The organism is Novosphingobium sp. (assembly GCF_030696665.1).
GTDB lineage: Bacteria > Pseudomonadota > Alphaproteobacteria > Sphingomonadales > Sphingomonadaceae > Novosphingobium.
This window is the reverse complement of the sequence record NZ_JAUYRV010000033.1, coordinates 1-57,671: the sequence shown is the minus strand read 5'-3', so window position 1 is coordinate 57,671 and position 57,671 is coordinate 1. Positions and strand designations below refer to the sequence as shown.

At 60.7% G+C, this 57,671-nt stretch carries 50 protein-coding genes and 1 pseudogene (1 of these 51 running past the window's edge); 15 read left to right on the top strand and 36 right to left on the bottom strand.

The genetic code is table 11. From position 1 onward, the window contains the following. Nucleotides 1–1,714, bottom strand: partial view of a DUF1592 domain-containing protein gene (locus Q8R81_RS08965; protein WP_305617086.1) — the 5' portion only. Its footprint begins 740 nt before the window's first position; only the first 1,714 of its 2,454 coding nucleotides appear in the window; it begins with the start codon at nt 1,712–1,714; the stop codon falls past the left edge of the window. A gap of 229 nt (nt 1,715–1,943) precedes the next feature. Then, nucleotides 1,944–2,576, bottom strand: a complete 633-nt coding sequence (gene maiA / locus Q8R81_RS08960) for a maleylacetoacetate isomerase (RefSeq protein WP_371135343.1) — start codon at nt 2,574–2,576, stop codon at nt 1,944–1,946. Nucleotides 2,577–2,750: 174 nt separating this feature from the next. On the opposite strand from maiA, the gene Q8R81_RS08955 reads away from it, so the two are divergent. Beyond that, entirely contained in the window at nt 2,751–3,935 is a 1,185-nt protein-coding gene (locus tag Q8R81_RS08955) for an acyl-CoA dehydrogenase (RefSeq protein WP_305617085.1), read from the top strand. Between the two features lie 60 nt (nt 3,936–3,995). On the opposite strand, the gene Q8R81_RS08950 is transcribed toward Q8R81_RS08955, so the two are convergent. The 12 genes from Q8R81_RS08950 to Q8R81_RS08895 form a co-directional block, all read right to left on the bottom strand. Then, a complete protein-coding gene (locus Q8R81_RS08950) occupies nt 3,996–4,889 on the bottom strand; it encodes a LysR family transcriptional regulator (protein ID WP_305617126.1) in 894 nt (297 codons plus the stop codon). 175 nt (nt 4,890–5,064) lie between these two features. Then, nucleotides 5,065–5,946 carry a phytanoyl-CoA dioxygenase family protein gene (locus Q8R81_RS08945; protein WP_305617084.1) on the bottom strand — a complete coding sequence of 294 codons (882 nt, stop codon included), beginning with the start codon at nt 5,944–5,946 and terminating at the stop codon, nt 5,065–5,067. Between the two features lie 76 nt (nt 5,947–6,022). Continuing rightward, the gene (locus Q8R81_RS08940; protein ID WP_305617083.1) at nt 6,023–7,135 is read right to left on the bottom strand and encodes an MFS transporter; all 1,113 of its coding nucleotides are present in this window, start codon (nt 7,133–7,135) and stop codon (nt 6,023–6,025) included. Between the two features lie 182 nt (nt 7,136–7,317). Further along, nucleotides 7,318–8,085, bottom strand: a complete 768-nt coding sequence (locus Q8R81_RS08935) for an SDR family NAD(P)-dependent oxidoreductase (protein WP_305617082.1) — start codon at nt 8,083–8,085, stop codon at nt 7,318–7,320. A gap of 1 nt (nt 8,086) precedes the next feature. Next, a complete protein-coding gene (locus Q8R81_RS08930) occupies nt 8,087–8,641 on the bottom strand; it encodes a cupin domain-containing protein (protein WP_305617081.1) in 555 nt (184 codons plus the stop codon). A gap of 17 nt (nt 8,642–8,658) precedes the next feature. Next, nucleotides 8,659–9,558 carry an NmrA family NAD(P)-binding protein gene (locus Q8R81_RS08925; protein ID WP_305617080.1) on the bottom strand — a complete coding sequence of 300 codons (900 nt, stop codon included), beginning with the start codon at nt 9,556–9,558 and terminating at the stop codon, nt 8,659–8,661. 14 nt (nt 9,559–9,572) lie between these two features. Then, nucleotides 9,573–10,484, bottom strand: coding sequence for an NAD(P)-dependent oxidoreductase (locus Q8R81_RS08920; RefSeq protein ID WP_305617079.1), 912 nt, complete (start codon nt 10,482–10,484; stop codon nt 9,573–9,575). 22 nt (nt 10,485–10,506) lie between these two features. Then, on the bottom strand, nt 10,507–11,721 hold the full coding sequence (locus tag Q8R81_RS08915) for a thiolase family protein (RefSeq protein WP_305617078.1): 1,215 nt from the start codon (nt 11,719–11,721) through the stop codon (nt 10,507–10,509). 8 nt (nt 11,722–11,729) lie between these two features. Next, on the bottom strand, nt 11,730–12,410 hold the full coding sequence (locus tag Q8R81_RS08910; RefSeq protein ID WP_305617077.1) for an SDR family NAD(P)-dependent oxidoreductase: 681 nt from the start codon (nt 12,408–12,410) through the stop codon (nt 11,730–11,732). 16 nt (nt 12,411–12,426) lie between these two features. Continuing rightward, the gene (locus tag Q8R81_RS08905) at nt 12,427–13,830 is read right to left on the bottom strand and encodes an aspartate aminotransferase family protein (RefSeq protein WP_305617076.1); all 1,404 of its coding nucleotides are present in this window, start codon (nt 13,828–13,830) and stop codon (nt 12,427–12,429) included. A gap of 1 nt (nt 13,831) precedes the next feature. Then, nucleotides 13,832–14,602 (bottom strand): SDR family NAD(P)-dependent oxidoreductase, encoded by a 771-nt coding sequence (locus tag Q8R81_RS08900; RefSeq protein ID WP_305617075.1) that lies wholly within the window; start codon nt 14,600–14,602, stop codon nt 13,832–13,834. A gap of 34 nt (nt 14,603–14,636) precedes the next feature. Beyond that, nucleotides 14,637–15,656, bottom strand: a complete 1,020-nt coding sequence (locus Q8R81_RS08895; protein WP_305617074.1) for a phosphotransferase — start codon at nt 15,654–15,656, stop codon at nt 14,637–14,639. A gap of 288 nt (nt 15,657–15,944) precedes the next feature. On the opposite strand from Q8R81_RS08895, the gene Q8R81_RS08890 reads away from it, so the two are divergent. The 3 genes from Q8R81_RS08890 to Q8R81_RS08880 are packed head-to-tail and all read left to right on the top strand — an operon-like array spanning nt 15,945 to nt 19,964. Beyond that, nucleotides 15,945–18,050, top strand: a complete 2,106-nt coding sequence (locus Q8R81_RS08890; protein ID WP_305617073.1) for a PQQ-binding-like beta-propeller repeat protein — start codon at nt 15,945–15,947, stop codon at nt 18,048–18,050. 55 nt (nt 18,051–18,105) lie between these two features. After that, a complete protein-coding gene (locus tag Q8R81_RS08885) occupies nt 18,106–18,771 on the top strand; it encodes a hypothetical protein (protein WP_305617072.1) in 666 nt (221 codons plus the stop codon). 14 nt (nt 18,772–18,785) lie between these two features. Next, nucleotides 18,786–19,964 (top strand): MFS transporter, encoded by a 1,179-nt coding sequence (locus tag Q8R81_RS08880; RefSeq protein WP_305617071.1) that lies wholly within the window; start codon nt 18,786–18,788, stop codon nt 19,962–19,964. A 91-nt stretch (nt 19,965–20,055) separates the two neighbouring features. Here Q8R81_RS08880 and Q8R81_RS08875 read toward each other — a convergent pair whose 3' ends face one another. Further along, complete coding sequence (locus tag Q8R81_RS08875) at nt 20,056–22,350, bottom strand: TonB-dependent receptor (RefSeq protein WP_305617070.1); 2,295 nt, start codon at nt 22,348–22,350, stop codon at nt 20,056–20,058. A 363-nt stretch (nt 22,351–22,713) separates the two neighbouring features. Between Q8R81_RS08875 and Q8R81_RS08870 the strand changes: the two genes are divergently transcribed. Continuing rightward, a complete protein-coding gene (locus Q8R81_RS08870; protein WP_305617069.1) occupies nt 22,714–23,403 on the top strand; it encodes a GntR family transcriptional regulator in 690 nt (229 codons plus the stop codon). Nucleotides 23,404–23,496: 93 nt separating this feature from the next. On the opposite strand, the gene Q8R81_RS08865 is transcribed toward Q8R81_RS08870, so the two are convergent. Continuing rightward, complete coding sequence (locus tag Q8R81_RS08865; protein ID WP_305617068.1) at nt 23,497–25,020, bottom strand: class I adenylate-forming enzyme family protein; 1,524 nt, start codon at nt 25,018–25,020, stop codon at nt 23,497–23,499. Between the two features lie 94 nt (nt 25,021–25,114). Between Q8R81_RS08865 and Q8R81_RS08860 the strand changes: the two genes are divergently transcribed. Then, on the top strand, nt 25,115–25,918 hold the full coding sequence (locus Q8R81_RS08860; protein WP_305617067.1) for a tyrosine-protein phosphatase: 804 nt from the start codon (nt 25,115–25,117) through the stop codon (nt 25,916–25,918). A gap of 64 nt (nt 25,919–25,982) precedes the next feature. Here the strand turns inward: Q8R81_RS08860 and Q8R81_RS08855 are convergent, their stop codons facing one another. The 10 genes and pseudogenes from Q8R81_RS08855 to Q8R81_RS08805 form a co-directional block, all read right to left on the bottom strand. Continuing rightward, nucleotides 25,983–27,437 carry a pyruvate carboxylase gene (locus Q8R81_RS08855; RefSeq protein ID WP_305617066.1) on the bottom strand — a complete coding sequence of 485 codons (1,455 nt, stop codon included), beginning with the start codon at nt 27,435–27,437 and terminating at the stop codon, nt 25,983–25,985. 2 nt (nt 27,438–27,439) lie between these two features. After that, nucleotides 27,440–28,825: an acetyl/propionyl/methylcrotonyl-CoA carboxylase subunit alpha gene (locus Q8R81_RS08850; protein ID WP_305617065.1), complete on the bottom strand. Its 1,386-nt coding sequence runs from the start codon at nt 28,823–28,825 to the stop codon at nt 27,440–27,442. After that, nucleotides 28,818–29,333: a biotin/lipoyl-containing protein gene (locus Q8R81_RS08845; RefSeq protein WP_305617064.1), complete on the bottom strand. Its 516-nt coding sequence runs from the start codon at nt 29,331–29,333 to the stop codon at nt 28,818–28,820. Before Q8R81_RS08845 ends, Q8R81_RS08850 begins: the two co-directional genes overlap by 8 nt. Before the next feature lie 566 nt (nt 29,334–29,899). Continuing rightward, nucleotides 29,900–30,238: pseudogene (locus tag Q8R81_RS08840) on the bottom strand (transposase); the annotation flags it as partial. A gap of 172 nt (nt 30,239–30,410) precedes the next feature. Beyond that, nucleotides 30,411–31,049 (bottom strand): isochorismatase family protein, encoded by a 639-nt coding sequence (locus tag Q8R81_RS08830; RefSeq protein ID WP_305617063.1) that lies wholly within the window; start codon nt 31,047–31,049, stop codon nt 30,411–30,413. Next, complete coding sequence (locus Q8R81_RS08825; protein WP_305617062.1) at nt 31,039–31,932, bottom strand: oxaloacetate decarboxylase; 894 nt, start codon at nt 31,930–31,932, stop codon at nt 31,039–31,041. Before Q8R81_RS08825 ends, Q8R81_RS08830 begins: the two co-directional genes overlap by 11 nt. Then, entirely contained in the window at nt 31,929–32,843 is a 915-nt protein-coding gene (locus tag Q8R81_RS08820; RefSeq protein ID WP_305617061.1) for a polysaccharide deacetylase, read from the bottom strand. The genes Q8R81_RS08825 and Q8R81_RS08820 overlap by 4 nt, the downstream gene beginning before the upstream one ends. A 107-nt stretch (nt 32,844–32,950) precedes the next feature. Then, nucleotides 32,951–33,823 (bottom strand): helix-turn-helix domain-containing protein, encoded by an 873-nt coding sequence (locus Q8R81_RS08815; protein ID WP_305617060.1) that lies wholly within the window; start codon nt 33,821–33,823, stop codon nt 32,951–32,953. Nucleotides 33,824–34,035: 212 nt separating this feature from the next. Beyond that, complete coding sequence (locus Q8R81_RS08810; RefSeq protein WP_305617059.1) at nt 34,036–34,314, bottom strand: hypothetical protein; 279 nt, start codon at nt 34,312–34,314, stop codon at nt 34,036–34,038. After that, complete coding sequence (locus tag Q8R81_RS08805; RefSeq protein WP_305617058.1) at nt 34,311–35,354, bottom strand: class I SAM-dependent methyltransferase; 1,044 nt, start codon at nt 35,352–35,354, stop codon at nt 34,311–34,313. The genes Q8R81_RS08810 and Q8R81_RS08805 overlap by 4 nt, the downstream gene beginning before the upstream one ends. Nucleotides 35,355–35,548: 194 nt before the next feature. On the opposite strand from Q8R81_RS08805, the gene Q8R81_RS08800 reads away from it, so the two are divergent. From Q8R81_RS08800 to Q8R81_RS08780, 5 genes are all read left to right on the top strand, one after another. Then, nucleotides 35,549–37,786: a TonB-dependent receptor gene (locus tag Q8R81_RS08800; RefSeq protein WP_305617057.1), complete on the top strand. Its 2,238-nt coding sequence runs from the start codon at nt 35,549–35,551 to the stop codon at nt 37,784–37,786. 106 nt (nt 37,787–37,892) lie between these two features. Continuing rightward, the gene (locus Q8R81_RS08795) at nt 37,893–38,831 is read left to right on the top strand and encodes a DUF3089 domain-containing protein (RefSeq protein ID WP_305617056.1); all 939 of its coding nucleotides are present in this window, start codon (nt 37,893–37,895) and stop codon (nt 38,829–38,831) included. Beyond that, nucleotides 38,828–39,760, top strand: coding sequence for an alpha/beta fold hydrolase (locus Q8R81_RS08790; RefSeq protein ID WP_305617055.1), 933 nt, complete (start codon nt 38,828–38,830; stop codon nt 39,758–39,760). Before Q8R81_RS08795 ends, Q8R81_RS08790 begins: the two co-directional genes overlap by 4 nt. Nucleotides 39,761–39,996: 236 nt before the next feature. Further along, nucleotides 39,997–40,650: an arylmalonate decarboxylase gene (locus Q8R81_RS08785; protein WP_305617054.1), complete on the top strand. Its 654-nt coding sequence runs from the start codon at nt 39,997–39,999 to the stop codon at nt 40,648–40,650. A 28-nt stretch (nt 40,651–40,678) separates the two neighbouring features. Continuing rightward, entirely contained in the window at nt 40,679–41,878 is a 1,200-nt protein-coding gene (locus Q8R81_RS08780) for an NAD(P)/FAD-dependent oxidoreductase (RefSeq protein WP_305617053.1), read from the top strand. 175 nt (nt 41,879–42,053) lie between these two features. Here Q8R81_RS08780 and Q8R81_RS08775 read toward each other — a convergent pair whose 3' ends face one another. From Q8R81_RS08775 to Q8R81_RS08730, 10 genes are all read right to left on the bottom strand, one after another. Then, nucleotides 42,054–42,212: a hypothetical protein gene (locus tag Q8R81_RS08775; protein ID WP_305617052.1), complete on the bottom strand. Its 159-nt coding sequence runs from the start codon at nt 42,210–42,212 to the stop codon at nt 42,054–42,056. Nucleotides 42,213–42,306: 94 nt separating this feature from the next. After that, the gene (locus Q8R81_RS08770; RefSeq protein WP_305617051.1) at nt 42,307–43,698 is read right to left on the bottom strand and encodes an MFS transporter; all 1,392 of its coding nucleotides are present in this window, start codon (nt 43,696–43,698) and stop codon (nt 42,307–42,309) included. After that, nucleotides 43,695–44,012: a hypothetical protein gene (locus Q8R81_RS08765; protein WP_305617050.1), complete on the bottom strand. Its 318-nt coding sequence runs from the start codon at nt 44,010–44,012 to the stop codon at nt 43,695–43,697. Before Q8R81_RS08765 ends, Q8R81_RS08770 begins: the two co-directional genes overlap by 4 nt. Further along, nucleotides 44,012–45,178, bottom strand: coding sequence for a class I SAM-dependent methyltransferase (locus Q8R81_RS08760; RefSeq protein WP_305617049.1), 1,167 nt, complete (start codon nt 45,176–45,178; stop codon nt 44,012–44,014). The genes Q8R81_RS08765 and Q8R81_RS08760 overlap by 1 nt, the downstream gene beginning before the upstream one ends. Before the next feature lie 23 nt (nt 45,179–45,201). After that, nucleotides 45,202–47,493, bottom strand: coding sequence for a TonB-dependent receptor (locus tag Q8R81_RS08755; protein ID WP_305617048.1), 2,292 nt, complete (start codon nt 47,491–47,493; stop codon nt 45,202–45,204). 664 nt (nt 47,494–48,157) lie between these two features. Beyond that, the gene (locus Q8R81_RS08750; RefSeq protein WP_305617047.1) at nt 48,158–49,078 is read right to left on the bottom strand and encodes a polysaccharide deacetylase family protein; all 921 of its coding nucleotides are present in this window, start codon (nt 49,076–49,078) and stop codon (nt 48,158–48,160) included. Further along, nucleotides 49,075–50,007: a polysaccharide deacetylase family protein gene (locus tag Q8R81_RS08745; protein ID WP_305617046.1), complete on the bottom strand. Its 933-nt coding sequence runs from the start codon at nt 50,005–50,007 to the stop codon at nt 49,075–49,077. Before Q8R81_RS08745 ends, Q8R81_RS08750 begins: the two co-directional genes overlap by 4 nt. Then, nucleotides 50,007–50,690: an isochorismatase family protein gene (locus tag Q8R81_RS08740; protein ID WP_305617045.1), complete on the bottom strand. Its 684-nt coding sequence runs from the start codon at nt 50,688–50,690 to the stop codon at nt 50,007–50,009. Before Q8R81_RS08740 ends, Q8R81_RS08745 begins: the two co-directional genes overlap by 1 nt. Continuing rightward, complete coding sequence (locus Q8R81_RS08735) at nt 50,690–51,664, bottom strand: hydroxymethylglutaryl-CoA lyase (protein ID WP_305617044.1); 975 nt, start codon at nt 51,662–51,664, stop codon at nt 50,690–50,692. Before Q8R81_RS08735 ends, Q8R81_RS08740 begins: the two co-directional genes overlap by 1 nt. Nucleotides 51,665–51,748: 84 nt before the next feature. Beyond that, nucleotides 51,749–52,549: a GntR family transcriptional regulator gene (locus Q8R81_RS08730; protein WP_305617043.1), complete on the bottom strand. Its 801-nt coding sequence runs from the start codon at nt 52,547–52,549 to the stop codon at nt 51,749–51,751. 223 nt (nt 52,550–52,772) lie between these two features. Here Q8R81_RS08730 and Q8R81_RS08725 point away from each other — a divergent pair, with 223 nt between their 5' ends. From Q8R81_RS08725 to Q8R81_RS08710, 4 genes are read left to right on the top strand one after another with little or no spacing between them, the layout of a single operon-like run. Next, nucleotides 52,773–53,945, top strand: coding sequence for a CaiB/BaiF CoA-transferase family protein (locus Q8R81_RS08725; RefSeq protein WP_305617042.1), 1,173 nt, complete (start codon nt 52,773–52,775; stop codon nt 53,943–53,945). Between the two features lie 4 nt (nt 53,946–53,949). Then, complete coding sequence (locus tag Q8R81_RS08720) at nt 53,950–55,347, top strand: 3-isopropylmalate dehydratase large subunit (protein ID WP_305617041.1); 1,398 nt, start codon at nt 53,950–53,952, stop codon at nt 55,345–55,347. A 1-nt stretch (nt 55,348) separates the two neighbouring features. Further along, nucleotides 55,349–55,969 (top strand): 3-isopropylmalate dehydratase small subunit, encoded by a 621-nt coding sequence (leuD, locus tag Q8R81_RS08715; RefSeq protein WP_305617040.1) that lies wholly within the window; start codon nt 55,349–55,351, stop codon nt 55,967–55,969. After that, nucleotides 55,962–57,341 carry an FAD-dependent oxidoreductase gene (locus tag Q8R81_RS08710; protein WP_305617039.1) on the top strand — a complete coding sequence of 460 codons (1,380 nt, stop codon included), beginning with the start codon at nt 55,962–55,964 and terminating at the stop codon, nt 57,339–57,341. Before leuD ends, Q8R81_RS08710 begins: the two co-directional genes overlap by 8 nt. The last annotated feature ends 330 nt before the right edge of the window (nt 57,342–57,671 follow it).

Genomic DNA, 57,671 nt, shown 5'->3' with positions numbered 1-57,671 from the left:
TGACATACGCAAAGAACATCTTCGTCTCGGTCGCCATCGCCGTGCGCAGGCGGGTGTCGAAATCGGGGAATTCGGTGATATCCGGGCGCTGCTGATCAAGATTGCGCAGATAGAGCCACTGCCCTGCAAAATTCTCGGTCAACGCTTGCGCGCGCGGGTCGGCCAGCATCCGTGCGATCTCTGCGTCGAGAACACCGGACGCGCGAAGCTGCCCCTGTTCGGCCAGTGCGAGCAGCCGCTCGTCAGGGATCGAACTCCACAGAAACAGCGCCAGCCGCGTGGCCAGATCAAGGTCAGACACTGGATAGGCCGTGCCCATGATCCCGGCAGGAGGCGGACTTTCCACCACAAACAGGAACTGCGGCGAAACAAGGATCGCCTCAATGGCCACCTCGATACTCTGCTCGAACGTCGCATTCGTCCGCTCTGCCCCATAGAGGCGCATCAGCGGTGCGACCTCTGCGGTGCTGACCGGCCTGCGCCACGCGCGCCGCGCCAGCGATGCGATGATCTCCTGCGCGCAAGGTGCTTCTTCGGCGGCTCTACGCGGGCGGCATGTAAAGATCGCGCGCTGGCTCGGCGTCTCGGTGATGCCCTTTGCATCGTAAGGCCCAGCCACATCCACCTGCAGCACGTCACGCGGGAAATTGCGCTGCGAATAGCGCGGGTGCATCCGCCACGATGGCACCTGCACCGTACCCGCACGCTTGCCATCCACCCACACGTCCATCGGCAACAGCTTCGGCTTGTCGAGCGGCAACGGCACATAGTCGGTATCGTTGCGCAGCCACTGCACGCTTTCATCGGGCCAGGTCTGGCGGCGGAACGAAACGCTGATCCGGTGCGTCCCCGCCGTCAGCGGAAGACGCAGCGTATAGCGGTCCTCGGTCAGCCGGTCGGTCTCGTTGTTCGTGTTCGAATTGAGCCACGCAACGACATCGTACGTGCCATCATACCGCGCAAAATAGCGCACGACAGTGCCCCCGCGCGAGGCCAGCGGCAAATCTCCGCCAGCCCGCTCGTTAAAGGCAGGAACGCCCGAATTCATCACCGATCCGTCCTTGGGCACCTGCCACGTCGTGACGAAGGCCCGCGATGGGACCAGCCCCGTCGCCTGCCGGGCCACTTTCCCCGCTACCGCGACATAGCGCTCCATCAGCGTGGGCGAGACGCTCAGCACATCGGCGATATTGTCGAACCCGAAGCCGGAATTGTCCGGCGGCAGATCGCGCGCCACATCAGCCTCAACCCCCAGCAGATCCCTGACAGCATTGGCATATTCAATGCGGTTCAGGCGGCGCACGGCGGACTTGCCGGGATCGGGATGGGCTGAAACATACTGCGCACGGCCAGCATCAAGCCACTCCACCATCGCGGCCCGTTGCACCATATCGGGTTGCGGCTTCGAATGCGGCGGCATCTCACCCGACGCGACACGGCGCAGGATTTTCTCCCATGCCTCGGTATTGCGGCCGTTCGCGATGTCAGACGCGCGCAGGTCAGCGATGGAAAGCCCGGCAACATTGTCGAAATCGTTGTGGCAACGCGAACAATACTTGTCGAGGATCGGCTCGATCATGGCTGCCCGGCTTTCGGCCAAAGCAACATCGGTGGGGCTATCGGCTTGCACGGAGGCGACAAGGCAAGTGCCGGTCAGCGCCGCGCTGACGATCAGTGCGAAACGTCCGGCGGGAACCCGCCAACCCGCCTTCATCCGAATTGCGCCCCTTGTTGCCTGATAGAGATACGGTCCGGGTGACCATATCGAGCGCGGACCTATCTGGCGGGGGAGCAAGCGTCCATTGCCATTAACCGGACGATGCGTGTCCTAAATTAGCGCACTCCGTGATACGCCTGAAGCGAAAGGACAGGATCACAAGGCGCGGCGTTTTCCACCGCTCACCCTCACCGGTCCGTTTTGTCCAACCCTTGCGCAGCATTGGTCATTCGGCGTCGGGCTGCGCCTCGGGCCGCGCCCGCTGAAACGCTTCGGTGGCAAGGCAGTTTGCCTCGATCTCGCCGATGCGGGCGGAACGGAGCGTTGCACCAAATCGCCGCGCATTGACCAGTTGCGGGACCAACAGGATGTCGGCGAGACCGGGGGTTTCACCAAAGCAGAACGGCGTGTCAGTGCGCGGAAGCAGCGCCTCGAACGCAGCAAGGCCTTCTTCGATCACATCGCGCGCCCATTGCTTTACGGCATCTTCGCCCAATCCGTTGGCCCGCAGCCGGTCAAGAATTTTCAGGTTCTGGATCGGATGAATGTCACAGGCGATCACTTGCGCCGCGGCACGGACCTTCGCGCGGGCAAGCGGTGCGCGCGGGAGCAGTTCAGGCTCGGGGTGCACCTCGTCAAGGTATTCGCAGATCGCCAGCGACTGCGTGAGCACATCATCGCCCACTACCAGCGCGGGCACCATGCCTTGCGGATTGAGCGCCAGGTATGCCGGCGCGCGCTGTTCGTTCTTGCGCAAATGGTGCGACACGTTGTCGTATTCCAGCCCCTTCAGGGCAAGCGCGAGGCGCACCCGGTAAGCGGCAGTAGATCGAAAATAGCCATGCAGTGTCATAGACATATGCGCCATAAACTCGCTTTCAATCATGCGCTGCCTGGTCAGCAGCGGCTTCGGCGTGACTGAGGCCATCTGCCCAGATTACACGCTAGTCCAATCCACCATCATGCTGCACTAATCTCTGCTCTTGCTGATAATACGCAAGTGAAGGATCAGTGAGATCAAAGGAGAATGCCGATGGCCGCCGCAACCCGTTTCGCCTGGGAAGACCCGTTTGACCTCGAAACCCAATTGACCGAGGACGAGCGCATGATCCGGGACGCGGCCCGTGGTTTTGCGCAAGACGTGTTGCAGCCCCGCGTCATCCAAGCATACCGCGAGGAAATCGCAGCGCCCGAACTTTTTCCGGCTATGGGCGAAGCGGGCCTGTTGGGCATGACGCTGCCCGAACAATACGGTGGTTCTGGTGCAAGCTACGTCGCCTACGGACTTGTCGCGCGCGAGATTGAGCGTGTCGATTCTGGCTACCGTTCAATGGCATCGGTGCAATCCAGTCTGGTAATGCATCCCATCTATGCGTTTGGGTCGGAAGAGCAGAAGCGCAAATATCTGCCCGGCCTCGCTGCAGGAAAGCTCATCGGCTGCTTTGGCCTGACCGAGCCGGATGCCGGGTCTGACCCAAGCGGAATGCGCACCACTGCGCGCCGGAACGGCGATGGCTATGTCCTTACCGGTTCAAAGACCTGGATCAGCAATGCCCCGTTCGCCGATGTGTTCGTCGTCTGGGCAAAATCGGAAAGCCACGGCGGAAAGATCCGGGGCTTCGTGCTGGAAAAGGGCATGCAAGGGCTTCACGCCCCCAAGATCGAAGGGAAACTGTCACTGCGCGCATCAACCACCGGGATGATCCTGATGGACGATGTGAAGGTCGGTGCCGATGCGCTGCTGCCGGACGCAGCAGGGCTGAAAGGTCCGTTCGAATGCCTGAACCGCGCGCGTTACGGTATCTCATGGGGCGCGCTCGGTGCCGCCGAATTCTGCCTCCATGCTGCGCGGCAGTACGGTCTGGACCGCAAGCAGTTCGGCCGACCGCTTGCCGCCACGCAGCTTTATCAAAAGAAGCTCGTCGAGATGATGTGCGATGTGGCGTTCGGGCTACAGGCATCGTTGCGCGTTGGCAGGCTTATGGATGAGGGCCGCTATGCGCCCGAGATGGTCTCGATGGTAAAGCGCAACAACGTGGGCAAGGCGCTTGATGCGGCGCGGATGGCGCGTGACATGCATGGCGGCAACGGGATTTCCGAAGAATATCAGGTCATGCGGCACATGACGAACCTTGAAACCGTGAACACCTACGAAGGTGCGCACGATGTCCATGCGCTGATCCTGGGGCGTGGCATAACCGGCATCGCGGCATTTTGATGATCGTGTGCCGATTTGCCGCGAAATCATCGAACCCAAGGAATTCATGATGCGGTCCGATCAGGGACGGTACTTCAGGCTTTCCAGCAGCAGTTGGAACGCGACAGTAGGCTGGCGGCGGCTGGGGTAATACAGGAAATAGCCGTCGAACGGCTCGCACCAGTCGTCCAGCAGCCGCACAAGTGAGCCATCGACCAATTGCCGCTGCACATGGTCTTCAAGCGAAAAGGCAATGCCGTGGCCCGCAACTGCTGCTTCGACCACCATGTCCATGTCGTTGAGAACAAGGTGCCCATCGACTTTCACCCGGATAGAGCGGGAGCCTTGGTCAAATTCCCACGCATAAAGGCCGCCCGAAGTGGCAAAGCGCAGATTGATGCAGGAATGCTGCGTCAAGTCCTCTGGCGTTCGAGGAATACCCTTGCCTTCAAGGTACGATGGCGCGGCAAAGGCTGCCATGCGCAGTTGCGGGCCGATGCGCACTGCGATCATGTCCTTGTCGACACTTTCCCCCAAACGGACCCCGGCATCGAACCGCCCGGCGACAATATCGGTGAAAGCGGCATCAATGTTGATTTCGACCGTGATGTCGGGATTGGCGCTCGTCAGCCGATGAACCGCCGGCCAGATGATAGTCCGCGCAGCGTGGGCCGGACAGGAAAGCCGCACAGTTCCGGCGGGGCGTTCGCGCAATGATGTGAGCGAGGCAAGCTTGCTGTCGATCTCGCTGAACGCCGGGCGCAGTGTTTCTAGCAATTGTTCGCCCGCCTCGGTTGCTGCAACGCTGCGCGTGGTGCGCGTCAACAGGCGAAGGCCAAGCTTCTCCTCAAGCCTGCGCACCGCATGGCTCAGTGCGGATTGTGACACGCCCAGCTTCGCAGCGGCGCGCGTGAAGCTCTGTTCCTCGGCCACAACCACGAACTTGGCCAGACCGCCCAGATCCTCGCCATGCATCGCTATGCCATCGGTCAGTTTCATGAATTTGGCTCATAAACTCAGGCGCTTTGCCTTGTCTAGTTGCAAAATTCACGATTAGCGCAATCCGACTTGACGGAAACTTCTTTGACACAATGCCAGCCAATGAGTTTTGGACCAACGCCTTTTCCAAATGGCCTGCACCGCTTGATTGTCATTCCAGCTCTTGCGCCAATGAAAAGGATTTTCCGTCGTTGACGAGTTCAGCCGGATCAACCAGTTGCCCATCAACTTCAATCCAGCCCATGAAATTGCGCCCGGCTGACCAGCCGAGCAAGCGGCGGATATGTTCGGGATAAGATGCCACGACTTCGGGCGAGAGCGTGAGATACATGTTTTCTTCCTGCCGCAGGTGCGCGGCATCAAGGGCAACTGTAAGCCCCGTCCGTGGGCGGTCGGTCGTGTTTTCACCACCTGCGTGGTAGGTCGATCCCAGAAAGACCAGCGCTGAACCGGCCTTCATCTCGGTCGGCACGGCTTCGTGGCGCTCAGGCATCCGTTCGTCGTCCCACAGATGGCTTCCGGGGACCACAAGTGTGCCGCCGTTGGCTGCCTCGAAGTCGGTAATCGCAATCATGATCTGCAAACGCGCTTCGCGCCCTCCCGTCGGATGGCGCCACAGGAAGACCGTATCATCGCGGTGGAGCGGTTGCGATCCTTGCCCTGGCCAGATCTGAATGGCCTGCGCCATCCCGATGCGGATGTCAGGCACGATCTCAGTTCGCCCCTCGCCAAACCAAACCTTCACCGGCTTGGCAAGTATGGCCTGCGCAACATCGTGAAACAGCGGATTGGTCACGACATCTGCCATCGCGGTAGTACGCATGAAAAGCCGGCTGAGACGGCGTGTCTTCGTCCCGAGGAAAGCATCCTCTTGCGCACCAGGCGTTGCTTCCAGAAGTGCCCCAAGATCAGCGCGAAGCCGTTCAAGCACAGCGTCCGTGAGGAAATTCTCAATGATCGCCCCGCCGTCACGGTTCAAGACCTGGACGATTTCGTCGGTCGACGCGGTGTTGGGCAGGGTCTGCACGGTCATGTCCATGTTCCTCAGTTTGGCGTCGGCCAATTGGAGCCCTACGCCGTTGCGGCCACTTCACAGCATGATCAGCGCATCACACCGACCACTTGCCGGATCGTATCCAAGCTAAAAGTGTAGGTCGATCATGTCCTACACTTTTATGGCGAGCAGCAACGCGATCGGCAAGGCCAAGCCCGATCATCAGCAGCAGGCTCAGCCCTATTCCCAGCGGTGCAAGGCTGGGCGCAAACGATAGCGCCGCGCCGATCGACGGACCAATCGCTCCGCCGAAATTGATGCCGGACCCCGAAAGCGCCACCGCACGACCGCTCTCATCGATCTCGGCAAGCAGGCCTTGCAGATACGGCAATGCAAAACTGGATGAGGCACTCAACAAAACGACGCCCGCCGAAAACAGCACAGTGTTCGACTGGCAATACATCGCCACCGCGATGTAGACTTGCAGCAGGAAGCCGATTGCAAGGGGCTGGCGCAGCCCCAGCTTCATGCCCAGCAACGCCGCCGCGGCTGCCCCCACCAGCATGGCAATGGCGCTGATGGTGAACAACGCGGTCAGGTGAGGTTCCGACAGCCCCAGCGCAATCCCGGCCTGATCGGCATAAGCCCACGTTCCGGCTTGTGCCACGAACATCAGTGTCACTGCGGCCAGCACCGCGCGTGATCCGCGTGGAAGCGGCGAGCGACCGACTTTCACTTTTCCGGTGCTGATATGCCCGCGCGGCACCCATATCAGCAGCAATGTCATGGCAAGGATCATCGCCAGCTCCGTACCGAACAGGCCGGCAGAGCCAAATCGTGCGATCACCGGTGTCACCGCAAAGATCAGGCCTGAAAAGACAATGGCCAGGGCAACCATCATGAAGGCATAGATACGTTCGGGCCGCTTGTGATCTGCGGGCAGTGCGTTGGCCGCCGCCGCAATGATACCCAAGCCGCCACCGAAAACGATGCGCGACAGGACTAACAAAGCGACCGATGATGTTGCCACGCTGGCGGCTGCGCCTGCGAGGGCAATGGCCATACCCACCGCCGTCGCCTTGCGCTTGTCTCGGCGGGCAACGGTTCGCGCAGCAGCGCTGGCCGATAGCGCAAGCGCCAGCATTTCGGCCGTCGCCACCCAGCTTGCTGCGCTATGGCTTATGCCAAAAGCTGTGCCAACGACCGATATTTCATAGGGCAAGACCATGAAACTCAGCCAAGGCAGCGTGCTTACAAGCGAAAGCGCGGCTGTGCCGGGCCGGGAGAATTCGGACGTTGCCTGATTTGGCGCACTGCGATCTGCGTCACGTCCGTTCCCCGAATTCGGCATGTTGGCATTGTCCCGTCCGTTGTGCGCGAAGGCCCGCCCTCACTGGTCAGATCCCGGTCTCAGCCCGCCATGAAAAATCCGGCGGTGGATCCGCCGTCAAGCCTGTAGAAGACCCCGTTCGCGAACGCCGCCTCTTCAGATGTGAGATGCGCTACGGCGTCGGCCACTTCGGCAGGCTTGGCAAAACGCCCGAGCGGTATCGTCTTCCTGAAATAGGCGACTTCTTCGGCCGAAGCAGAGGCCAGCAGTTCGTCGGCCATAGGCGTCTCGACGAACGACGGGCACACCGCGTGGCTGCGCACACCGTCCGGGCCATGATCAAGCGCCATGCATTTGATCAGCCCGTGCAGGGCGTGTTTGGAAGTCGCATAGGCAGCATAGCCTTGGGCACCCTGCACTCCTGCATCAGAACTGATCGCCACAAACGATCCTTTGGTCTTGATCAGTTCCGGCATGACCGCACGCGCCAGATAGAAGGTGCCGTTGAGGTTGGTGTTGATGATACGGTGCCATTCGTTCGGGTCGGTCGATGTCACGGTTCCGGTTGATGCAATCCCTGCCGATGAGACCGCCGTATCGATTCCGCCGTAAGCCGTGGCAAAGCGAGCGACTACATCATCGACAGCAGCCATGTCGGCAATATCAAGCGTGGCGATCCACGGAGTGCCGCCCGCCATGCGGACTTCCTCGGCCACGTGTTGCGCCTTGGTCTCGCTCCGGCCAAGGATAGCGACGACCGCGCCTCGACGACCGAGGCGGACAGCAACCGCCCGACCGATGCCGGACGTCGCACCGGTTACAATCGCACGCTCAATTTGCGTTGCCATGTTATTCGAACCAAGCTTTCATCGCATCGTCGAGCGATTTTGTTTCAAAGCAGATCAGTTCACGATAACCGTTCGCCAGCTGCCAGGTGCCGTTCCAACCTTTGGGTGCGATGAACACATCGCCCTTGTTGAACACCTCAACGCGGCCATCCAGCGAAGTCAGCGTCGCTGTGCCATTCAGAACCACCACATGTTCATCATAGGGAAGATTGGTGAACTTGAGCAGCCCGTCGTCGGCATCGTAGACCATGCAACTCAGCTTTTCGCCCGTGTACCACTGGATCGTCCTGTGCGTTTTGACCGGGCGCAGCTGCATGGCTGCGGGCCAAGGCGCAAGCTCTGGAATATCTTTTCCGTCCATGTACTTGCGATCAAGACGCACAGGATGGAGGGGCGCATTGCCAGCCTTGGCTGCCTCAGGTTCAGGCCCGGCCGCGCATGCCGCGCCGGAAAACGCGGCAGTCGCTGCCATTGCGGCCATCGCCTTGGCAATGAATGCGCGGCGATCTTCGCTGTCGATCACTTCGATGCTCGGCTGTCTGGCGTCTTCGGACATAGGAATATCCTCTCGGTTCAAACGAATAGTTGGCGGTTGCTCTTGATATAATCGCGCACGGTTTCCTGCGGACGGCCGAGCAGTGCGGCCACCGTCTCGTTATGCGTAACCCCGCCATAGGCCTGGGTTTCGTGCTCAAAATACGTCATCAGGGCGTCGAACGCTTCGCCCATCGTCGCACGCAGCGGACCGTCATCGTCGGCATAGGCGACGTCCTCGCCCAGCTCTTCGCCAAGCAGGACTGCGATGGCCGGATAGTCGTAGCGAGCAGGAGCAGTGAGAACATGCTCCTTGCCGATGTGATCGGCAATCGGCGCTACTAGGATCGTTGCGGCAACATCGGCAATATCGCCTTCCGAAATCCACATCCGGTTTGCATCGGTGATGGCGGGCATCGCCAGCCGGCGGTTCGCCTTGACCTCGGGCGCAAGGAACCACGGCAGGTTGAACATGATCCACCCCGGCACGTTGATGTATGTTACCGGCAGCCCGCTGGCATCTAGCAGCGGCTTGGCGATCACGTGCAGGTTCGCTCCGCAGCGCGTATCAAGGAATGCCTGCGACAGGTCACTTTCGGTCAGCCCCGGCGGAATGGCAATCAGCCGGACGATCTGTGCGATGCTTCCGGCGGCTTTCGCTGCCTTGATGATGTTGGGGGTGACCACGCGTTCGTCGGTCATGAAATCGGGAGTCACAACAAACACCCGCGTGACACCTTGCATGGCCGCTTCAAGGCTGGCCGCATCATACCAATCGGCGATCACGGTTTCCGCGTCAGGAAACCGCTCCTGCAGCGCCGCACGCCCGGCCTCCCGGCTACTGGCGAGGCGCAGCTGCACACCGCCCTTTCCGGCAAGACGTTCGCTGGTCAGCCCGCCAAGATTGCCCGTGGCTCCAAGGATAAGGATCCGGTCCATCATTCACTCCGATGTCATCGTTTCGCAGGTGTGCGAAGTTGTTCGAAAATGGCGGCCAGTTCGCCCTGACCGTGCCCATCGGCAACCGCCTGTTCGAGATGCCCGACGACGAACTCGCTCCAGCGAGGATTGATGCCGGCATCCCGCGCTGCCTGCACCACCATCTGCAGGCCTGGCATCCACGCATCAAGCGGTGCGCCATCGCCAGTGTAGGCATAATTGCCGTTCTCGATCATCGGAATGCTGGCACGGAAGGTCGACAGCATCAGGCCCGGAACGACGCTGCGTTCGACCATTTCAAGGTAGTCGCGCAGCGATGCCCCTTCTGCTTTGCAAAGCGCGGCGCCTTGCAGAAACGCAAGCGTTGCCCCCGGAACCACTGTGCCCGCCAGCGCAAGATCAAGCGCCGCTGCGCTGCCGATCTGCTCGCCAACATGGACGACCTGACCGGTCAGGACCGCAAGGACAGGCTTTACAGCCTCGAAGGTTTCAGCCGGTCCTGCATAAAGTATGCTGCCTTCCGGCGTGCCGATGTGCATCGGGTATGCCTGAATAGCGCCTTCAAGGCAGGCGACGCCCGACTGACTCGTCCATTCCTGTCCGGCCCTCGCCTCGGCTGGCGTGCGTGTCGTCAACTGGATCAGTGTTTTGCCCGCAATCGCTGCGGTCACTTCAGGCGTTCGCAGCAACGTGCAAAGCGTCGGATAATCGGCAACGCAAGCAATGATCAACGGACTGGCGTTGACGGCTTCCAGCACCGAACCGGCAACCAGCGCGCCTGCTCCGGCCAGCTTTTCGGCTTTTTCGCGTGAACGGTTCCAGCCGGTAACGCGGTATCCTTCAGACAGAAGGGCGCGCGCCAACGCGGCACCCATTTCGCCAAGGCCAATCACGCTTACGTCTTTGCTCAAGCCTTGCTCTGTCATGAATTAACTCTCTGAAAGGGATCTATTTTCCAAGAAGCGTCACGACTATCGCTGCTGAATCTTCGCCCAGAAAACCGCCGCCGTTTTCGGCCAGCGCCACCATTGCGCCTTCGGCCTGTCGCGGCCCGGCATCGCCCCTGAGTTGGAGCACGAGTTCGTGGATCTGCGACAGACCGGTGGCCCCGATGGGGTGGCCCTTGCGCACAAGGCCTCCGGACGTGTTGACCGGCACGCGCCCACCGATCCGGGTGTGGCCATCGGCAAGGAACTGCACCCCCTCGCCTGCACCACACAGGCCGAGAGCTTCGTAGTAGATCATCTCGGCAGGGGACGAGGCATCATGCAGTTCGGCACAATTGACGTCAGCGGGACCAACGCCTGCGGCTTCGTAAGCTTGCCGCGCTGTCCAAGCCGTCAGCTTGTCCAGCCCTTCGGCATAGTCATACCCGCTGGCCAGAACCGAACTCAGGATCTTGACCGGACTGCGCACGCCCAATTCACGCGCCGCCTTGGGCGACATGATCACCGCCGCTGCCGCACCATCGGCAAGCGGTGAGCACATCGTCAGCGTCAGCGGTGCAATGATCGCCGGTGCTGCCAGCACGTCGTCGACCGACAGCACGTCGCGGAACTGGGCGTTGGGATTGAGGCTGCCGTGTACGCTGTTCTTGGCAGAAATGGCGGCAAAATCACGTGCGGTCGCCCCGCTCAGCGCCATGTAATCGCGCGCAAGCCGTGCATAGACGTCCATGAATACCGAGCGGGACTGACCCGCTCCTGCAGCATCGGCGCCATCATCAAGAATGAAGCGGTCAAGCGCTTCGGGATGCTCGACATCGGCGCACCCGGCAAAGACCGAAAAAACCTTCTGCTTGTCGCGGCTGTAAAGCTTCTCCACCCCGAAGGCGAGAACCACATCATAAGCGCCAAGCGTGACCATCGCCGCAGCCTGCTGCATCGCGGTGGAGGCCGTGGCGCAGGCGTTTTCGACATTGACCACGGGCACGCGACCGATGCCCAACCCGCGCAGGATCGCTTGCCCCGCAATGCAAACCTGCCCGGTCATCACCGGCGCGGCAGCGTTTCCGGCCCAGACCGCCTGAATTTTCGACGCATCGATACCTGCGTCCTGCAGCGCTTGCGTAATGGCTTCATGGGCAAGATCTGACAGGGTCCGGTCAACGTGACGCGCGATCCTTGTCGTCCCGACACCGGCGATGACAGCGTTCATCTTCATGGCTGCGCTCAGGCTCCCGAATAGCGGCCACCGTCAATGACGATGATCGCGCCTGTCATGAAAGCAGCATGGCCAGATGCCATGAAAAGGACCGTGCCGGCCATGTCCTCGGGCGTTCCGTGTCTGCCGATGGGCGGAACATCCGCACCTTTCGCCGCTGCCGAACCTTCCAACGGGCCTGCACACAGACAGTTGGAACGCACCCCGTCGACACCAAACCGCAGCGCCTGCATCCGGGTCATGTTGATAATCGATCCGGTCGCTGCGGCATAGGCAGAAGACCCTGCCGGTCCCCCCATCTGGCCGTAAGCTGACGTCACGTTCACGATGCTCCCCTTGGAAGCCTGCAGCGCGGGAAGCGCAAACTGGGTGCAAAACAGGCTGGCGGTGAACGAACCGTTCAGCGCCTTGTCCCAGTCCTCGGGCGTAACCTGCTCGAATGGCTTGTCGTCGCGGAAATCAGCGGCGTTGACGATCACATCAAGGCCGCCGAGTGCGGCAATTGCGGAATCCAGCGTCGCTTTGCACGCATCGGCGTCGTGCAAATCACCAGCAACCGTCAACGCGCGATCAACTGCCACACCATGCACGGCAACCGTTGCACCATTTGCCACAAACGCCTGCGCGATGGCCGCGCCTAGAGGCCCGTCAGTACCGCTGACGAAAACACGCTTTCCCGCAAAGCTCATGTCCATTGTCATCGCGTCACGCTCTCAGACTAGAGGCTGTGAGCTTGTCGGCAAACCGGTCGACGACCAGCGTGAACCGGCGCACGATCTCCTCGATGTCGTCCTCGGTGGCGATCAGCGCAGGTGCCATTGCCGCCAGCACGCGGCCATGCCCGCCCCGCACCAACATCTTTTCCTCAAGCGCGGATCGGCTGAGCAGGCTGCCAACGGCGGTTGGATCCGAGAACGGCTTGCCGGTGGTGCGGTCCGCGTCAAATTCGACGCCGATGATCATGCCCTTGCCGCGAATGTCGCCAACCAGTTCATGGTCGCCCACGGCTTCCCGCACACGCCGCAGCAGGATTTCGCCCATACGGGAAGCGTTGGCGAGCAAACCTTCGTTCTCGATGATGTCAATGTTGGCAAGCGCAACGGCAGCGGCAACCGAATGGCCCGAAGCGGTGAAGCCATGCCCGAACAGCCCGTCATCAGCGGCTTCGCCATACAAGACGTCGGCCACACGTTCAGAGATCAGGCACGCCGACATCGGGAAATAGCCGCTGGTGATCCCTTTTGACACGCTGATCAGATCGGCGCCCATCCCGAATTCCGGGCTGGCAAACCACGCCCCGGTGCGGCCGAACCCGGTGATGACCTCGTCGGCGATCATCAGCACATCGTGGCGATCAAGCACTTCGCGGATGGCCCGGAAGTAACCGTCGGGCGGGACCAGAACACCGCCTGCGCCGGTCACCGGTTCGGCAATGAATGCGGCGACCGTGTCCGGCCCCTCGCGCTGAATCATCGCCTCCAGTTCGTCAGCCAGCCAGCGGACATAGGCGTCCATGCCCTCTATGTGGGCGGGCCGCCGGTGGTAGTCGTGCATGTGCGTATGCAGCACACCCTCGATCGGAAGGTCGAACGTGCGGTGAACCAGCGGGATACCGGTCAGGCTGGCCGAGGCCAGCGTCGAGCCGTGATAGGCCGACAGGCGCGAGATGATCTTCTTCTTCTGCGGAAGTCCGCGCACATTGTTATAGCGCCGGACGATCTTGACCTGCGTGTCGTTGGCATCAGACCCGCTGTTGCCATAGACGATACGCCGCATGTTTTCGGGCGCAAGGTCGAGCACGCGTTCCGTCAGCCGGATGATCGGTTCGTTGCTGAACTGGGCAAAGCTGTGCACTGAACTGGTCCGCGCCATCTGCGCGGCAGCGGCATCGGCCAGTTCCTTGCGGCCGTAGCCGATGTTTGTGCACCACAGCCCGGCGGCGGCGTCGAGATAGCGCTCACCATCGACCGTGGTCAGCCACAGCCCTTCGGCGTGATCCCAGATAATGAGGTCGCGGTCCTTCTGGGAATGCAGGGCGGAAAAGGAGTGAACCAGCCCCGCTTTGTCGATGTCCTGCAACGAACGGTTTGATCCAGCACGAGCCAACATGTCAGTTTCTCCCACCCCATGTCCGACGCGCGGTCAGTCCGCCGTCGTTGACGAGAATGCTTCCGGTAAAATAGCTTGCCTCGTCCGATGCCAGATAGACCATCGTCGAAGCGCATTCCTCCATCGTACCGATGCGCTGTAATGCGGCAGCGCTTTCGATGAAGGCGTAGATCTGGCCGTCTGTCGCAGCATTTTCTGCAGCGATCAGAGGCGTGTCGATGTATCCGGGGCACAACACGTTAACCCGCACATCGGGCGCCAGCTCCAGCGCGAGCGACTTGCCCAGGTTGATCATCCCGCTCTTCACGCAAGCGTAGATGTAACTGTCGGTCGGCCCTGCAAACAGGCCGCAAACCGATGCATTGAACACGACGGAACCCTTGTTGGCGCGCAATTGCGGCAGGGCATATTGCGTCAGAAAATAGGCCGAACGCAGATTGATGTTGGCAACCCGGCGATAATGCTCCTCGGTCACGTCTTCGGGATAGGACAGATCACCGATCCCGGCATTGTTGACGAGGCAATCCAGACCGCCAAGCGCTGCCACGGCATCGTCGATCATGCGGCGGCAATCGTCCAGATCGCCAACGTCGCCGATGATCGGCACCAAGCCATCGCCCCCGCCCAACGTGTCGATTGCGGCCTGAACACGGCCGATGTCCCGGCCGTGCACGGCAACCAGCGCACCCTCCCGCCGCATCAGTTGGGCTGCAGCAAAGCCGATGCCCATAGTGCTGCCCGTAACCAGTATCCTCTTGCCGGCGAGTCTCACGTTGCGGTTCTCCCAATCGGTACAATGCGGGAAATCAATGCGAATAGCGGTCCTGATACTGCTTCCACAGTTCCTCGAAGCGCGGGTCGATCAGGTCGATCAGCCCTGCCAGTTCAGGCTTTTCGCCGGGCAGGGTCAGCGCCATGCTGGCCGCCATTTCAGCGGGCGTCAGGAAGAAGTAGGGATCGAGTTCGTTTTCCATCGTTTCGGTAACAAGGCGCAAGCCTGCAGCCGCCTGAAACGCATAGACTTCCTTCAGCCGCTGGGCAGCTTGGGCGGTGGTCATGCCCGGGTAGTAATGGTCCAGCGCCATCCGGGTCGTGCCCTCGTCCGCCTCGGCCCACATCAGCATTTCGGCCATATCCCACAGCGGATGGCCATAGGCACCACCGTCCCAGTCGATGAACACCAGTTCACCGTCCTTGCGGAAGATCATGTTCGCAAAGACCATGTCGTTGTGGGTGAATTTGGGCAGATACGGCCCGATCGCCGCTTCAAGTTCATCGACGATGCTGCGGTAGCGCGGAATGCGATCGGCCCATGCCGACGGAATATTCCCCGTCGACGCCTTGCCCGTTTCGCAGACGTTCAGATAGCGCCGGATCGTATCGAACGGCCACCAGTAGCTGATGGTTTCGTGGACAGCAGCAGTGCCTTCGTGAACAATCTTCATGCGGTCGATGATCTTGCGGATGATCACCGGGTCGGCCATCTGCTCGATGGTCATACCGGTGCCTTCCTGAAAGGCTGTAACCGAAAGGTTCGGTTCGGCGTAAAGCAGCGCCGGGCCAATTCCCAGACGGTGCGCCGCACGCACACATTCGACAACGCTGGTCTGGCGCGTGCGATACTGGTCGAAGCCGACCCGCACGACCGAGCGCCGACCGCCCCCGTCAGTCACAAAAAAGGTGCGGTTCTGCAACCCGCCAAACTTCTGTTCGACAACCACTTCGCCCGACCAGATCGGCAGCGCGCTAATATGTGCGGCGGTCTGTTCCGGCGTCCAGGTGCGCCTGACCACGGACAATTCGCTGATGACGGGGGTATCGGCCATCTTCCTCGCTTACCTTTCCGCAGCTCTGCCAATATCCGGCCAGCCTGTAATATCGAAACCGGCAGTATCTTCGCCGGGCCTGCCCAATGGAATTTTGCCGCGTCGGACGTATTGACAGAATACACCCACCGCAGGGAATCTCATCACGCACGCCACCCTAACCAGCAACCGATCAGCTTGCAATAGTGTCCTACATTTTTGCAGGCAGTATTGACTCGAGTTTGCCCGCAAGGCACTCTTCAGACAACATCGGCAGAGCTGCCGCGCACGGGTTTCCAGGAGATTGAAATGGGCTTTTTTGGCGCTGGATCAATTTTGCAGCAGATGCAGCGGATGGTGCCAGTCATCGCGGCCGCGCTTTGTGTCGGCAGCGCGCTTCCCGCCCAGGTTGCTCAGGCGGGACGTGAACCGCGCAACACCAACTGGGAGATGCTCGGCAATGCGTCGGAAATGCAGCATCACTCTGGATTGACCGCGATCAACCGCGACAATGTCGCCACGCTTGATCTTGCCTGGTGGGTTCCGATGCCGATTGTTGATGGTCTTGTCGGCAATCCCTTGATCAAGGATGGCATCATCTATCAGGGCGGGCCAAGCGCCGCTATTTTCGCCAACGACGTCAAGACCGGCAAGCTGCTGTGGTCCTACGAGGATACGGCCGATTTCAGCAAAGCGTCGCTCAGCGGCTACTGGGGCCGGCGGATGAACCGCGGCCTTGCGCTTTCAGGCGGAATGGCAATCATCACGACCGGCGACTGCCGCCTCGTCGCGGTCAATGAGAAGACTGGCAAAAAAGTGTGGGAAGCGCAGTCCTGCGATTCTACCCAGATGTACGGGATCTCTGCAGCGCCACGGGTGGGTGCAGGTCTGGTGTTCATCGGCAACGCCTGCATGGATTCGGGCACGACGCGCGGCTTTGTCGATGCACTCGATGCCAAGACCGGCAAGCGGCGCTGGCGCTTCTACACCGTTCCGGGCGATCCGGCTGAAAAGCAGGACAGCCCGCTTTATGATATGGCCGCCAAGACATGGGGCACCGGCTGGTATGAAAAATCGCACGGCTGCGGCAGCGCGTGGGATGCGATGACTTATGATCCGCAGCTCAACCTGCTGTATATCGGGGTTGGCGGACCATCGCCTTTCGATCCCAGCAAGCGCGCGTCCGATGCAGGTGACGAACTCTTCACCAATTCGATCGTCGCGGTGGATGCGACAACCGGCGAATACAAGTGGCATTTCAAGGAAACGCCGCACGATGGCTGGAACTACGATGCCACGGTCGGCATCATGATTGCCGATCTGCCGGTCGGTGGCCAAACGCGCCGCACGGTCATCAGTGTTCCCAAAAACGGCTTCGCCTACGTCCTCGATGCAAAGACCGGCAAGTTCATCTCCGGCAGCGCCTACACCGATCTGAACTGGGCCAGCGGACTGGACGCCGATGGACGCCCCATCATAAAGCCGGAGGGTCAATATTGGCTGCACCCGGAAAAGGCGAACATCGCGCTCCCCGCGCCTTCGGGAAGCCACGGATGGGAAGCTCTCGCCTATGATCCGGCAAGTCATCTGGTCTACATCCCGAACATGGTGATGCCCACCAAGATCGAAACCGATCCGAAGGCGCTTGTCGGCGGGTTGCTGATGGACTTCTACTATGGAAGTTCCGGTGATCCGAAATGGCAGTCTTATGGTGAAGTCGTCGCGTGGGACGCGGTCGCCAACAAGGTCCGGTGGCGCACGCGCACTGATCTGGCGATCAATGGCGGGCTGCTCCATACCAGCGGGGGGCTTGTGTTTCAGGGCATGGCCGATGGCCGGATCGTTGCCTTCGATGCACTGACCGGCAAGGAACTTTGGAGCCGCCAGACCGGCGGCGCAATTCGTGGCGCACCCTCGACGGTGATCGTTGACGGGGTGCAGTACGTCATCGTCCCGACCGGCAACGGCACCGCCGCTGCTACCGGATCGTACTTCTCGAAGTACAGCACCACGCCGCAATCTCGCACCGAGCCGCGTCTGCTGGCGTTCCGCATTGGCGGCAAGGCGAAGTATCCGCAGCTTGCAACGGTCGAGCCGATCAATCGTCCGGAAGTGCCGCGGCAAGACGTGGCGCTCGCCACCAAAGGCAAGATTATTTACGAATCCTACGGCTGCGTGGACTGCCACGGGATGAACGCCGACGCTTCGGGCGGACGCATTCCCAGCCTCATCCGACGCCCTCCCGCCGATCTGGCCTATCTCAAGGCAGTGGTTCAGGATGGCGCACTTTCAAAGGATGGCGGCGGCATGCCCCAGTTCAAGGATTTGACCGACGCCGAGGCTGAATCACTGTTTGCCTACTTCACCAACGAAGCTTGGGATGCGCACGAGAAAAAGGGCGCATTCCGGCCATAACAGACAGTCGGTGGGCGATTGTCGCGGGCAACCGGTATCGAAAAGGGAGAGATTTGTGGATCCCAGGACGCTCAGCATTTGCATCGCGGCAATAGCCTTGGCCGCCAGCGGTTTCTTCTATGGCTGGAAGTTCTGCAAGCTTGGCAACTATCTCGTCGGGATCGAGTGGTTCTTGCTGGCTACGTCTTCGACCAACTTCTTGATCTATGAATTGAACCACTCGCCGGTGAACTATTTTGGCGTGCTGTTCCTCGATACGTTTTCCCGCGCTTTCGGCCTGCCGGTCGTCACCGTCGCTGGCCTGATGGTCCTGACCCATCGCTATCGCCCTTCGATCCGGGCCGACATCCTGTTCTTCGTCATCCCATGCGTTGCCACGCTTGCACTGATCACCGATTATATGGCCGCTGATCTGAAGTACATTCTTCTGTTCATGTGGACCATTTTCACCGCATATTTGTTCTACTTCGCCTATGTCTTGCAGAAATATGGTCAAACCCGCCACGCAATCGCGATGCTGTTCACAGCAACCATCAATCAGGCCATCGCATGGATGTACGATTTCTACAAAATCCCCGGTGATGACACTAATATATTCTTCAATTTCTATACAATCGCGCTCTACGTATGGTCGTACCTGACCATCCAGACCTACTATTCCTACTGCGCCCTGAAGCGCGCAATGGACATCGTCGATAGCCCGCAGGGCACGGCAGCTTGAACAGGAACACCGCGATGATCGACAAGCTCGCTGACCGTGCCCCCGGCAACCTTCTGCCCATCAGCGCCGCGATATTGCTCGGGGCGTTGTGCGCGCTTGTGGTCAATACCCTGCCGGTATTCCTGACCGTGCTGGGCCGCACGCTGTCGCTGAACGAAGTGCAGGTCGGGTATGTGGCGCTGGCAGACATGGGCGGCATTGCCGCAGGCACCGTGCTTTGCGCGATGCTTCCCGGCCTGTTGGTACGGCTGGGTTGGCGAACCATTGCCATCGCCGGGATCGCCGTGCTGATCGCAGGCAATGTTCTGGCCAGCCAGGCGCAAGGCTATGCCGCGCTGATTGCCGCACGCGCGGTCGCTGGCAGCGGCGCAGGCGTGGCTATGGCAATTGTCTACGCGGTTCTTGCAAGCGGCACCAATGATGCGCGCAATCTGGCCCTGTTCAATGTCGCCCAGTTGGGCAGTGGCGCAATCGGCGTGCAGTTTCTGGGCACTATCGCAGGCGAATGGGGCGCCAGCGGGCTGTTTTTGCTGATCGCCGCGATGTCGGTTGGTGGTCTGGTCCTGTGTCTTGCGCTGCCGCGCGCACCCGTTGGCCAAACGGACCCGGCCCATGCAGCAAGCGCGAACGGCACCATCAGCGGGCCGGGCTGGCTGGCGATCCTGTCGGCCCTGCTCTACTTCGCCGGGGCCGGTGCGATCTTCGGGTTTCTGGCTTATATGGGCATAGCCTGGGGCGGCAGCGCGCCCGATGTAGAATCGGGCCTTTCGATGGTGCTGGTCGCGGGTATGGCCGGTGGGCTGGTTTCCGCCTTCATTGGATCGCGCTATCACTTCGCGCGCGCCCTTGTTGCCGGGTACGTGGTGCTGCTGGTGGCAATCATACTGCTGATGGCGATAAAGCCCGTTGCAGGCTTCGTGCTGCTGGCGTCGCTGTTCGGCTTCGGGTGGAATATCCTTACACCCTTCCAGTTCGCAGCAGTGACCCATGCCGACAGTTCGACCAGCGCAGCCATGCTGGTCAACGCCTGTACACTGGGCGGCATCGCGATCGGCCCCGCCATCGCCGGCAATTTCGTCACGCCAGATTTCGCACAGGTCAATCTGGGCAGCCTGATTGCTTGCGCCCTATCGCTTGGCCTGCTGGCCCTCGCGCTCAAGTGGCACGGTGCGCGCAGTCGCGCGTCGCGCTAACCCGCCGAACGGCGCGATGAATTGATGATGCGAAAAGGGCGCCGAAGCATCAGCTTCGGCGCCCTTTTCAGGTCGCAAGTTGCGTCGCTCGTCAGAAGGTTTTCCTGATCGAACCGCCGATCCAGCGGGGCTTGTCGAAGCTCTGCAGGAAGCTGCCGGTTGACGCGATCAGATCGTAGGTGAAGTTCATGCGCGCCTTGTTGCTGATGTTGTTCACAAACACCGCTACCTCAAGCCCACTGTCCTTCATGTCCAGCCCGATCCGCGCGTTGTGCACGAACGATCCGGGAACCAGCGTGCCAGCCGTATTGTCGATCGATGCATAACGATCATCGATGTAGTTGCCGTTCCAGTTGACCGACAGCGTGCCCAGACCCAGCTCAAACCGCTTGGTCACACTGCCATTGACCGTCCAGTTCGGGGCCATGATGCTCTGCTGGTCACGCAGGCCATAGTAGGCGGTGGGCACCCCGCGCAGCTTTGAATCGAGGTAGGCGGCCGAAAGGGTCAAATCGAGATCGCGTGTCGGGGCTGCGGTAAGTTCGATCTCGCCGCCCTTGAAGTTGCCGTCATAATTGCCAACCACGCCTTGCAGGCCATTGAAGGCAAAGCCCTGAAAGCGGTGGTAATCGTAGTAGAACACGCTGGTGTTCCAGCGGAGCTTGCGATCAAACAGTTCCAGCTTCGCGCCCGCCTCGAAGGCGTGGACATATTCGCTTTTGAACGGCGTCTCGGCGTTGGTCAGATTGCCGGACACATTGGTGTTGAAGCCACCAGCCTTAACGCCGCGCGATGCACTGATATAGAACAGCGTCCCGCGACTGGGCTTGTAATCCAGCTGGATCTTTCCGCTCCACAAGTTCTCCTTGTTCGTCGCAAGATCGCCGACCGTCGCTGCGCTGAAATCGTAGATCAGCAGGGGCGGGACAAAGACCGTGCTGCCAACGCCGCCAGAATATCCGTTGCCGAGTTCGTTGAAGAAGACTTTTGAGTCGATGTCCTTGCGTTCATACGTGTAACGCAAGCCCGCAGTCGCCCTGAGGGTTGGGGTCAGTTCGTATTCAAGTTGACCAAACACAGCGTAAGATTCAACTTTCTGGTTGACCAGGTTGATGTCGTCGAAAGCAAAATCCGTTCCGGCGAGGGCCGGGAAAACAAATCCAACAGGCGCATCCTGGCGGGTGTTGAGGTAGTAGACGCCCGCCGTGTAGTTTAGCGATCCGCTCTTCCCGTTGACCCGCATTTCCTGTGAGAACTGCTTCAGATCCTGCCCGAGCGGGAACCCGCACAGGTCAACCGGACCGCCATCGCAGTCTTCGTTGTAGCGATAGCTGAAGCTGGTGTAGTTGGTGATCGAGGTGATCGTGGCCTGTCCCACATCCAGCTTGAGGTTGAGCGTCGGCGCAAACCGTTCGTTCTGCAGATAGCCGACGTTGTTGAAGTCTGCCTTGTTGTACTTCTTGTAGGGATTCCGATACCCGGCGAAATCATTCCCGGCACCGGTACCGTGCGCATCGATATTGGCGGGCAGCAACGCAGGGTTTCCGTTTGCGTCGAGATACGCCGGTTCGGTGCGGTACATGCCTTCAAGATGGCGCGGGTTCTTGTCGAAGCTGACGCTCAACCGCGCGGTCAGCGTTTCAGTCAGATCGGCTTCAAGCTGACCACGAACGCCGAAAAAGCGCTTTTCGAACGTGTCTTCGCCGCCGGCCAGGCCATTCTCGAACCAGCCATCGGCGCGCTCTGCACGTCCGGCAATACGGAAGCGGACCCGGTCGGACAATGGACCGCTGACAGCTGCCTCGATATAGGCATTGTTGAAGCTGGAATAGCCGATCTCGGCGTAGCCGGTGAAATCCTTCGTCGGCTTTGCCGTGATGAAGTTGGCAAGGCCACCACTCGACGCGCGACCGAACAATGTTCCTTGCGGCCCGCGCAGGACTTCGACTTGCTGCAGATCGTAGAACGTGAACGCGGCGGCGTTGGGCGAACTCAGGTAGACTTCGTCAATGTAGATGGAATTGGGCGATTCCTGCACCGATGAAAAATCGGACTGCGATACGCCGCGGACTGACAGGTTCGCATTGACCCCGCCACCGGCAGTCGAATCCAGCAGAACACCCGGCACTGCGCGGGCGATGTCCTTGGAATCGACGATGTTCAACCGCTTCAGCGCCCCGTTATCGAGCGCCGTCACTGCCACGCCGACATCCTGCAAGTTCTGGCTGCGGCGTTGCGCCTGCACAACGATCTCACCAACACCGCCGCTGGGCTGGTCAACTGCTTGCGCACTGGCAAGCGACGGAAGCGCCAGCAGCGTAAATGCCAAAGCACCATGCGAGACGTGCCGCAAGACGCGGATTGAGTTTGCCTGTCCAGACTTCATCATGTGCCCTTTCAACCCCGAACCGCATGTGACTCTGCCGTAGAGACGCGGACATTCAGAAAGCTACATCTGCATGACATGCAATGCAAGACTGTAGGACATTAATGAAGACTTTTATGACTGACGTTTTCAGACTGGGACGAATTTGCACCGATTTTTCCGGTGCGCCCGGTGCAGCGGGCTGCAAATTTCCGGTCCATCCCGGAATTGCCGGCGTTCAAAAAATGCCATTTTTGTCGACATAAGTGGAACTCAATTGCCAATCAAAGATTGCCATTATAGGGGTCACGGCGAACTTCAGGGAATTATCCGGCAATGGTGGCAGCGCGGCGCACTCCTTCTCAGGTCGAGAAGAATGTTGAATTGGCCCAATCAGAAGACGATGCACTGCAGTCGGCCCCCGACCGTGCGGTGGATTTCATCACCGAAGGCATTCTTGAAGGCAGGATCGTACCTGGCCAGCGCCTGATAGAAAACGACCTTACCCGCCCGCTGGGGTTCAGCCGCGGTCCAGTCCGTGAGGCCTTTCGACGCCTTGATGCGCAAGGCGTACTGTCAAAGGCACTGAATCGCGGCGCATACGTCCGCATCCTTACGCGGCGCGAAGCGATGGATCTGGTGGAAGCGGTTGAGCCAATCGGCTGCCTGATCGCCACGCTGGCGGCAAACAAGATGGCCAACAGCACATCGCCCAAGGAACAGGCGCAGTTTGAGGCCGCACTTGTGCCCTATCAGGAGGGCAACGAAGTGTTGAGTGAATCGCCGTCCCAAAGGCGCAATTTCTACGACGTCCTCATGAGCATCGGCGGCAATACGCAGCTGCCTTCGATCCTGCCGGTCATGCGGATTCACATGCTGCGTTTGCAGATCAGATCCTACCTTGGCGTCAAGGACAGGAAAACACACATCTCCGAATACTCCGCCATCGCCAAGGCAGTGCTGGCTGGCGATGCCAAGAAGGCGGACAAGGCGATGCGGGTGCATCTGAAGGGCCAGTTCAACATGCTCGCAGAACTTCCCGACAGCGCTTTTCCAGACCATCGCGACAACTAGTGGTTTGATTTTGAAATTCGAACGCCGCCTAACCTCATAGGGTACCGAATGTCAGAATCGGACCACTAGGCACAGGCGCGGCGCTGGCGCGTTTCAGTATGGCGGCTCGCTCAGCGTCGCTCGCAGTTCGGACTTCAGTATCTTGCCGGTGCTGTTGCGCGGGAGATGATCCACGAACACAAAGGCTTTCGGGCGTTTGTAGCGCGCAAGATTATCGAGGCAGATCGCATCAAGCGCCGCTGCTGTTACACCCATGCCCGGCACCGCTACAATGAACGCGACGGGCACTTCCCCCCAATCGCCGTCAACTTTTCCGACAACCGCAACCTCATGGACACCGGGCAAGCGCAGCATCACCGATTCCAGTTCTGCGGGATAGATGTTGGAGCCGCCGCTTATGATGACGTCCTTGGACCGGTCCTTCAACGTCAGGAGACCACGCGCGTCCATCACGCCCATGTCTCCGGTGCGCAGCCAGCCATCGACGATTGCTTCGCGTGTGGCATCGGGGCGATTGAGATAGCCCTGCATCACGATGTCGCTGCGCACCGCGATTTCACCCGCTTCGCCGGACGCAACGGGCTGTCCTTCGGCGTCAAATATCGCGATTTCCACCCCCGTCCGGGCGATCCCCACCGATGTCAGTTCATCATCGCATGCAGCGTCAAGGTAGAGATGCTTGGGCATCATCGAGATCGTGCAGGGGCATTCGCCCTGACCATAGCCATTGGTAAACCGGGGACCGAACGTTGCCAGTGCATCGCGCACGTCCTGCGCCGTGAATGGTGCTGCTCCGCCGATGACCGTGCGGACGTTTTCTATGCGTGAACGGGCAACGCCGCCGTGTTCCACCACACGGCGCAGCATGGTTGGCGCAAGGAAGAAGGTGAGGCTTTCATTCCCATCGACAAGTGAAGCCAGTTCACCCGGATCGAAGCCCCCACTGGGCGGCAGGATCTGGTGTGAAGCCTTGGCGATATGCGGCAGCGCCAGCAAACCCGAGGCATGCGATTGCGGTGCCAGGTGCAACATCGCATCGCGCGAATCGAGCCGGTCAAAATCGCACAGATAGCTCCACGCCATCAGTTGCAGGTTGAGGTGCGAGAGCATCGCCCCCTTGGGCCGACCCGTTGTCCCGCTGGTGTAGAACACCCATGCCAGATCATCGCGGTCCGCCACTGCACACGTTACAGGATCACCGATGAGCCGCTGATATTCCGCATCATCGACGCATACGAAACGCCAGACACCGGGCATATCGTGGGATTGGCCGATGATCGCTTCCATCAGGTCGGCCGTGCAGAAGCAGACCTTGGCCGCGCTATCTTGCGCGATCCACGCAATCTCCTTTGGATGCAGCTTGGCATTGACCGGCACCGCAACAAGCCCTGCATGCCAGACCGCGAACAGCAGTTCGAAGTACTGGGGGCAATTGCTCATCGCCAGCAACACCCGGTCGCCGCTGGCAAGGCCGAGTTTCGCCTTCAATCCTGCGGCCAGACCTGCAGACCGTGCAGCCATCGTCGCATAGTCGGCATAGAGTTCATCGCCAATAGACACCGCTGGCCGATCGCCGAACGTGCGCGCGGCGTTCCGCAGGATCGATGCGATGTTCATGGCTGGCCTCTCTATCGTTGAATTTGGTCTACATTAGTGTAATACACTTTTTGATGACCTTCAATGGCGAGTCACCCGCATCATGAGGAATGCAATGACCACAACGCAGTTGGGCAAGGCCCCCACGGGGCAGTTTGTCACCACCGAGAATATCCGCAACCTCCGGGATTTTGGCGGCTATTCGCTAGCCGGAAACGGCACCATCGTGAGCGGTCGCCTGTTCCGGTCGGGCGATACTGCCGATGCCAGCGAAGCCGATCTGGTGATGCTGCAACAGATGGCGCCGCGCGTTCTGGCTGATCTTCGCGGCACCTCGGAGCGCGACAAGGCGCCCTGCCGCTGGCCGAAGGGGCTTGATGCGCGGCTGGTTGAACCCCACGGTGAATCGGCGCGTATGGCGTTCCATGAGGAAGCCGCCGCCGAAGTGACCGATGCCGCCACCATGCGTGAGCAGTTTGCCCGGCGGTACGAAGACCTGCCGTTCCGCCCCCACCTACAACAGGTCTATGGCGACTACCTGGATGCGCTGGCGCAGAGCAGCGGGGCATCGTTGGTGTTTTGCACAGCCGGGAAAGATCGCACCGGGTTTATTGTCGCCGTGCTGCAAACGTTGCTGGGTGCGCATCACGATGATGTGATGGACGAATACCTGCTTACAAATTCCGCCCCCGACCGGGACGCACAAGTTGAACGGCTGCGCCACCAGATCGAACACCGGTTCGGCAAGGGTCTGCCCGAGGACGCGATTCAGGTCGTCACGCGGGTCGACCCGATCTTCCTGTCGCGCGCGCTTGGTGCGGTTTGCAAACGCCACGGTTCGGTCGAGGCCTATGCTGCTGACGTGCTGCGCTGCCCGCCCGCCAAGGTAGAGGCGCTACGCCGCAATTTTGTGAAGTAAACTGCAGCAGTGCTGCCCCTCCCTGCCGCCCAGGTGCCGGCAGAGAGGGGATTGCTGCAAACCGTCAGGCCCGCAGCGAAATCGAGAGGTTTTCCGACTGCATCTGGATCGCTGGCAAGTTGGCAATCTTCAGCAGCTTTGCCGCCTGTTCCAGTTCGGGCGAGGACATGGTTGGATAGTCCCGCTTCAGGGGCCCGGCGGCGCGCATCTTTTCCAGATCCGTCTCGGGCAGGATCGCTCGTAGCAGCATTTCATCGTCGTCCGTCGTGCCGTATTTGCGATGCAGTTCGGCAAGCGATGGATGCTCGGGCGGATTGTCGCGCACGGTCTGCGCGCGTGGGCTGTTAAGGATGCGGTCAAGCACATCGCCCTCAATCGGCGCAGCGGTTTGGCCGTAATAGCCGAGCGCATATTCGATGATCTCGTCAGGAATGGTCTTGTAACGCTCACCGTTGACGAGGTTGAGGACCGCCTGAATGCCGACCAGTTGGCTGAACGGCGTGGCCATGCCGGGGTAGCCCAATTCACGGCGCACAACAGCGACTTCGGCCAGAACCTCATCGATCTTGCCCGACATGCCGTGGCGTTCCAGCTGGGCCTTCAGCGTGCCCATCATGCCGCCCGGAATCTGATGCTGGATGGACAGCACGTTGTATTCGCCATGCTGGTTCACAAGGAACCCGGCGCGTTTGCCAACCCGTTCCATATGCGTCGCGACCGGCTCGAACAGGTGCTTATCCAGGTTGTGGGTGTGGCCCAGAATCTCGAGATTGTTGACCATCAGTTCGGTGGACGGCACGGATGGACCGTTGGCCATCGGACGGCTGGCGGTGTGAACGATGCTGACGCCAAGTTCGATTGCGTCGAGATAGTTCTTGGCCGACATGCCAAGCAGGTTGTTGCCGTGGAATTCCAGGCGCTTGCCGTTGCTGTTGGCAAGGATCGCCGGGATCAGCGTGGTCATCCGCTCCTTGGTCAGGACGCCAGCAGTATCATACAGCAGCAGCGTATCGATGTCCGCGCAGGCCGACAGCTTCTTTGCCTTGTCGGCATAATACGCATCGTCGTGCACTGGTGAGAGCGTGTACATCAGAGACCCGGCGATCTCCGCGCCGAATTCCTTGGCAACCTTGGCAAGCCGCGTCATCTTGTCGATGTTGTACAACAGATCATAGACCCACATGCTGCCGACACCGTGCACGCAATTGCGGCGCATCCACGTGTCCATCAGCGCATCGGGCGATGTCCGGAACGTGGCCATCGCGTTGGACCGCATGCCGCTGCGGATGCGGGTGCGGGGCATCTGTTCCAGCACGGCATCCATCCCCGCCCACGGATTTTCCTGGCAGTAGCGGACCATGACCTCGAAATAGTTGGAGCCGCCAAATTCGATGCGGCGGAACCCGGTGCGGTCCAGCGTCGAGGCGATGGGGATAGCCATGCCGGCCTGCATCCGCATGCCCCACAGGCTCTGCTGTCCATCGCGGAACGTCTCGTCGACGAATTCGATGTGCGCCATGACTATTCGGACCTCTCTGTCTGGAAAGCGGGAAGGAGCGTGTCTTCCAGCCATTTTGTGCTGACGGCATTCGCGCGGTAATCGGGATGATCGACAATCGCCTGCAGCAGCGGAATATTGGTGGCGATCCCTTCGACCTTGAAGCGCCGCAGCGCATCGGAAAGGCGCGCGACGGCCTGTGCGCGGTCGGCGCCGGTCACGATCAGCTTGGCCACCATGCTGTCGTAGAACGGCGGCACCACCGAGCCTTCCTGCACTGCGGAATCGACGCGGACGCCGGGGCCGGTCGCAGGCACCCAGCGGGTGATCCTGCCCGGACATGGCATGAAGTTGCGGTCTGGGTCTTCGGCCAGAATGCGCGCTTCAATGGCATGACCTGCCAGCGCGATGTCATCCTGCCGGGGCAAGGTCGCCGTGCCCAGCGCAAGGCCGAGTTGCAGCTTGATCAGGTCATGCGACGAGATCTGTTCCGATACCGGATGCTCCACCTGGATCCGGGCGTTCACTTCCATGAAGTAGAACTTCTGCCGGACCTCATCGTAAAGGAATTCGACTGTGCCGGCATTGCGGTAGTTGATCGACGCCAGCAGATCGACGGCCGCAGCGCGCAGACCCGCGCGCAGGTCATCTGTAAGGATGCTCGCGGGCGCTTCCTCGATCATCTTCTGGTAGCGGCGCTGGATGGAACAGTCGCGCTCGCCGAAATGGCTGACCCGCCCCTCGCCATCGCCAAACAGTTGCACTTCAAGATGGCGCGCGCGCTCGACATAGGCTTCGAGGTAGAGCGTGTCGTCGCCAAAGGCTTCGCGGGCGGTAGTCGAGGCCTGATCGAATGCCCGCCGCAGTTCATCCGCATCGCGTGCCACGATCATGCCCCGCCCGCCGCCGCCGGCAGATGCCTTGGTGATGACCGGATAGCCAATGCCCTGCGCAACCTCCAGCGCATGTTCGACCGACAGCAGCTTGCCGCTGCCCGGCGTCAATGGCACTTTTGCCGCGTCCGCCACCGCCTTGGCTGAGATCTTGTCGCCAACGGCGCGCACGGTTTCTGCGCGTGGGCCAATGAACGTCAGGCCTTCGGCAGCGCAGAGTTCGGCAAAGTCCGGACGTTCGGACAGGAAGCCGTAGCCGGGATGCAGCAGAGTGCAGCCCGTCGCCACCGCAGCATGAACCACAAGGTCCATGTTGAGATAGGAATCGCGCGACGGCGCTGGCCCCAGCACCACCGCCCGGCCCGCTTCGCGCGCAGCCGGACTGTCACGATCCGCAGCCGATACGCCCAGCACCGTCTCAATGCCGAGCGCGTGGGCTGCGCGGATCACGCGAAGCGCAATCTCGCCGCGATTTGCAACAAACAGCCGGGGCTGGTTGGGGCTGAGATCAGCCATTGGGATCAATGACGAAAAGCGGCTGATCGTATTCGACCATCACGCCATCTTCCACCAGGATCTTGACCACTTTGCCTTTCACCCCCGCCCGCAGCGTGGTGAACAGCTTCATGACTTCGATCAGGCACAGTTCGGTGTCCGCATCGACAGCTTCACCGATCTGCGTAAACGCTGCGGCACCCGGTTTGGGAGAGCGATAGAACGTGCCCAGCGACGGCGCATTGACGATGACGTGCCCCTCCGCAACAATTGGGCCGGATACCGGCGCGCCAGGCAGCGGCACTGCCGCCGTTTGCGCGGGCAATTGCCGGGCGGCAGGCAACGACGAGACCGTAGTTGCAGCAGCAGCACCCACCCACGCTGGAGAAGTGCCCGCATCCTTGCTTAGAAAAAGCCGTGATCCGTGAAATTCAAGCTCAAGCGTGCGCCAATGGCTCGCGTTGAATTGCTCGACGAGTGCCTGAAGATCGTCGGAAGGCAATGCCGGTGATTTGCCTTTGTCAGTCAACGTCCTGTCCCTCTTCTGCCACTTGCCGCGCCCAGCCCTCACGACCAGCCGCTCAATTCACACGAGATCGCCGCCAAACAAGGCCGGGCGACGCGTCGCGATGAGCGCCATTTTTCGCTTAAGTCCCGCCACGAGTCAAGTTCTAGTCAGCAAAAACGTAGGACATTTTTGGTGACCAAAAATGTGCCGACAAGCACCGCCAACGATTTTGGCACGCCATGGTGGGTGGTGTTAGCGTAGTTGACGGAGGGCCATCCCCAAGATGGCTGCCATGTGTTGAGTATCCCACAATGGAGCATACTCTACCTGTTGGAACGGCTGGTGGTTTAGCCAGTCGTTGGACGCGTTCACATGTCGGTCGCCCAACTGGCATTGCTGTTGAGCCGCAAACTCATTCTTGCTGGCATCGCGTACCCCGACTTTGCACGAACTAAGGACGGCTGGAAAGTTGGGGCGTGGACTGGTGGAGGTTGCTGGGCGCTTTGGTATGGTTTTGGCGCGCTGGCTTATCTTGCAGGCATGTGGACGGCGCTTGGCTGGATCGGGCTGCCAGGGTCGAGACTCAATCACAGCCAGACGGCGACCGCTGCTGCGAGGCTTATGGCTGATAGGAAGTTTCTGGCGAGTTTGTCGTAGCCGGTAGCAATGCGGCGGAAGTCCTTGAGGCGGCAGAACATGGCCTCGCCCCGCCAACGATCTTTGTAGCGTCGTTCGTCATACTGAATAGGGCGCTTGCGGTTGCGTCGGCCGGGGATGACAGGGATAGTGCCCTGTTCGCGCAAGGCAGCCCTGATGCGGTTTGCGTCGTAGCCTCGGCCGGCGATCACCCGCTTCATTCCGACGGTTTCGCCGATCAGCAGGCCCACGCCTTTCACGTCCGACGTGTTGCCCGGTGTCAGGACGAGGCGATGCCGCCATCTATACCCTGCGCAACATGATCGAGCGCTGCTCAAACAAGCTCAAGAATGCCCGAAGACTGGCAACCCGCTGCGACAAAACCGCCGACACCTACTTCGGCTTCATCCACATCGTCTCAATCCGACTGTGGCCCCACCAATTTGTCAACGCTTCCTAGGCTCATCGCCGGGCGATCAGATCCAAGGCTCCAGCGGTGTCGATCACGTTGCCGATCTTGGCCTGAATATCAAACAGGTTCGCTTCATGCGGGCGAATGTCGCGATCGGCGCTGGCATCACTGACCACCAGCGGGATAAAGCCGTGGCAAAGGGCGTCCAATGCCGTTGCCCGCACACAACCCGAGGTGGAATAGCCGCAGATGATCGCGGTATCGACGCCCTGCGCAACAAGCATTGATGCCAGTGACGTGCCAAAAAAGGCTGACGGGTAATGCTTTGTCACCACCACATCCCCTGCCCCCGGCTCTAAGCCAGTCGCAAACGCACCAAGCGGCGAGCCTTTGAAGAAGTTTCGCAGCGCCGGAACCTTGCGAAAGAACTGCCCGCCTTCCGCGCCTTGCGGTCCGTATTCCACATTGGTCAAGATCACCGGGATTCCAGCTGCGTTGGCTGCAGCTTTAAGCGTTACCGCATTTTCCAGCGCGGCCTCTCCCATTGCATAAAGTGGCGATTGCGGGTCGACATAGGCCCGAACCATATCGACCAAAATCAGCACAGGCTTGTTGCCTGCCTGCAACGCCCCGCCAAAGCCGGCAGCGTGGTAATCGGTATCAAGCGCGGGATCGCTATTAGCAGCCATAGTGTTTCGTTGCTTCCTGCAAGGCGCGGGCGCCGGTCAATGCGTTCATGTCGGAAAGGTCGCTGATCGTCCTTTCCAGCGCCTCGGTCGATTGGTCGCGGCGCAGTGTGTCCAACCAGCCATCCGCGCCTGCAACGAAACCGTGCATCAGCAGCAGCGGATGCAGCGCCACGGCGAACCCCGCGGCTTCCAGCTCGCGGCCCGACCGAGTAGGCGAAACGCCGCCCTCTACAAGATTATGCACCAGCGGCACGCGATCCGCGAAGCGATCAGCCACGCGGTGCAGTTCTGCCGTGGTTCGTGGCCCTTCGACGAACACCAGGTCAGCCCCTTCTTCCAGAAAGGCCTCGGCCCGATCCAGCGCTGCATCGACCCCTTCGATCGCCAACGCATCGGTACGTGCTGCGATCAGCGCATGGTCGCGCGCATCCAGCGCCGCCCGAATGCGCCCTTGCGCTGCTGCCAACGGGACGACGGCTTTGCCCGCCATGTGGCCACAGCGCTTGGGAAAGGTCTGGTCTTCGATTTGGATGGCGCTGGCTCCTGCACGCTCCACCCCGCGCACGAAGCGCTGGAGTGTCAACGCATTACCATAGCCGGTGTCACCGTCCACAATCAGCGGCAGGTCGGTGCGATCCCGCAATAACGCAACGGTGTCGATCACTTCCGGTCCGGTCAGCAAGCCCACATCAGGCCGCCCCAGCCGCGCCATTGACATCGCCCCGCCAGAGACAAACGCCGCCTCGAACCCTGCATTCTCGATCAGCAGCACAGACAATCCGTCCCAGCACCCGGGTACGCTGAGCAGCCCGAGTTCGGCCCTTGCCGCAAGCCGTTGTGCCAACCGCCTGACATGGCCCAGTGCGCTGGTAGCCAAAGTCACCCCGTCTGGCCCGGAATGTGGCTTTCATGATTGGCGAGATACCATTCTGCAATTTCTTCGCGCCTTGCCCACCATATGCCCGGCAGAGATTTGGCATGTTCGATGAATTCGCGCAGCGCGCGGACCCGATGTGCGCGTCCTGAGACATGCGGGTGAATGCCCACATTCATGATGCGCCCGGTCTTCGCACCTTCGGCATAAAGCACGTCGAGTTCCTCGATCAGAGCATCACGAAACTGGTCGGTGGTGAAGTTCTTGCGGGTGATGAACGTAAAGTCGTTTATCTCGTTGGAATAGGGCACTGAAACGATGGGGCCAGACGGCGTGCGAAGTAGGAAAGGCTGATCGTCGTTCATGATATCGCAGTAAAAAGTGCACCCCTGCTCGGCGAGAATATCGGCAGTCTGCATCGTGCCGCGCAGCGAAGATGAGAGCCAGCCTTTGGCTTTGCGCCCGGTGAATTTCTCATAATGCGCCAAACTGCGCATCACGACATCGCGCTCCTTTTCGGGGCTGTGCGCGAAGCTTGAGAGCAGCTCGCCCTGTTCCCAATTGTGCGCCAGCAGTTCCCAGCCCCGTTCCAATACCGCGTCGGTCATCGCCTTGCGCCGCTCGAAGGTCACCGCATTGGTCGTGCACGATGCCGCCACGCCCAATTCGTCGAACAATTCGAACAAACGCCAAATGCCAACGCGCTGGCCATATTCACGCCAAGTGAAATTGGGAAAATCCGGGGTGTTGCCAGGCAGCACATCAGGCAAGATCGCAGGGCCGCCCGCATAATAGGGCTTGTCGGTGTCCTTGGTCAGATCCCAGGTTTCAAGATTGAAGGTAAGGATCAGCGCAACCCGCGCGCCGTTAGGCCATTTGAGCGGATGGCGCTGCGGCATCGGGACGTAATCATATTCCATTCTTAATCTCCGTGGGGTGCTGGCGCTGATATGCCGACCTTCTCGTGGCGGACTGTGCAGAAGCGACACCGGATGCAAAGCCCACGTCGTAGCTGTTCGCCAGACGATCAGGCGTCGGTCACGAAAACGTCATTGCTCCCGGCTTCGATAGTAGTGCCGATTGTCGCCGCGCAGGCTTTCAACCGGGGCAGAAGCTGGCGGATCGCTTCGTTCATCTCGATGCTCGATGAAAAGAACGCCAGCGTCAGCGTCCCCACGATGCCCCCCCCCTTCAACAACGGCACCGCGATTGACGACGTCTTGCCCGGGTTGCGGGTAAAACGATTATAGCCTCGCGCGGCATGGCCCGACCGGCGCACGGTTTCCAGCAAGCCACCATCGCGCACCAATTCCAGCATGTGGCGGGTGTCATCCTCCTCAAACAGGCGGATATGCTCAAGTATTATCTCACGCTCCTGATCGGAACAATAGGCCAGATGTACCAGACCTGCTCCGCAGGCAAGCATCGGCATGGTAAAGCCGGGGTGATAATGATTGAATGTCAGCGACGTCAGCCCGTGCGTTGAATCACGCAGTACCATCGTGCTGCCGACATGCGTGCACAGCGAAAGCGGCCAGCCAACTTCACGGGTCAGCGCCGCCATATAGGGGCGGGCCACGCGGATGAGTTCTCCGTCGCCTTGGAAGCCGTGCGACAGCGTCTGCACCAGTGCCGTCGGGCGGTAGTGCTTGCGATCAGGCTCGCGCTCGATCAGCCCTTCGTGGATCAGTGTCTGCACGATCCGGCAGGCCGTGGGATAAGGAACGCAAGACCCTTTGGCGATATTCGTCATGGTCAGCGAGCCGCTGCGATTGATGGCTTGCAACACAGCAATTGCGCGAGAAATCGCCCGGATCGGAATGCCGCGATCAGGATCGCGCAGCGTGTCATCGTCATCCGTTCGCTGTTCGAACAACGGTATGATTGCGTTCGTCACCATCGCTCACCTCCGCTAGCCGGACCTAGTGCCCGAATCGGAGGCTAAACCATCTGTCAATTTGTTTCAACATTAATACAAATGGCGAGCAGGGCCTCGGGCAGCGCGCCACACTTCCAAGCATCGCGCATGAGCAGCACAATCGTAGCGACATCCACGTCACAGTACCGGCGCGGTGGGCCGGCCTTTCGACCGCCCTCACCTGCAGATCGGCGCTATTTCACCCGCAGCGCCGTCAACACATTGTCGATCAGCAACTGACGCCGCGCAGTAAGGCGCGCCTGCATAGGCTCGTCCGGTTCCATTGCGTCGAGTGCGCTCACATCAATGCCGTTGCGGGTCAGCAATGCTTCCAGCATCAGCTGCCGGTCTGTCAGCACCCAAATCTCGCGCGTTAGTGCCAGCAAGGCTTCGGCGACATCATCGATGCGCGTGGGGGGCAATATCTGGCGATGCGGCGTGGTATCGCGTCCGGTGTTCACAGGATCACTCACAGCGGTTTTCTTCCATAGATGATATAGGGGTCGCGGCTCGGGTTGGGTTGCCAACCGCGCACGTCGACGAAACCTGCCGCGCGGGCCAAGGGTTCCATGTCCAGTGCTGCGGTTGCGCGCCAGAATGGTTCGCCACCCCAACGCGCCGCCCAGTCAAATCGCCATGCGGTCAGCCGGTCCAGACTTTGCGTCCGGGCCACGTCGGCCATGATCATGTCTCCGCCCGGCGCGAGCACGCGCCACGCCTCGGCAAAGACGGCCTCGATCGCCTTGACCGGCATTTCGTGGTGAATTGCATAAGCGGTAACAAGGTCAAACGAAGCATCGGCGAACATCGCCATATCTTCGCCGACACCAGTGTGCAGTTCCCACGCCAGCCCCTGCTCATTGGCGACCCGCTGAGCCTGCTCCAACATCCGCAGCGACGGATCGATCCCCACCAGCTTCGCGTCCGGAAATACTTCGGCTATCGCCAGACTGTGATGGCCCGAAGACGCCCCGATTTCCAGAATATGGCGATAATCATCACGCGGCAATTCGTGCAGCAGCGCGCGGCGATTGCCATAGATGTCGCCGGGATAAATCTTTGAAACATACTTCTTGTGAACCAGTTCGCCGTGGACGAACCCGTTATACTCGCCAGCGTCCCACCCGCCGCGCGTACGGTGAAACCACACTTGGGACCAGTATTGTGGCGCTACGAAATCGTGGCTGGTCAATGTTGTCGGGCCTTCACGCAAACCTTCCAGCGCGGGGACAAGCACCTCGGCCACTTCGGCAAAGGCCTGTTCCGCCGCGTGGCCATGTTGCTTGGCGCACCATTCCCCCAGCAAAGCGCGAGCCTGATAGACAGGCGAATCAGCCAGTGCCGCGTCGATCACGCGATGGCGTTCTTCCATGCTTTCTGGCAGCCCGTCAGATCCCAGCCCCGCCGCGACCAGTTCAGCCTCGACCTTTTGCTGCAGTTGCCCGGCAGCAAGCCGTGCCGTCACTTCGAAATCCATCAGCGCGCGCCCGCGCTGGGCCAACTGAAACTGCACCAGGCATCTCCTCTTGCTTCGCGATAGTTATGCCACCAACCGGCCAGCAGGCCCAGCGCAGCGCGTTCGATAGTCGCCCAGCGAACATTGTTGACCAATGACTTGGCTCGTGCCGGGAACGTGGCAGTGAAGGCAGCTTGGGATCGCATAGGGCGGGAGCGCATAGGCGCACCGGCGATTCAGGGAGTTATCGAATGAAGAATCTCTGGTTAGCCAGCACAGTTCTCGGTTCTCTTGCATGGGCACTTCCTGCCCAGGCGCAAGACAGCGCGACGGTCGGTGAAGTTTCCGCCGAAAGCGGCAACGACAGCGACGGCACGATCGTCGTTACGGCTCGCAAGCGCGAGGAAACACTCCAGTCGGTTCCGGCGGCGGTAACTGCTGCCTCGCAGCAGACGCTGACTCGCGCTGGGGCATCCAATCTGGCCGATGTCGCCCGGCTGACGCCCGGCCTCACTTTCAACGCGGGCAATGCAGGCGGTTTGGCCGCCCCGTCGCTGCGCGGCGTGACCAACATCACCACCACTACATTCGATAACAATGTCGGCGTATTCCTTGACGGGGTCTATCTCTCCGCCAAGTCGAACCTTGATATTGACTTGTTCAACCTGGCCCGCGTCGAAGTGATCAAGGGCCCGCAAAGCGCGCTCTATGGCAACAACGCTTTTGCCGGCGCGATCAACTATGTCCTCGAAAAACCTTCCGAAACACTGTCCGGTCGCGTTCGTGCCAGCAGCGGCGGCGATGGCTTCGCCGAAGTTGCCGGCAAGATTTCAGTCCCGTTGGGCGACACACTGAGCGCGCTGCTGGTCGGTTCATATTCCACATATGGCGGCACCGTTCGCAATGTCTCGGGCGGCAAACTGGGCGGCTGGGACCACAAGGTTTCGGGCGCGGCGACGCTCAACTTCCACCCCGGCGGCGGGTTCGAAGCTTCAGCGTTCTATTACCATTACGAGGACGAGTTGGATGGCGGCGCGAACTACATGTTTACCAACGACTGTGGTGGCACCACCACCAACAGCAACAACCGAGGCGGCAGCAATCGCCGCTTTCGCTGCGGTGACCTGACAGCACCGGCTTCGGTGAACGTCGATCCAGCCTCTGTTTCACGCCGCAAGACCGATCTGGCGATTGGCCGCGTTGCCTATGATTTTGGCCCGATGGCACTGCGCTATACCGGCAGCTATGCCAAATACAGCACCTATGCATTGCAGGACCAGCACCTGAACAGCCTTGGCGGCCTGCCGTCGACCTCGCGCCGATTCACCCAGCCCTTCGTCGGCCCGGTGCGCGAATGGAGCCAGGAACTGCGCGCAGAATCTTACGGCAACAGCTTCTTCGATTGGGCTGTTGGTGGCTATTATTACGATCGCCAAGCGTCGCAGATCACCGTCGTTGGAATTGGCCCCAACCAGACGCCCAAATCGCTCGATCAGGAAAACATCGAATTTGCCAAGATGAAATCGGTCTTCGCGCTTGGCAGCTTCAAGCTTACGTCCGCGCTGGAAATCGAAGCGCAAGGCCGCTGGACTTGGGAAGACAAGCGCGCTCAGTTGACCAACCGCCTGACCGGGCTGGTTCTCAAACCCGAAGCCAGCTTCTCCTATGGCACGTACCGGGTAACCGCCAACTACAAAGCGACTGAAACCAATTTGCTTTATGCGGTGATTGCCAGCGGCACCAAATCTGGCGGGTTCAACAACACAGCGGTCGTGATCGAACAATCGTTTGGGCCAGAAAAGAACACCACTTACGAAATCGGTTCGAAGAACACGTTCTTTGACGGCAGTGCAGTGCTCAATCTTTCAGCCTTTTACGTAGACTGGAAAAATCTCCAGCTCTCGGTCCCCTCGGCTGTTGCCGGACAGACCAACCCGGTCACCAACATCGGCTCGGCATCGGTCAAGGGCTTTGAAGCCTCGGTCGCGCTCAAGCCATTCTCCGGGCTCGATCTTTCGGGTGGCTATGCTTACGCCGATGCCAAGTGGGACAAGGGAACCATCGACTTCAGCGGCGCGCGCATCTGCCCGACAGCAGCGGTTTGCGGCCTTACGCAGGCCGGAATCGGGATTGACGTCGGTGGCTTCCAGATCCCGCGCACGTCGAAGCACCAGATTAGTGGTGCGGCGACTTACACCTTCGCAGTGGGCGATGCTGAAATCTATCTGCGCGGCGATGTGTCATACCGTTCACACCAGCCGACCAACGCGCTCGCGCTTCAATATACCGAACCACAAACACTGGTGAATACCCGGATCGGTTTCTTGATCGACAAGTTCGAATTCGCGCTGTTCGCGCGGAACCTGTTCAACAAGTACTACATCGTGTCGTCTATCAACGAGCCAGAATTTGTACCAGCAACGACCTTTACGACCGGGTTCGTTGGCAACGGGCGGCTTGTCGGTGCGTCGGTCGAGCTCCGGTTCTGATCGGCCAACAGTCATGACTGCGGCATGGCGCGCGGCGAGGCGCATCCGTCTTACACGGGTGTCCCTCCCCCTCGTCGCGCTCATGTTCGCAGCGCCGGCACAAGGGGTGGATAAGGCATCGCCAGTATCCGCCCCGCCGGACTATGCCCAAAGCTATGCTTGGGCCGTCAACGAAAGCGGCGGACCGAACCGCATCGCTGACGTATTCTATATCCACCCCACCACATTCCTGTCGCAGGAATGGAACCAGTCACTGGCAGATGCCGCGGCGCAGACCTGGACTCGCGTCAGTGTGGTGGACCGCCAGCTCAGCGCATTTTCCGACTGCTGCCGCCGCATCATGCCGTGGTATCGGCAGGCGTCTACCCGCGCGTTTGCCGAGCGCGACGGGCGCGGCGCGGCAGCCTATGACCTTGCCTATGGCGATGTCCGTGCTGCGTTTCGCCACTACCTTGCCAATAGCAATCATGGCCGCCCGTTCATTCTGGCCGGACACAGCCAAGGCGCGCTGCTGGGCCTACGCCTGCTGCACGACGAGATTGCCTCGACGCCCGCCGCCCGCCGCCTTGTGGCGGCCTATCTTCCCGGCATCGGCATTCCGGCAGGCGCGCTGCCCGCCAGTATCCCTGTTTGCAGGCACCCGGCCCAAACCCGCTGCGCCATAAGCTGGAACAGTTTTACCCCGCACGCCGAGACAAGCGCTTGGGCGGAGCGGGCGCAACGTGATTATGGTTTGCCTGGCCGCGATCGCCACATCATCTGCATCAACCCGCTGACCTTCAAGGCATCGCAGCCTGCTGCTGCCGCTTCTGCAGCAAAAGGCTGGTTGCCTGTTGCTGCGCGCGATGCACAACCGCTGCCAATTGCCATCGGTGCTGTGTCGGCATCGTGCAAAAACGGCGTCCTGCGTGTGACCACCACCTCTCCCGCACCAGCACCGATACCCGGAGGTATCCTGCACATGCATGACATTGCGCTATTCTGGGGCGATATCGCCACAAATGCCCGCCTGCGGGTCCGCGCCTTTCATGGCGCACGGCGATGAGCCCGCGCTTCCTGTCCTCGCGTCGTGATGTGCTGGCCATCGCCAGCGTGGCCGCGGCGGCATTGCCGATGACCGTCGCGGCAAAACCGGTTGCCCGCGCTGCGTCCGGCACGCCGCCCTACCCGTGGACCGATCGCGGCACCATTGCCCGTGCGGGCGGAGTGCTGGCGTGGCAGGCGATGGGTCCGGCGGATGCTCCGACCGTCGTGTTGCTGCACAAACTCGGCGGGTGGATCGCCGACTGGCTCGCCCTTGCCCCGCTGTTGGCCAATCGTCACCGCGTCATCGCCTTTGACTTGCCGGGTCACGGCGATTCCCGCTGGGCAGGACCGCCACCCTTCGTCCAGTCAGTCGATGAAACCGCCGCGCTGGTGCTGGCCGGTTTGAGCGAGTTGGGGGTCGAGCAATTTTCCGTTGCGGGCAATTCGCTGGGTGGGATCATCGGCATAACCATGGCGGATCGCTGGCCCGCCCGCGTCGAACGGCTGATGCTGCTTAGCGTCAGCCTGTTCGCCGGGCAAAACCGCGACGCACTGGCCGAAGTGGAGCGCAAGCGCGACCCGGCCGTCTACACCGCCGACTGGCGCCCTTTGCCGCGCACTGCGGCGCAAGTATCGCGGTTCGGTTCGCTGAATCCGGCGGTGGAGGCCGAGCAGAATGCCAGCCGCGCCCGCGCCGATTACTGGGTCCGCCCCAGCGAGCGCGGCGTCGCGCTTAACGACACCGAAGCAGCACTTGCCCGCACGCGCCAGCCCTTGCTGCTCGTCTACGCCGACCGGGGCCACTACACCCGATATGCCGAAGTGGGACGCAAGTGCCGGCCCGACGCCACGCTGGTCACCATCCCCGGCGCAGGTTCATTCGTGCATCAGGAAAAACCCGCCGAGACAGCCGCCGCTATGCGCAGCTTTCTCGCCCAACGTGGCTGACCAGATCGCACCGCCAGCCCGGTTATCGTCAGGCGAACAGCGGCGAACCTCGCTCTCGCAGGCGCAAGCGCGGCGTTGCATGAAAGGGGGCAAGGACACCAAGCCATCAAGGGATCAGGGTCATGACGAGCATTCTTCGAACGAAGCCGGATCGGCGCGGCTATCGGTGCAAATTCGGCGTATTGGGGCCATCAACCAACACTACTGTCCAGCCCGATTTTGATGACATGCGGCCCATGGGTGTCACCAATCATTACAGCCGCATCGTTGTCAGCAACGCGCAGGCAGTGTCAGACGAAACGTTCATGGCCGGGACAATGGAAATCGACGCCAACACCCTAGGTGCGGTTACCGGAGTGCTCTCAGCAGAGCCGGACTATCTCGTCATGGGCATGTCAGCGGTCACATTCTACGGCGGTGCCGAGGGCGGCAGGCGCTGGCGCGAACAGGTGGAAAGCCATGCCGGTCTGAAAGTGTCGACCGGGGCCGAAGCTGTCGTTGCCGCGCTCAACGCCTATGGCAACATCCGCCGCGTCGCAGTGCTTTCACCCTACTGGCCCAGCGCCAATACGCAGGTCCGTCACTTCCTGGCCGACAATGGCTATGAAACCGTGCGCGACCTGCCGCTGCGCTGCGCATCGTGGACCCAGATCGCCCAAGTTCCCGATGACCGCCTGCGCGCAGCCCTGCGCGAACTTGACGGCGACGACGTCGAAGCGATCGTCCAAGTCGGCACCAACCTGTCATTCATACAGTTCGCCGCAGCGGCAGAACTGGTGCTGGGAAAGCCCGTCATCGCAATTAATACCGCTACTTATTGGCACGCACTGCGCGCCAACGGGATCGAACAGCAGATGGACGGCTTCGGTCGCTTACTCTCCGAATATTGATCAGACTTTTCAAAACAGGACTATTTAGATGCAGACCCGCAGAACCCAAGTGGTTGTCGCCGGTGCCGGGCCGGTAGGCAGCGTTGCCGCCACATACCTGTCGCGCCAAGGAATTGACGTGATCCTTGCCGAATCCGCGATGGATTCGGCGCAGGATCTGCGCGCATCCACCTTCCATCCGCCGACGCTGGAAATGCTGGCAACGCTGGGCGTGACCGAACGGCTGATCGAGACGGGGCTGAAGGCGCCGGTCTATCACTGGCGGGATCGCCGCAGCGGCGAAATTCTGTCTTTTGATCTGACCGAGATTGCTGACGTCACCGCCTATCCGTTCCGCGTTCAATGCGAACAGTACCACTTGTCGCGCATGCTAGCGGATACGCTTGAGGCCGAAGAAAACACGCAAGTCCGTTTTGGCCACCGCGTGGTCTACTTCGAACAGGACGATACGGGCGTCGATGTCTATCTTGAACATGCGACCGGTATCGAAAAGGTGCGCGCGGATTATCTGATTGGGGCCGACGGGGCCAATTCGATCGTGCGCAAATGGCTCAATGTCGAATTTGATGGCTTCACGTATCCGGAACGGTTCCTGACGCTTAGCACGGCCTGGCCGATCGAAGACGCGCTGCCCGGCCTTGCCAAAGTGAATTACGTTTCCGATCCAGACGAATGGCAGGTGCTACTGCGCGTTCCCAGCCTGTGGCGCGTACTGGTGCCCGCCCCTGAGGAGAGTGAAGCCTATCTCCTCTCGGACGAAAAAAAGAACGCAGTGTTTGACGGCATTATGGGAGATGGCGCCGCTGTCACCACGGGCCACCGCACGATTTACCGGGTCCACCAGCGCGTCGCCAAGCGCTTCCACAAAGGGCGTGTCCTGCTGGTCGGCGATGCTGCGCACCTCAACAATCCGCTTGGCGGCTTTGGCATGAACAGCGGCATCCATGATGCGTTCAACGCCTGCGAAAAGCTGTCCGCCATCATCAACGATGGTGCCAGCGCAGATCTGCTCGATCTCTATGATCGCCAGCGCCGCACGGTGACGTTCGATTTCACCCAGCGCCAGACAATCGAAAACATGGAAATCATGCGCGGCGGTCAGGATGAAGCCCATGAGCGCCGCCGCGATGCTTTGCGCATATTGGCCAGTGACCCAGAAAAGCGCCGCAGCTACCTCCTGCGTCAGGCCATGTACGACAGTATCGGACAAGCGGCTGCCATCAGCTGACGCGGCATCGCCGGCAAGTGTCAGCGATAGACTGAAAGCATGTTGCGCGGAGGGATTTTCGCCCTCCGCGCAATGATGCGTTCTTCGGTCAGCCATTGCAGCACCGCACCGTTCGGCTGCCGTGCTACCAGTTCACGCACAATCCAGTCGGCAATGGCTTGCGGCCGGTCCGCGACTAGAGCGTGATGATATGTTCGCGAAAGAAGCTCTCGGTCAGTCCCCCCGGACTGAACGCACCCACAGCATAAAGCTCATCCGCAGCTTCCTGCGCGAGCGCGCTGGTCATGAATGTCAGCGCCGCCCAGTTGGTGGCATATCCGTTCATGCGCGGCATCGGGACGAAATCATGCCCCGCCCCCAGCATGTTCCAGCCCCGCGTGCCCCCCCAACACGCGAGGCGATGACCTGCCTCGGCCCGACAGCGCCACTCAACGCCGTGGCAGCGAGTTCAGCTTTTTCTCGTCAAGGTCATAGAACAGCAAGGCGATGGCGCTGAGCGCGAGGAAGCCCAGCGGTATGACAGAGGCCAACAGATAGATCGCGGTGATGGCCGAAGGCGGCTGATTGGCAGCCGCCACGCCGATGCCCTGGATGTAACCGCTGTTCCCAAGGATGATCCCGGTAACCGCAGCACCCAGCGCATAAGAGATCTTCTCGATTATGGTATAAACGGCAGACAGCATGCCCTCGCGGCGCAGGCCAGTCCGGCGATAGTCCCATTCCATCGTATCAGGCAGCAGCGACTGGCCGAACAGCAACACGGCACCACCAACTGCGCCCAACACCAACGCCCGGGCAAACACAGCCATCAGCGGTGTATCGCCGTCCACGAAATACCAGGACGAGAACGTCGCGGCATAAGCCAGCGTGGCGAAGATATACATTTTGCGCTTGCCGCGACTGCGCGCAACACGCACCCACAGCGGCTGAACGGCAATCATTGTGGAATAGAAGATCAGGAAATAGATCCCCATCATCCTGTCATCAAGTTGCAGTACACGGCGGAACAGGAACGGCATGGATGCCTGCGTCACGGCCAGCGCCATAAGTTGCAACAGCTTGATTGCCAGAAGCATGACGAACGGCCGGTTGCCCGCCAGCGACCTTGCCTTTTCCGCCCATGTTGCGCGCGGTGCGGCGGCGGAATCGGCGTTGAACGACGCATGGGCCGTTCCGAAGAAGCAGGCAGTGCCAGCCCCAAGCACCACGGCAGCAAGGAAGATTGACAAAGCGCGGTGTCCCGGCTGCCCTCCACCGGCCCAAGCCATGAGCACCGGGCCAATGAACACCGCCAGCAACGATGCCACCGCCACCGCGGCCACGCGGAAAGAGATCAACCGCGAACGTTCGTGATAGGATGATGTCATTTCTGCCGGCATTGCCATGTAAGGCACGCTGAACAGCGCATATCCCGTGGCATATAGAAGCAGCGCAAACAGGAACGCGGGCAAGGCCAGTTGGCCCGTCGGTAAATTGAACAGCGCCAGCGCCGCAATGGCGAGCAGGACTGTGCCTGCCAGCAGGAAAGGCCGCCGCCGCCCAAGCTTTGACCTGTGGCGATCGCTTGCCGCGCCGACTACCGGATCGATCACGGCGTCGTAAAGCTTGGACGCGCCGATCATCGCCCCGGCAACACCCGCACTGATCCCTGCATAATCCACGACATAGCGCAGAAGCAGAACATTGACCGAGTTGAATAACGCGGCCACCGCCACCGTCCCTACGCCCCAGGCAAGACAGGTCTTTAGCGGCAGCACCGCGAGCGGGGTTAGCACTTCGCCTGCCGGATCGGCGGGCGCTTCAGGTGTCGCGGCGCTCATGCTGCATGCTCCGACGCGGCCATGCCGGCCCGTTCCAGAATTTCCGCCACGCTGCGCTTCGTCGCCGCAATCGGCGCACCGGCTACAAGGCGGGCAAAGCGATCACGCTCAGCGGCGATCAACGCAGCCAATTCGCCCTGCGGCACAAAATTGTCGATCTGCGCGCGCGTGACCGATTCCTGCGTTTCCAGCAAATATTCGGTCACGATCTGACGATCCCGCATGATCCACACCTCGCTCATTAATGCCATGACGATGCGCGCCACATCGGTGACGCTTTCCGAACCGAGGTAGTCGAAACCGGTATCTTTCATCACGCGGCCTCCGCCAGCTTGAGGGGTTTGCGCGCGCGTGTGATCCACGGATACTGGCCATGCCCGATGGCATAGGATTCCACAGCGTCAAAACCAGCTTCGCGCAGCATCTCGTCCAGGCTGTCATGGAGCGCCGTAGTAAAGAACGGCTCTTCGCGATGCTCTGTGTCCCAATCCAGGATGACGGCATGGAACAGGGGCACGGCCCGGAACGGCGGCGGGTCCGAAATGACGATATCCGCACCCGGTTTCATGATGCGATACATTTCGCGGAACAAGGCGCGGTTGGCCTTGGGCGGCAATTCATGATGCAGCGCATAAGTAATCACACCGTCGAAGCTTTCGTCTGCCTCGCGCGTGTCAGTCGCGCTATCAGCCAAGCGTAGATGCACCGAAAAACCGAAACGCGACGCCATTTTTTGCCCGTTGCGCAGCAGCAGCGGCGACAGGTCCGATCCGTGCAGAGCCGCATCGGGAAACACTGTGTGAACGGCCTTCAGTGTCGAAACACCGCCACAACCCGGCTCATATATCCGGGCATATTCGTTTTTGGGGAACTGGCGGATCGTATTCAAACGCTGCTGAGCAATATCATCACCGACGGCGACCGCGGCATAGCCGCCGTGGCTGAACACGTATGGTCCGACGCCAAAAGCGAACAGCGCGCCATATAGGTCATAGCCATCCCAGCCACCTGGTTCCAGATGCCACTCGATCCGGTCGTAGTAGCTAGGCACCACCACATCGACGTCGATGTCCAGCGTTCCCAAAAGGCCACGCTCCATCGCCGCCTCATAGGCGCGGAATTCGGCCCGCCGTTCTTCAATCGCCGGGATACCGTGATTGAAGTTCTGTTCAGCCACATAACGCTGGATGAACCGCTCAAGCCGGAACACATTATCGCTTGCGCAAAGGGCCTTGGCTGCCGCGATCCGCTCACGCTCAGACCGCACTGGCGCGGCGGAGGCGTGATCGGCAGAAAGTGCCTTCCCTTCCGGCGTCGCAACAAAGCTTTCTTCTGCGAGTGGCCGCAAAGTGCCCGACGAAAACTTCTGGACAGAACCGAGCAGTTCAAATCCCGAACGCCCCCGCTGCGACAGCGCAAACGATGGGGCCGTTCCTTGCTGCTGCAACGATACGTCTTCGAGTTGGGTAAGGAAAGTCACTGTAACAGGCTCCTTTCGCGAGATCAGAAACTGGCCGAGATATCGACGCCCCAAGTGCGGCGCTCGCCCGGATAGACGCGGGTAGAACTCACGCCCGAGATCGGCGCGCCATCGGCAGTGGAAGCCACCACGGTGGCGCGGGAAACATACTTGCGATCGAACAGGTTCTTGGCCCAGATCGAAAGTTCGTAACCGTCCCGCTTCAGTCCTGCGCGGACATTTGCCAACGCGATCACCCCTTGGTTCTGACCGACCAGACTGGTCGAGTACTTGGCCGACTGCCAGCTGTAGTCCGCCCGCAAATAGCCATCGACGCCAGTTGTCAGATCGGGAATGGTCCAGTTCCCCGACAGCGCAAACTGCTTGTTGCTGGTCCGCGCGATCTGGTTGCCATCGACCGCCGAAGTGCAGTCCTTTTGCTTCACCGTGCTGCCAAGAATTTCGCCGCAGATGAACGACACTTCGCCGTCGAGCACGCCATTGCGATACTTGGGATCAAGCAGCGCGCCGTTGGCAGAGAATGACAGGTTGCGGACCGGTGTAATGGTAATCTGTGCCTCGATGCCCTTCACGTTGGCATCGCCGTTATTGTCAACGACGGCAAGCGTAGAGAACGGCAGCTGGGTCTGGGCCTGAATGTTCCGCCAATCGACGTAGAAAGCATTGGCATTGGCCGTGACCATCCCGCCCAACAGCGTGGTTTTGACACCAAGCTCATAGGTCCAGTTGGTTTCCGGCCCGAACGAGAAGTAAGCCGTGCCTGCGGCGTTCGAATTGAAGCCGCCAGTCTTCAGGCCGCGCGCCGCTGTGGCATAGACCATCACGTCGGCGCCGGGCTTCCAGTTGATCGCAAAGCGCGGTGTTGCATAGCTGAAGGTCTGGCCGCCACGCACCGCAACCGAACTGCCGGTGCCCTGGAAATTCTGGTCGTCAATGGTATAGCGCAATTCCGCCTGCACATCGATAGTTGGCGTCAACTGATATCCAAGCGATGCGTAAAGCGCGTGTCCCTTTGTCATCAGGATGCCGCCACGGCTTGAAAAGACCGGCGGCTGTGCAGTGGTGACACCCAACTTCTGGAAGTTGAGGCTCAGCACATCAGCAACCAGCGAGCTATAGTGGTTCAGCCCGAACATCCACGACAGCGGGCCATCGCCGTTGGATGCAAAGCGCAATTCATAGTTCCAGTCGTGGCTGTCCGTCGTAGCGGCATTGGTGAACAGTTGGCGCGACAGGCCATTACCGAAGGGGGTGTTGACTGCCGCTGGATTTCCGGTCGTGTCGACCTGGACCGCAAACTTCGCATTGGTGTGGCTGACGAGCGCCGATATATCCATCACCTCGCCTTCATAAGTCAGCTTGCCGTAATAGATGTTGTTGAAGCCCTTGAGGCCAAAACCGACCGTGTCGTCCAGATCGTAGGCGGTCGGTGCCGTCAGCGTACCGCAGAAAAAGGTCTTGCGTCCGCTGGCTGCGGTCGCCCCGCAATTGTTGAGCGTCGTCGGCATGGAATAAAGCGCTGGCTGGTCGTTGGTGGTTGCCGAATGGACTCCGAAGACCTGCAAGGTCAGCGTGTCGGTCAGCCGGGCTTTGATGTTGGCACCGGCACTCCACCGGTCATCCCAACCGTCAAGGTTGCGCTGCGAGCGGTTGTTCAGGATTGTGCCGTCGAATTTCGAATAGCCGCCAAAGACGCGCACCGCCACCCGGCTTCCCACCGGTACGTTGATCGACCCTTTGCCTTCGTAGCGGCCATAGTTGCCGATGGTGGCTTGGGCACTGGCCCCAATCCGGTCAAAATCCGGACCATTGGTGACATAGTTGATCGCCCCGGCAAACGTATTGCGGCCATAGAGCGCGCTTTGCGGGCCTTTGACCACTTCAATGCGGCCCAGATCATACTGATCGAACGACAGGGCCGAACGGTTGTTGAGATACACCCCGTCGATAAATATGCCGACGTTGCCTTGCGGGCCGGTCTGATCAATCTGGGCCACGCCGCGCAGTACCGGAGCGGCGTAAGCACCGTTCACATCCTGAAACGAAAGACCGGGCGTAGAAGCAGCCAGATCTGCCAGCGAACGGATGTTGCGCTCTTTGAGTTCCTGACCACTGAAGGCAGCAATGGCGAGCGGCACGTCCTGCAAGCGTTCTTCGCGCTTGCGGGCGGTAACGACAATCGCGCCGCTTGCTTCAGCGGCATCGTCGGTGGGCAATTCCTGTGCCGAGGCAGGCTGGGCCAGCCCCAACATGGCAGTGCCGGCAAGCAGGACGATACGGCGAAGGCGGCAAGAACGATGTGGCTCAAGCTTCATGGGTAACCCCCCTTAAGGATTGCGTGTCGATGGCAAACAGCCCTCCGGTTGGTTCCGAAGGATATTGTTATGTGTCTGGAACAAATGCAACCGAGTCTCGCGGTGCCGCGGTGCAGCGCACGAACAAGGGCTGAGCCCATCCCACCGGCAGCGCCAGTGACGAGTGCGACGCGGGCGATTGCGTCGCTAGCACTCATCCGGCAGGAGGACTTTGATTTGTCATTTTGATATAACTATAAGACAATTCAATGATCGTCAAACGGGTATTGTCATACGGACGTGACAAACCCTGAGCAGCGCGCGCGAACGCAGACATTAATCAATAAATACAGTAGTTTCGTCCAAATGTTCCAGCGCATATCCGCAGGTTTCGGCAGGCGTTGATCGGTCATGGCTGGCAACTTTCCCGCAGCGGCCACCTGCCATCTGCGGTCGCGAATGGCACCATGTCACCGCGCACTGGAGCGGCACGGCGACTCGCTTTGAAAAAGGAATGCGGGCGCGCAATCGGGATCGGGAGGGCGGCTACTGCGGCCGCCGCGCACGATTGGTCCTTGGCGTAGCGGACACGCTCGCGCCACGTCGCTGATCACATTCTACGCAATGTCCTGACGGATCTAGATGTGCGTCACTTCGGAATGCTCAGCGACCTTCAGTATTTTTGTTACGGCTTCAGGCCTTGCAAGAATGGCGCTGCCAGTTCGGCACCAGCCAGGAAAGCACAGTCTCCGCGCGCCACCAACCAGTCCAGTAGGGTCTCGAAGGCGGCCATGCGAAACGGCAGGCCCATGATATAGGGCGTAACATGCAGCGGCAGCATACGGCTCTGCGCCTCGCCTGCCAGCCAGTTGCATGCGTCCTGCATCTGCTCGACATAGCTTTCAGCCGAATGCTGCTCGACCGTGATAATCTGCCGGTCGGACAGTTCATGGTTGAACGGTACAGCCACCAACGGACCTGCCGCCGTGCTCTGTATATAGGGCAACTCGTCGTTCACCCAGTCGCAGGCATAGGCAAAGCCTTCCTCGACCAGCAGGCGCGGCGTGTTCCAGCTTTGCTGGCGAGCGATGGACAGCCAGCCGCACGGAACCGTGCCGGTTGCCGCCGCCAGAGTGTCGCGGGCGGCGCGGATGATGGCGCGCTCTTCCGTTTCGGGCAGCGTGGAATCAATAGTGCCGTCCATGTCGGTCGAATGGGCGACGATCTCATGCCCGGCGGCGATGATATCGGCGATGATCGACGGATAGCGCTCCGCGATGGCAGCGTTCACCGCAATCGACGCGCGGATCGACCGCGCGGCAAAGGCGTCCAGCAGCCGATAGAAGCCGACCCGCGTGCCATATTCGCGCGAGGTATAGTGGCGATAGTCCGGATAGGCCGTCTGCATGTGGCCCGGTGCCTTGAACGGGGCTTTGCCTGGTACAATCGGGAACCATTCAAGGCTGACAAGCACGCCGACAGCGATCTTCTTATCCCCCGGCCAGAGCACATCCGGGCGGGCGAACAGCGAAGAATAAGGGTACAGGTCATGGTCCATGCCGTGATGGCGGCGGGAATATTCAAGGCAGGCGGGATCAAGGGTCATGCTTCTGCTCCTGCACCATAGCGCGCCGCATCGGCTTCTGCCGCGGCATAAGCGCCAGTGCTCAGGAAATGATCTGCAATTTCGCCCGCAGTGGTGATCCACGCCCGCCCATCCGCAGCGATATGGCGCAGCACCTCTTCGAAAGCGCCGATCCGGTGCGGTTGGCCGATCAGATAGGCGTGGAGCGGGATACACATTACTGTGCCGGAAGCCTCACCTTCAGCCGCCAGCCGGTCAAACTGGCGGATCAGCACATCGGCATAGTCGCGCGGGCTCATGTTATAGACGAAGAAACCGTAGTGATCGTTGACCTCAAGACTGTAGGGCATCGACATCAACCGGCCGCTGGCGACCTTGACCGGACCGGGCTGATCGTCGTGATAGAGGTCGCACGTATAAGTCAGGCCATATTCGGCGATCAGGTCAAGCGTGCGCGGCGTGTGGGTCAGCGCGGGGGCCAGCCAGCCGCGAATGGTCTGCCCTGTGGCCTCGCGCACGGTGTGGATCGCGTCCTCGATCATGGCGCGCTCCTGCGCTTCATCCATGCCATAGGAATAGCGCGTGTTGTAAATGCCGTGGCTAAAAAACTCCCAGCCCCGCGCCTCGGCATCGGCCACAACTTCGGGAATGTGCTGGCACAACGCTACCGACAAGCTGACCGAACCGGGAAAGCCGTGCTTGCTCATCAGGTCGGCCATGCGCCAGTGACCTACGCGGTTGCCATAATCGCGATGGCCATAGCCGACCACGTCGGGGTGGATTTGCGGCCACGATTTGCGATGCGGATTTATCGGCGGATCAATCTCGTAATATTCAAGATTGGGTGAAATCCAAACCGCACAGGTCTTTCCCCCCGGCCACCGGATCGGCGCGCGATCACGCCAAGGCCGGAAGTCATAAAGTCCCGGATCCTTTTCATCCACGCGCATCAGCGGGCCTCCAGCCAGTCGATAACCTCACGCACCGGAACGACATCGGCATATTTCAGCTGAAGGTCGGTCAGATTGGCGAAGTGATAGCTTTCGTGCTTGTCCGCACAGGTTTCTATCGGGACAATCGTGCGATAGCCCCGGCTGAGGCTATCCACAGCCGTTGCCCGCACGCAGCCTGACGTCGATCCCCCGGTGACCACCACTGTATCCACCTTGTGCCAGACCAGCAGGCTTTGCAGCGGCGTCTCGAAAAAGGCCGACGGCATCCGCTTGGTATAAATCGCGTCCACCGCCGGATCGATATTGCAGCGATCGTCAAAGGCGTGGCGGCGGCTGTCTACCTTGATGTTCTGCAGGCTGTCGGGCGTATTGGTCCGCGTGCCCCAAACACCAGCATCGGCGGCGCTGTCCATATAGGCAACATGCGTCCAGACGACCGGCATTCCGGCTCCGCGCGCCATCGCCGAGATGGTATTGGTAAATTCTATTTGCCGGGGGTCTGTCTCGTAGGCGGTCTTGAACTCGTCGATCCGGGTATAGGCATTCTGGAAGTCGACATTGACGATCGCCAGCCGCTCCCCAAAGCCGAACCGTGCACGCTGCGGATTGGCCATGACCTCTTCGAAAATCTGCCGCGCGGTCTTGCCGTCGCTCAGCATGCGGGTGCCGACAATGCTCATCACGCCTTCTCCAGTTCCGCTGCAAACACTGGCTGCGCAGGTGCGGCAAACCCCTTCGGCAATCCCGCTTCTGCCACGAAGCCAAAAAGCTGCTCGCCGGGCAGAGCTTCTCCCACCACGTCGCGGGCACGCAGCAAGGCGGTCAGGTCGATGCCGGTTTCATAGCCCATCGCCTGTAACATGAAGACCAGATCCTCGGTCACGATGTTGCCGCTGGCACCGGGGGCAAACGGACAGCCGCCCAGCCCACCTTGTGACGCATCAAACGTGGTGATCCCTGCATCCAGTCCGGCCACGACATTGGCCAGTCCCAGCCCGCGCGTATTGTGCAGGTGCAGCCCTTGCACCGCAGCATCGCCAACGACAGCGCGCACGAGTGCCACCAATCGGCGTACTTCGCCCGGGGTGGCATAGCCGCTCGTGTCGGACAGGCCGACCTCGTCGGCACCTGCCGCCATAAGTTCCGCCGCACAGCGACGAATGACGTCATCCGCAATCGGCCCTTCCAGCGTGCAGCCGAATACGGTGGACAGGCTGCCTTCGAAATGGGGCCGCTCGGCAGCAGGCATCTCGGCGATCAACCCGGCAATTGCCCGCGCTTCGTCCAGAACCTGAGCGTGCGTCCGGCGCAAGTTGGCCAGACTGTGGGTCTCCGAAACGGACAGCGGCAACGTCAGCTTGTGCGCGCCGCTGGCCAGCGCATCTTCGGCACCACGCCGGTTCGGCACCAGCACGGCAACGGTCAGACCCGGATGAAGACGGGCATGGCGGACAATCTCTGCGGTATCCGCCAGCTGCGGCAGCAGTTTGGCTGGCGCGAACGAGCCAACTTCGATTTCGGACACTCCAGCGGCAACCAGCGCATCGATCCAGCGCTTCTTTGCCGCCGTGGACATGGTGGCCGCGATGCTCTGAAGCCCGTCACGCGGACCGACTTCGCTCACCAGTATCTGCCGTGCATCGCCCGCAACCACCGCTTACTCCTCGCGCTATTTGTATTATGTATATGTCAAATGAGCAGCGATGCAAGTGGTCTTGGAAATTCGCGCAGTGCGCGGTCAGGCATATTTGGGCAGGATCCGCCCGGGCTCATGCATATCCAGCGTGATACGGTAACGGTCGGCACGGTAGAACGCACTCGTCACCAGCACGATCCGACCATCGGCATCCTCTACCTGACGTTCGACCAGCAGCACTGCAGCGCGCGGCTCGATTCCCAGATTCGTCGCCAGCGCTGGATCAGCAACCATCGCTTCGATCGTCTGCACAGCACCGCCAATGACGATCCCTGCAGCGCGCACCAATGACAGGATCGGCGCTGCAGTAAGCGCATCCGCGGTGAGCGGAATGCCAAGGCCGGCGGGTATATAACTGATGATCAGGCCCAGCGGCCCGTCCTTGGTGGAACGGAGACGCACCGCACGCACGATGGCTTCGCCTTCCGCCAGCCCCAGTTTTGCAGCCGTGCGAGCGTCTGCCGTTTCGGTCGTCAGATCGATCACCTTGACGGCGGTGTTCTGCCCGAAGGCGATCAGCGATTCCAGCGCCTGATCGATGCTAGCCTCAATCGGACGGGCGGACATCCGGTGAATTACCCGTGTGCCCAGCCGCCGACGCCGGTCGACCAGTCCCAGATTGGCAAGTTCGTCCAACGCGCGGCGGGCGGTGATGCGCGAAACCTTGTTCCGCGCAGCCAAATCGATTTCCGTGGGTAGTGCCGATCCGTATGGCCGCTCTCCACGCGTAATCTCGTCTCGCAGCGTCAGGAATATCTGGTGATAGAGCGGAATCGCGGCTCCCCGGTTCAACGAACCGCGCCGCTCGCGAGCCGGGCGCTGTGCCTTGCGATCGCTAATCATGTTCCGCAATTCCCTTGTTTCACGCGCGTCAGACCAGTCGCGCCCACCCGTTAGCCCGCTTCGCACTTTGTGCCAACTACTGCCGAAGTGCTGAGCAGTAGCTCCATTATTCGCCTGTCGATCAGGACCCGGCTTGCCAGCCAAGCGCTTTATTGTATTATATCTATATCAAAATGAAGATAGCCTGGAGGCTTCGGCGAGGTTTGTGGATAACAACGGCAATATGACTGATCAAGGCGCAGGCCAGCCCGATGGCCCGCTTGCAGGGATTCGCGTAATCGAGTTCACCCATATGGTCATGGGTCCGTCCGTGGGCGTGATTCTGGGCGATCTGGGTGCCGACGTCATCAAGGTCGAGCCGCCGGGCGGCGATCACACCCGCGAACTGCTGGGTTCCGGCTCCGGCTATTTTCCGATGTTCAACCGCAACAAACGCAGCGTCTGCTTGGATCTGAAATCGCCCTCCGGCATTGCCTCGGCGCGGATGCTTTGCGCCGATGCCGACGTGGTGATCGAGAATTTCCGGCCCGGCGTGCTCGACAAGTTCGGCCTTGGGTGGGAAGCGCTGTCAGCCACCAACCCACGACTGGTGTTCTGTTCGGCCAAGGGGTTCCTGTCCGGCCCGTATGAATCGCGCACAGCGCTGGATGAAGTGACCCAGATGATGGGCGGGCTGGCCTATATGACCGGGCCGCCGGGGCAGCCCTTGCGCGCGGGCGCATCGGTGATCGACATTACCGGAGGCATGTTCGGCGTGATTGGGATTCTTGCCGCGCTGGAACGGCGCCATCGCACCGGCATTGGCGCTTACGTCAAATGCAGCCTCTACGAAACCACAGCATTCCTTGTCGGCCAGCACATCGCACAGATGGCAGTGACCGGACAGGCTGCGCGGCCCATGCCCGTCCGCATCTCGGCTTGGGCGATCTATGACGTATTCGCCACGGCCCACCCTGACGAACAACTGTTCATCGGCGTGGTCAGCGACGGTCAGTGGCAGGCGTTCTGCGCCGCTTTCGGCCTTGCTGAACTTGCGCAGGATGAAAGCTTGGCCACCAACAACCAGCGAGTCGAAGCGCGCGACCGCATCCTGCCTCAAGTTCGGAAGATGGTCGGCAAGATGACCCGTGACGATCTGGTCGCTCGGCTGGAAGCGATCGGGCTTCCCTTTGCCCCGATCGTCAGGCCCGACGAACTGGTCGACGATCCGCACCTGAATGCTGCGGGCGGGATGCTGGACCTTACACTGCCCGACGGGCGTCCTGCGCGCCTTCCGGCCCTGCCTATTGAAATTGACGGCGTGCGGCCCGGCTTGCGCCACGATTTGCCCACCCCCGGCGAACATACCGCAGCGGTCATGAATGCCTATTCGGTGGAGGCCGCAGTCGCGGACTGAAATCATGAGCGGATTGACCCTGTTCGACAAGCTGTGGGATGCGCACAGCGTGCGCTCTCTCGACACGCAAACCGCGCTAATTGCGATCGATCGCATTCTGCTGCACGAGCGCACCGGCGGAATCGCAATGAAGGCGCTGGCCGAAGACGGGCGCGCAGTGCGCGATCCCGCGCGCGTGTTTGTGACCATGGATCACGTCGTTGATACGCTGCCCGGACGCGGTGACCGAACGATCATGCCCACCGGCACCCAATTCATCACCCAAACGCGCGAAGCCGCGCTCGCTGCCGGGGTCACACTGTTCGATCTGGGCGATCCCCGGCAAGGCATCGTCCATGTCATCTCGCCCGAAAACGCCATCGTGCTGCCCGGTCTGACGCTGGTCTGCCCCGATAGCCATACCTGTACACAAGGCGCATTGGGGGCGCTCGCGTGGGGCATCGGCTCCAGCGAGGCTGAACATGCGCTGGCCACCAACACGCTGCGGGTAAAGCGCCCGGCAACCATGCGCATCACGGTGACCGGTCTCTTGCCGGACGCAGCCACGGCTAAGGATCTGGCACTGCACATCGTGGCGACCATCGGATCAGCAGGCGCACGCGGCCATGTCGTGGAATATGCTGGCCCCGCGATTGCCGCTCTTTCCGTGGAAGAGCGGATGACCTTGTGCAACATGGCAACCGAACTGGCGGCTTTCACCGCATTGATCGCGCCGGACGAAAAAGTCTTCGCCTATTTCAAGGGCCGCAGTTACGCCCCGGGCGCCTCCCAGTGGGACGATGCGGTAGCGCATTGGCGCTGCCTGGTGTCAGATCCGGACGCCCAATTCGACCGCGAAATTGCAATCGACGCGGGCAATGTCGCCCCGATGATTAGCTGGGGAACCAGCCCGGAACAATCCATCCGCCTTGACCAGCCCGTACCCGCCACGCTGGCAGGACCAGCCGGGCATGCCGCTGCGCGATCACATGCCTATATGGGCGTCGATGCCGGCAGCCCCCTCATCGGTTTGCCAATAGACGCTGCGTTCATTGGTTCCTGCACCAATGCCCGCTTGTCCGATTTGCGCAAGGCCGCAGCAATCCTGCAAGGCCGCACGGTCGCGCCGGGTTTGCGCGCAATCTGTGTGCCGGGGTCCAGCCGGGTCAAGGCCGAAGCCGAAGCCGAAGGGCTTGACCAGATTTTCCGCGATGCCGGTTTCGAATGGCGCGAAGCTGGGTGCTCCATGTGCTTTTTTGCCGGGGGGGAAAGCTTTGGCGCAGGCGAGCGCGTCATCAGCACCACCAATCGCAATTTCGAAAGCAGGCAAGGGCACGGCACGAGAACCCACCTCGCCTCACCCGAAACCGTCGCTGCATCTGCAGTCGCCGGTCATATTGTCGATCCGCGCGGATATCGTTGAAATGGCCTTCCAACCTGTACGTACCGTCACGTCCGCAGCCGTCCCGCTGTTGCGCGACAACATCGATACCGATGCGATCATTCCCTCGCGCGAGATGAAGTCTGTTGCCAAGACCGGGCTGGCCGATGGCCTGTTCGCCGGGTGGCGCTATCTGGACGAAAAGACGCGGACGCCCGATCCCGCCTTTGTTTTGAACGCTCAGCGCTGGGCCGGGGCGCAAATTCTGTTGGGCGGCCAGAATTTCGGCTGCGGGTCCAGCCGCGAACATGCTGCATGGGCGCTGGCCGAATACGGTTTCCGGGCGATCATTGCCGAAAGCTTTAATCCGATTTTCCACGGCAATTGCGTGCGCAACGGGATTCTTCCGGTGGCGCTGGATGCTGTGCCCATCGCCGCGCTGGACGCAGTTGTTCATATCGATCTCACCACGCAAACCGTAGCCTGCGCCGGGCAAGAATGGCCATTTCACCTTGATGAAGAAAGCCGGGCCATGCTGCTCGATGGACTAGACCCGATCGCGCTCACGCTGCACGACGCGGATCTCATCGCCGCTTTCGAAACACATGACCGCGCCGCCCGGCGCTGGGCGTGGGAACCGCTTGAAGGAAGCTTGCATGACTGAACAAATGCACATTCCCATCGTGATAATCGGCGCTGGCGGCACGGGCCTGTGTGCTGCGTTGGCCGCTGCCGATGCCGGGGTCGACGTGCTTGTGCTGGAACGCGATTCCACTCCGCTTGGCTCTACTGCGATGTCCACCGGACTGATCCCGGCAAGCGGCACACCAGAACAGGCCGCCCAAGGAATTGTCGATTCACCCGAAATTTTCGCTGCCGACATCGCCGCAAAAACGAAAGGCAAAGCTGACCCTGCGCTGGCGCTGGCTTTGGCCCGCGAATCCGCCGAAACCGTAGCTTGGCTGCGTGACCGGCACGGCGTACCGCTCGATCTGGTCGACGGCTTCCTCTATCCGGGTCACAGCGCGCGGCGGATGTACGGCACGCCCAGCCGATCCGGCGGGCAACTGATGGCCTGCCTAGAAGAAGCCTGCGCTGCGGCCGGCGTGATGATCCTGACGCAAGCCACCGTCACCGCGCTCGACAGTGATCCTGACGGCAAAATCCGCGCCGTTCGCTATGCTCGGCCCGATGGTGCCGAAGAAATTGTTGGCTGCGATGCGCTCGTGCTCGGCTGTTCAGGATTTGCTGGCAACCCCGATCTGGTGGCTCGCTATATCCCCGAAATGACGGCGGCCACTTTTCACGGCCACCCCGGAAACAAGGGCGATGCGTTGCGTTGGGGCGACGCACTGGGCGCTGCTACGGCTGATCTGGGCGCATATCAGGGGCACGGCGGCCTCGCCTATGGTCATGGCATCCCGATCCTGTGGCCGCTGATCATGGAAGGCGGCTTTCAAGTGAACACCGCTGGACTGCGGTTTTCCAACGAAGCAGCGGGCTATTCCGAGCAAGCTGCCAAGGTCAACGCGCAGCCCGGTCATGTCGCCTGGTCCATCTTCGATGCCCGGCTGCATCAATTGATGTGCGCTTTCGAAGACTACCGCGATGCGCTGTCCGCCGGGGCGATCATTACGGCTCCCAACATCGCCGAATTGGCAGCCAGCACACGTTTGCCGGCAGATGCGCTGGCCGGGACGTTTGCCGCAGTAACCCAGTCGGTCAACGGCGAGACAGCAGACGCATTTGGCCGTGATTTTTCGGGTAAGCCCAAATTGGCCGCACCCTATTACGCCGCCAAAGTTACCGGCGCATTGTTCCATACGCAGGGCGGCCTTGAAGTCGATGCCAATGCCCGCGTCTTGCGGCAAGATCGTACCCCCTTCCCCAACCTGTTCGCCGGTGGCGGCGCGGCGCGCGGAATCTCTGGCTCAGGAGCGGATGGCTATCTGGCGGGCAATGGCTTGCTGACCGCTACCACGCTGGGCCGGTTGGCCGGCACCGCGGCAGCACGGATGGCGGATACCCCCACATAAGAGTTTGGACGGCGCTTTCAGTCCGATCAGCACTTGCTTCCACTTGGCGCACCTTGGGCCAAAAGTGCAGCTTCAGTTAACAAGCAACGGCCACCCGGCCAAGGCGCACCAGCACCGAAACTGGTAAGTCTGGCGGTCGACAAGTTGGCGCTCCGATTTGAAACTATTGCGCATGGCGACCTGTATAGATGGTCGGCCGTGAAGAACGCGATTTGTGATCTGGGCTGGGATGAGTTGGACCGGTGAGCTGCCCTTGGGTCATCAGGCTTGGACGATTTCACGGTGCGCAGCCGGAAGGCATGCCGTGAGCAGGACGCGCAAAAGCGCGTT

What these genes read in the sequence shown, in the direction of transcription:
- maiA (WP_371135343.1), bottom strand. Translation starts at nt 2,576, where the DNA reads ATGTCTATGACACTGCATGGCTATTTTCGATCTACTGCCGCTTACCGG.
- Q8R81_RS08955 (WP_305617085.1), top strand. Translation starts at nt 2,751, where the DNA reads ATGGCCGCCGCAACCCGTTTCGCCTGGGAAGACCCGTTTGACCTCGAA.
- Q8R81_RS08950 (WP_305617126.1), bottom strand. Translation starts at nt 4,889, where the DNA reads ATGCATGGCGAGGATCTGGGCGGTCTGGCCAAGTTCGTGGTTGTGGCC.
- Q8R81_RS08945 (WP_305617084.1), bottom strand. Translation starts at nt 5,946, where the DNA reads ATGACCGTGCAGACCCTGCCCAACACCGCGTCGACCGACGAAATCGTC.
- Q8R81_RS08940 (WP_305617083.1), bottom strand. Translation starts at nt 7,135, where the DNA reads ATGGTCTTGCCCTATGAAATATCGGTCGTTGGCACAGCTTTTGGCATA.
- Q8R81_RS08935 (WP_305617082.1), bottom strand. Translation starts at nt 8,085, where the DNA reads ATGGCAACGCAAATTGAGCGTGCGATTGTAACCGGTGCGACGTCCGGC.
- Q8R81_RS08930 (WP_305617081.1), bottom strand. Translation starts at nt 8,641, where the DNA reads ATGTCCGAAGACGCCAGACAGCCGAGCATCGAAGTGATCGACAGCGAA.
- Q8R81_RS08925 (WP_305617080.1), bottom strand. Translation starts at nt 9,558, where the DNA reads ATGGACCGGATCCTTATCCTTGGAGCCACGGGCAATCTTGGCGGGCTG.
- Q8R81_RS08920 (WP_305617079.1), bottom strand. Translation starts at nt 10,484, where the DNA reads ATGACAGAGCAAGGCTTGAGCAAAGACGTAAGCGTGATTGGCCTTGGC.
- Q8R81_RS08915 (WP_305617078.1), bottom strand. Translation starts at nt 11,721, where the DNA reads ATGAAGATGAACGCTGTCATCGCCGGTGTCGGGACGACAAGGATCGCG.
- Q8R81_RS08910 (WP_305617077.1), bottom strand. Translation starts at nt 12,410, where the DNA reads ATGAGCTTTGCGGGAAAGCGTGTTTTCGTCAGCGGTACTGACGGGCCT.
- Q8R81_RS08905 (WP_305617076.1), bottom strand. Translation starts at nt 13,830, where the DNA reads ATGTTGGCTCGTGCTGGATCAAACCGTTCGTTGCAGGACATCGACAAA.
- Q8R81_RS08895 (WP_305617074.1), bottom strand. Translation starts at nt 15,656, where the DNA reads ATGGCCGATACCCCCGTCATCAGCGAATTGTCCGTGGTCAGGCGCACC.
- Q8R81_RS08890 (WP_305617073.1), top strand. Translation starts at nt 15,945, where the DNA reads ATGGGCTTTTTTGGCGCTGGATCAATTTTGCAGCAGATGCAGCGGATG.
- Q8R81_RS08880 (WP_305617071.1), top strand. Translation starts at nt 18,786, where the DNA reads ATGATCGACAAGCTCGCTGACCGTGCCCCCGGCAACCTTCTGCCCATC.
- Q8R81_RS08875 (WP_305617070.1), bottom strand. Translation starts at nt 22,350, where the DNA reads ATGAAGTCTGGACAGGCAAACTCAATCCGCGTCTTGCGGCACGTCTCG.
- Q8R81_RS08865 (WP_305617068.1), bottom strand. Translation starts at nt 25,020, where the DNA reads ATGAACATCGCATCGATCCTGCGGAACGCCGCGCGCACGTTCGGCGAT.
- Q8R81_RS08860 (WP_305617067.1), top strand. Translation starts at nt 25,115, where the DNA reads ATGACCACAACGCAGTTGGGCAAGGCCCCCACGGGGCAGTTTGTCACC.
- Q8R81_RS08855 (WP_305617066.1), bottom strand. Translation starts at nt 27,437, where the DNA reads ATGGCGCACATCGAATTCGTCGACGAGACGTTCCGCGATGGACAGCAG.
- Q8R81_RS08850 (WP_305617065.1), bottom strand. Translation starts at nt 28,825, where the DNA reads ATGGCTGATCTCAGCCCCAACCAGCCCCGGCTGTTTGTTGCAAATCGC.
- Q8R81_RS08830 (WP_305617063.1), bottom strand. Translation starts at nt 31,049, where the DNA reads ATGGCTGCTAATAGCGATCCCGCGCTTGATACCGATTACCACGCTGCC.
- Q8R81_RS08820 (WP_305617061.1), bottom strand. Translation starts at nt 32,843, where the DNA reads ATGGAATATGATTACGTCCCGATGCCGCAGCGCCATCCGCTCAAATGG.
- Q8R81_RS08815 (WP_305617060.1), bottom strand. Translation starts at nt 33,823, where the DNA reads ATGGTGACGAACGCAATCATACCGTTGTTCGAACAGCGAACGGATGAC.
- Q8R81_RS08800 (WP_305617057.1), top strand. Translation starts at nt 35,549, where the DNA reads ATGAAGAATCTCTGGTTAGCCAGCACAGTTCTCGGTTCTCTTGCATGG.
- Q8R81_RS08790 (WP_305617055.1), top strand. Translation starts at nt 38,828, where the DNA reads ATGAGCCCGCGCTTCCTGTCCTCGCGTCGTGATGTGCTGGCCATCGCC.
- Q8R81_RS08785 (WP_305617054.1), top strand. Translation starts at nt 39,997, where the DNA reads ATGGGTGTCACCAATCATTACAGCCGCATCGTTGTCAGCAACGCGCAG.
- Q8R81_RS08780 (WP_305617053.1), top strand. Translation starts at nt 40,679, where the DNA reads ATGCAGACCCGCAGAACCCAAGTGGTTGTCGCCGGTGCCGGGCCGGTA.
- Q8R81_RS08775 (WP_305617052.1), bottom strand. Translation starts at nt 42,212, where the DNA reads ATGCCGCGCATGAACGGATATGCCACCAACTGGGCGGCGCTGACATTC.
- Q8R81_RS08770 (WP_305617051.1), bottom strand. Translation starts at nt 43,698, where the DNA reads ATGAGCGCCGCGACACCTGAAGCGCCCGCCGATCCGGCAGGCGAAGTG.
- Q8R81_RS08765 (WP_305617050.1), bottom strand. Translation starts at nt 44,012, where the DNA reads ATGAAAGATACCGGTTTCGACTACCTCGGTTCGGAAAGCGTCACCGAT.
- Q8R81_RS08755 (WP_305617048.1), bottom strand. Translation starts at nt 47,493, where the DNA reads ATGAAGCTTGAGCCACATCGTTCTTGCCGCCTTCGCCGTATCGTCCTG.
- Q8R81_RS08750 (WP_305617047.1), bottom strand. Translation starts at nt 49,078, where the DNA reads ATGACCCTTGATCCCGCCTGCCTTGAATATTCCCGCCGCCATCACGGC.
- Q8R81_RS08745 (WP_305617046.1), bottom strand. Translation starts at nt 50,007, where the DNA reads ATGCGCGTGGATGAAAAGGATCCGGGACTTTATGACTTCCGGCCTTGG.
- Q8R81_RS08740 (WP_305617045.1), bottom strand. Translation starts at nt 50,690, where the DNA reads ATGAGCATTGTCGGCACCCGCATGCTGAGCGACGGCAAGACCGCGCGG.
- Q8R81_RS08730 (WP_305617043.1), bottom strand. Translation starts at nt 52,549, where the DNA reads ATGATTAGCGATCGCAAGGCACAGCGCCCGGCTCGCGAGCGGCGCGGT.
- Q8R81_RS08725 (WP_305617042.1), top strand. Translation starts at nt 52,773, where the DNA reads ATGACTGATCAAGGCGCAGGCCAGCCCGATGGCCCGCTTGCAGGGATT.
- Q8R81_RS08720 (WP_305617041.1), top strand. Translation starts at nt 53,950, where the DNA reads ATGAGCGGATTGACCCTGTTCGACAAGCTGTGGGATGCGCACAGCGTG.
- leuD (WP_305617040.1), top strand. Translation starts at nt 55,349, where the DNA reads ATGGCCTTCCAACCTGTACGTACCGTCACGTCCGCAGCCGTCCCGCTG.
- Q8R81_RS08710 (WP_305617039.1), top strand. Translation starts at nt 55,962, where the DNA reads ATGACTGAACAAATGCACATTCCCATCGTGATAATCGGCGCTGGCGGC.